Source organism: Kiloniella antarctica, from assembly GCF_042682825.1.
Lineage (GTDB): Bacteria > Pseudomonadota > Alphaproteobacteria > Kiloniellales > Kiloniellaceae > Kiloniella > Kiloniella antarctica.
Genome location: NZ_JBHUII010000008.1, coordinates 57,672 through 111,802, shown reverse-complemented (window position 1 = coordinate 111,802; position 54,131 = coordinate 57,672). Strand labels below are relative to the sequence as shown.

General features: G+C 45.1%; 50 protein-coding genes and 2 tRNA genes (1 of these 52 only partly in view). 19 read left to right on the top strand and 33 right to left on the bottom strand.

The window, feature by feature from the left end:
• A partial coding sequence (locus ACFSKO_RS15180; RefSeq protein ID WP_380253132.1) for a twin-arginine translocation signal domain-containing protein occupies nt 1–53 on the bottom strand: 53 nt, incomplete at its 3' end.
• A gap of 488 nt (nt 54–541) precedes the next feature.
• On the opposite strand from ACFSKO_RS15180, the gene ACFSKO_RS15175 reads away from it, so the two are divergent.
• Together ACFSKO_RS15175 and mctR are read left to right on the top strand one after the other, a co-directional pair.
• Nucleotides 542–1,930: a cache domain-containing protein gene (locus tag ACFSKO_RS15175; RefSeq protein ID WP_380253124.1), complete on the top strand. Its 1,389-nt coding sequence runs from the start codon at nt 542–544 to the stop codon at nt 1,928–1,930.
• 3 nt (nt 1,931–1,933) lie between these two features.
• On the top strand, nt 1,934–2,575 hold the full coding sequence (gene mctR, locus ACFSKO_RS15170) for a two-component system response regulator MctR (protein WP_380253122.1): 642 nt from the start codon (nt 1,934–1,936) through the stop codon (nt 2,573–2,575).
• 33 nt (nt 2,576–2,608) lie between these two features.
• On the opposite strand, the gene ACFSKO_RS15165 is transcribed toward mctR, so the two are convergent.
• From ACFSKO_RS15165 to ACFSKO_RS15140, 6 genes are all read right to left on the bottom strand, one after another.
• Complete coding sequence (locus ACFSKO_RS15165) at nt 2,609–4,054, bottom strand: TrkH family potassium uptake protein (RefSeq protein ID WP_380253120.1); 1,446 nt, start codon at nt 4,052–4,054, stop codon at nt 2,609–2,611.
• A 227-nt stretch (nt 4,055–4,281) separates the two neighbouring features.
• Nucleotides 4,282–4,890, bottom strand: coding sequence for a GTP cyclohydrolase I FolE (gene folE, locus ACFSKO_RS15160; RefSeq protein WP_380253118.1), 609 nt, complete (start codon nt 4,888–4,890; stop codon nt 4,282–4,284).
• Nucleotides 4,891–4,949: 59 nt separating this feature from the next.
• Entirely contained in the window at nt 4,950–5,342 is a 393-nt protein-coding gene (apaG, locus tag ACFSKO_RS15155) for a Co2+/Mg2+ efflux protein ApaG (protein ID WP_380253116.1), read from the bottom strand.
• A gap of 189 nt (nt 5,343–5,531) precedes the next feature.
• Nucleotides 5,532–6,239, bottom strand: coding sequence for an ATP-binding cassette domain-containing protein (locus tag ACFSKO_RS15150; RefSeq protein WP_380253114.1), 708 nt, complete (start codon nt 6,237–6,239; stop codon nt 5,532–5,534).
• 6 nt (nt 6,240–6,245) lie between these two features.
• Nucleotides 6,246–8,012 carry an ABC transporter permease gene (locus ACFSKO_RS15145; protein WP_380253112.1) on the bottom strand — a complete coding sequence of 589 codons (1,767 nt, stop codon included), beginning with the start codon at nt 8,010–8,012 and terminating at the stop codon, nt 6,246–6,248.
• 34 nt (nt 8,013–8,046) lie between these two features.
• Nucleotides 8,047–9,267, bottom strand: coding sequence for an ABC transporter substrate-binding protein (locus ACFSKO_RS15140; protein WP_380253110.1), 1,221 nt, complete (start codon nt 9,265–9,267; stop codon nt 8,047–8,049).
• 216 nt (nt 9,268–9,483) lie between these two features.
• Here ACFSKO_RS15140 and ACFSKO_RS15135 point away from each other — a divergent pair.
• The 3 genes from ACFSKO_RS15135 (at nt 9,484) to ACFSKO_RS15125 (ending at nt 11,156) form a co-directional block, all read left to right on the top strand.
• A tRNA-Gly gene (locus tag ACFSKO_RS15135) sits at nt 9,484–9,557 on the top strand.
• A gap of 97 nt (nt 9,558–9,654) precedes the next feature.
• Nucleotides 9,655–10,089 carry an NUDIX hydrolase gene (locus ACFSKO_RS15130; RefSeq protein WP_380253108.1) on the top strand — a complete coding sequence of 145 codons (435 nt, stop codon included), beginning with the start codon at nt 9,655–9,657 and terminating at the stop codon, nt 10,087–10,089.
• A 53-nt stretch (nt 10,090–10,142) separates the two neighbouring features.
• Complete coding sequence (locus ACFSKO_RS15125) at nt 10,143–11,156, top strand: glycerophosphodiester phosphodiesterase (protein WP_380253106.1); 1,014 nt, start codon at nt 10,143–10,145, stop codon at nt 11,154–11,156.
• A 4-nt stretch (nt 11,157–11,160) separates the two neighbouring features.
• On the opposite strand, the gene ACFSKO_RS15120 is transcribed toward ACFSKO_RS15125, so the two are convergent.
• The gene (locus ACFSKO_RS15120; protein ID WP_380253104.1) at nt 11,161–11,466 is read right to left on the bottom strand and encodes an NIPSNAP family protein; all 306 of its coding nucleotides are present in this window, start codon (nt 11,464–11,466) and stop codon (nt 11,161–11,163) included.
• A gap of 306 nt (nt 11,467–11,772) precedes the next feature.
• Here ACFSKO_RS15120 and ACFSKO_RS15115 point away from each other — a divergent pair, with 306 nt between their 5' ends.
• The 3 genes from ACFSKO_RS15115 to ACFSKO_RS15105 all read left to right on the top strand — a co-directional run bounded on the left by ACFSKO_RS15115 (nt 11,773) and on the right by ACFSKO_RS15105 (nt 15,346).
• On the top strand, nt 11,773–12,366 hold the full coding sequence (locus ACFSKO_RS15115) for a biotin transporter BioY (protein WP_380253102.1): 594 nt from the start codon (nt 11,773–11,775) through the stop codon (nt 12,364–12,366).
• A 388-nt stretch (nt 12,367–12,754) separates the two neighbouring features.
• Entirely contained in the window at nt 12,755–13,012 is a 258-nt protein-coding gene (locus tag ACFSKO_RS15110) for a hypothetical protein (RefSeq protein ID WP_380253100.1), read from the top strand.
• 189 nt (nt 13,013–13,201) lie between these two features.
• Nucleotides 13,202–15,346, top strand: coding sequence for a sensor domain-containing protein (locus ACFSKO_RS15105; RefSeq protein WP_380253098.1), 2,145 nt, complete (start codon nt 13,202–13,204; stop codon nt 15,344–15,346).
• A gap of 44 nt (nt 15,347–15,390) precedes the next feature.
• Here ACFSKO_RS15105 and ACFSKO_RS15100 read toward each other — a convergent pair whose 3' ends face one another.
• The 10 genes from ACFSKO_RS15100 to ACFSKO_RS15055 form a co-directional block, all read right to left on the bottom strand.
• Entirely contained in the window at nt 15,391–16,521 is a 1,131-nt protein-coding gene (locus ACFSKO_RS15100) for a CobW family GTP-binding protein (protein ID WP_380253096.1), read from the bottom strand.
• 11 nt (nt 16,522–16,532) lie between these two features.
• Entirely contained in the window at nt 16,533–17,588 is a 1,056-nt protein-coding gene (locus ACFSKO_RS15095) for a COX15/CtaA family protein (protein ID WP_380253094.1), read from the bottom strand.
• Between the two features lie 160 nt (nt 17,589–17,748).
• A complete protein-coding gene (locus tag ACFSKO_RS15090; RefSeq protein ID WP_380253092.1) occupies nt 17,749–18,429 on the bottom strand; it encodes a VOC family protein in 681 nt (226 codons plus the stop codon).
• A 61-nt stretch (nt 18,430–18,490) separates the two neighbouring features.
• The gene (locus ACFSKO_RS15085) at nt 18,491–18,895 is read right to left on the bottom strand and encodes a tellurite resistance TerB family protein (protein ID WP_380253090.1); all 405 of its coding nucleotides are present in this window, start codon (nt 18,893–18,895) and stop codon (nt 18,491–18,493) included.
• 205 nt (nt 18,896–19,100) lie between these two features.
• Nucleotides 19,101–19,937, bottom strand: coding sequence for an anti-sigma factor family protein (locus ACFSKO_RS15080; RefSeq protein WP_380253089.1), 837 nt, complete (start codon nt 19,935–19,937; stop codon nt 19,101–19,103).
• The gene (locus ACFSKO_RS15075; RefSeq protein WP_380253087.1) at nt 19,934–20,488 is read right to left on the bottom strand and encodes an RNA polymerase sigma factor; all 555 of its coding nucleotides are present in this window, start codon (nt 20,486–20,488) and stop codon (nt 19,934–19,936) included. The genes ACFSKO_RS15080 and ACFSKO_RS15075 overlap by 4 nt, the downstream gene beginning before the upstream one ends.
• Nucleotides 20,489–20,526: 38 nt before the next feature.
• Nucleotides 20,527–20,922 carry a COG4315 family predicted lipoprotein gene (locus ACFSKO_RS15070; protein WP_380253085.1) on the bottom strand — a complete coding sequence of 132 codons (396 nt, stop codon included), beginning with the start codon at nt 20,920–20,922 and terminating at the stop codon, nt 20,527–20,529.
• Between the two features lie 115 nt (nt 20,923–21,037).
• Nucleotides 21,038–21,661 (bottom strand): LysE family translocator, encoded by a 624-nt coding sequence (locus ACFSKO_RS15065; protein WP_380253083.1) that lies wholly within the window; start codon nt 21,659–21,661, stop codon nt 21,038–21,040.
• 201 nt (nt 21,662–21,862) lie between these two features.
• Nucleotides 21,863–21,939, bottom strand: a tRNA-Pro gene (locus tag ACFSKO_RS15060).
• A 117-nt stretch (nt 21,940–22,056) separates the two neighbouring features.
• Nucleotides 22,057–24,873 carry an ATP-dependent DNA helicase gene (locus ACFSKO_RS15055; RefSeq protein ID WP_380253081.1) on the bottom strand — a complete coding sequence of 939 codons (2,817 nt, stop codon included), beginning with the start codon at nt 24,871–24,873 and terminating at the stop codon, nt 22,057–22,059.
• 330 nt (nt 24,874–25,203) lie between these two features.
• Between ACFSKO_RS15055 and ACFSKO_RS15050 the strand changes: the two genes are divergently transcribed.
• Complete coding sequence (locus tag ACFSKO_RS15050) at nt 25,204–26,787, top strand: lysine--tRNA ligase (protein WP_380253080.1); 1,584 nt, start codon at nt 25,204–25,206, stop codon at nt 26,785–26,787.
• A 67-nt stretch (nt 26,788–26,854) separates the two neighbouring features.
• Here the strand turns inward: ACFSKO_RS15050 and ACFSKO_RS15045 are convergent, their stop codons facing one another.
• Both ACFSKO_RS15045 and ACFSKO_RS15040 read right to left on the bottom strand, forming a co-directional pair.
• Nucleotides 26,855–27,283, bottom strand: coding sequence for a hypothetical protein (locus ACFSKO_RS15045; RefSeq protein ID WP_380253078.1), 429 nt, complete (start codon nt 27,281–27,283; stop codon nt 26,855–26,857).
• 166 nt (nt 27,284–27,449) lie between these two features.
• A complete protein-coding gene (locus tag ACFSKO_RS15040) occupies nt 27,450–28,082 on the bottom strand; it encodes a S24 family peptidase (protein ID WP_380253076.1) in 633 nt (210 codons plus the stop codon).
• A gap of 195 nt (nt 28,083–28,277) precedes the next feature.
• On the opposite strand from ACFSKO_RS15040, the gene ACFSKO_RS15035 reads away from it, so the two are divergent.
• Nucleotides 28,278–28,943: a pseudouridine synthase gene (locus ACFSKO_RS15035; protein ID WP_380253074.1), complete on the top strand. Its 666-nt coding sequence runs from the start codon at nt 28,278–28,280 to the stop codon at nt 28,941–28,943.
• A 156-nt stretch (nt 28,944–29,099) separates the two neighbouring features.
• Here ACFSKO_RS15035 and ACFSKO_RS15030 read toward each other — a convergent pair whose 3' ends face one another.
• Entirely contained in the window at nt 29,100–29,309 is a 210-nt protein-coding gene (locus tag ACFSKO_RS15030; protein ID WP_380253072.1) for a hypothetical protein, read from the bottom strand.
• 394 nt (nt 29,310–29,703) lie between these two features.
• Between ACFSKO_RS15030 and ACFSKO_RS15025 the strand changes: the two genes are divergently transcribed.
• Together ACFSKO_RS15025 and ACFSKO_RS15020 are read left to right on the top strand one after the other, a co-directional pair.
• On the top strand, nt 29,704–30,060 hold the full coding sequence (locus tag ACFSKO_RS15025; protein ID WP_380253070.1) for a DUF952 domain-containing protein: 357 nt from the start codon (nt 29,704–29,706) through the stop codon (nt 30,058–30,060).
• A 151-nt stretch (nt 30,061–30,211) separates the two neighbouring features.
• Nucleotides 30,212–31,273, top strand: coding sequence for a quinone-dependent dihydroorotate dehydrogenase (locus ACFSKO_RS15020; RefSeq protein ID WP_380253069.1), 1,062 nt, complete (start codon nt 30,212–30,214; stop codon nt 31,271–31,273).
• 98 nt (nt 31,274–31,371) lie between these two features.
• Here the strand turns inward: ACFSKO_RS15020 and arsC are convergent, their stop codons facing one another.
• A complete protein-coding gene (gene arsC / locus ACFSKO_RS15015; RefSeq protein ID WP_380253067.1) occupies nt 31,372–31,719 on the bottom strand; it encodes an arsenate reductase (glutaredoxin) in 348 nt (115 codons plus the stop codon).
• Between the two features lie 159 nt (nt 31,720–31,878).
• On the opposite strand from arsC, the gene ACFSKO_RS15010 reads away from it, so the two are divergent.
• The 7 genes from ACFSKO_RS15010 to rpmB all read left to right on the top strand — a co-directional run bounded on the left by ACFSKO_RS15010 (nt 31,879) and on the right by rpmB (nt 42,724).
• Nucleotides 31,879–33,180: an EAL domain-containing protein gene (locus ACFSKO_RS15010; RefSeq protein WP_380253065.1), complete on the top strand. Its 1,302-nt coding sequence runs from the start codon at nt 31,879–31,881 to the stop codon at nt 33,178–33,180.
• A 156-nt stretch (nt 33,181–33,336) separates the two neighbouring features.
• Nucleotides 33,337–34,224 carry a TIGR01459 family HAD-type hydrolase gene (locus tag ACFSKO_RS15005; protein WP_380253063.1) on the top strand — a complete coding sequence of 296 codons (888 nt, stop codon included), beginning with the start codon at nt 33,337–33,339 and terminating at the stop codon, nt 34,222–34,224.
• Nucleotides 34,225–34,675: 451 nt separating this feature from the next.
• Nucleotides 34,676–36,814 (top strand): methylmalonyl-CoA mutase, encoded by a 2,139-nt coding sequence (gene scpA / locus ACFSKO_RS15000; protein WP_380253061.1) that lies wholly within the window; start codon nt 34,676–34,678, stop codon nt 36,812–36,814.
• Between the two features lie 125 nt (nt 36,815–36,939).
• Nucleotides 36,940–39,303, top strand: coding sequence for a hypothetical protein (locus ACFSKO_RS14995; RefSeq protein WP_380253059.1), 2,364 nt, complete (start codon nt 36,940–36,942; stop codon nt 39,301–39,303).
• A gap of 5 nt (nt 39,304–39,308) precedes the next feature.
• On the top strand, nt 39,309–41,177 hold the full coding sequence (locus ACFSKO_RS14990; protein WP_380253057.1) for an ABCB family ABC transporter ATP-binding protein/permease: 1,869 nt from the start codon (nt 39,309–39,311) through the stop codon (nt 41,175–41,177).
• Between the two features lie 71 nt (nt 41,178–41,248).
• The gene (gene meaB, locus ACFSKO_RS14985; RefSeq protein WP_380253130.1) at nt 41,249–42,238 is read left to right on the top strand and encodes a methylmalonyl Co-A mutase-associated GTPase MeaB; all 990 of its coding nucleotides are present in this window, start codon (nt 41,249–41,251) and stop codon (nt 42,236–42,238) included.
• A gap of 189 nt (nt 42,239–42,427) precedes the next feature.
• On the top strand, nt 42,428–42,724 hold the full coding sequence (gene rpmB, locus ACFSKO_RS14980; RefSeq protein ID WP_380253055.1) for a 50S ribosomal protein L28: 297 nt from the start codon (nt 42,428–42,430) through the stop codon (nt 42,722–42,724).
• Here rpmB and ACFSKO_RS14975 read toward each other — a convergent pair.
• The 11 genes from ACFSKO_RS14975 to cobT form a co-directional block, all read right to left on the bottom strand.
• Complete coding sequence (locus ACFSKO_RS14975) at nt 42,691–43,830, bottom strand: esterase-like activity of phytase family protein (RefSeq protein ID WP_380253052.1); 1,140 nt, start codon at nt 43,828–43,830, stop codon at nt 42,691–42,693. The genes rpmB and ACFSKO_RS14975 overlap by 34 nt on opposite strands.
• 156 nt (nt 43,831–43,986) lie before the next feature.
• Nucleotides 43,987–44,778, bottom strand: a complete 792-nt coding sequence (locus ACFSKO_RS14970; RefSeq protein WP_380253050.1) for a heme ABC transporter ATP-binding protein — start codon at nt 44,776–44,778, stop codon at nt 43,987–43,989.
• Entirely contained in the window at nt 44,775–45,860 is a 1,086-nt protein-coding gene (locus ACFSKO_RS14965) for a FecCD family ABC transporter permease (protein ID WP_380253048.1), read from the bottom strand. The genes ACFSKO_RS14970 and ACFSKO_RS14965 overlap by 4 nt, the downstream gene beginning before the upstream one ends.
• Before the next feature lie 32 nt (nt 45,861–45,892).
• Entirely contained in the window at nt 45,893–46,765 is an 873-nt protein-coding gene (locus tag ACFSKO_RS14960) for a heme/hemin ABC transporter substrate-binding protein (RefSeq protein ID WP_380253046.1), read from the bottom strand.
• Nucleotide 46,766: 1 nt separating this feature from the next.
• Nucleotides 46,767–47,195: a biopolymer transporter ExbD gene (locus tag ACFSKO_RS14955; protein ID WP_380253044.1), complete on the bottom strand. Its 429-nt coding sequence runs from the start codon at nt 47,193–47,195 to the stop codon at nt 46,767–46,769.
• Between the two features lie 8 nt (nt 47,196–47,203).
• Nucleotides 47,204–47,806 carry a MotA/TolQ/ExbB proton channel family protein gene (locus ACFSKO_RS14950; protein WP_380253042.1) on the bottom strand — a complete coding sequence of 201 codons (603 nt, stop codon included), beginning with the start codon at nt 47,804–47,806 and terminating at the stop codon, nt 47,204–47,206.
• On the bottom strand, nt 47,803–48,879 hold the full coding sequence (locus ACFSKO_RS14945; RefSeq protein ID WP_380253040.1) for a hemin-degrading factor: 1,077 nt from the start codon (nt 48,877–48,879) through the stop codon (nt 47,803–47,805). Before ACFSKO_RS14945 ends, ACFSKO_RS14950 begins: the two co-directional genes overlap by 4 nt.
• Before the next feature lie 37 nt (nt 48,880–48,916).
• Nucleotides 48,917–49,852, bottom strand: a complete 936-nt coding sequence (locus ACFSKO_RS14940; RefSeq protein WP_380253038.1) for an energy transducer TonB — start codon at nt 49,850–49,852, stop codon at nt 48,917–48,919.
• 9 nt (nt 49,853–49,861) lie between these two features.
• Nucleotides 49,862–51,910 (bottom strand): TonB-dependent hemoglobin/transferrin/lactoferrin family receptor, encoded by a 2,049-nt coding sequence (locus ACFSKO_RS14935; protein WP_380253036.1) that lies wholly within the window; start codon nt 51,908–51,910, stop codon nt 49,862–49,864.
• A gap of 138 nt (nt 51,911–52,048) precedes the next feature.
• On the bottom strand, nt 52,049–52,219 hold the full coding sequence (gene hemP, locus ACFSKO_RS14930; RefSeq protein WP_380253034.1) for a hemin uptake protein HemP: 171 nt from the start codon (nt 52,217–52,219) through the stop codon (nt 52,049–52,051).
• Nucleotides 52,220–52,393: 174 nt separating this feature from the next.
• Nucleotides 52,394–54,131 carry the 3' portion of a cobaltochelatase subunit CobT gene (gene cobT, locus ACFSKO_RS14925; protein WP_380253032.1) on the bottom strand. It continues 101 nt past the right edge of the window, so the window shows 1,738 of its 1,839 coding nt (coding positions 102–1,839); its start codon lies off the right edge, out of view; it ends in the stop codon at nt 52,394–52,396.

Below are 54,131 nucleotides of genomic sequence, written 5' to 3'. Positions count from 1 at the left end.
GCACCTGCCGCTACAGCCGTAGCTGTACCGGTTAGAAACTTTCTACGATTCATAAAAATTGTCTCCCTGTATCGATCTATCCTGTTTAGGATTTTTTAAATTGATTGACGAAGAAGTGCCTGTTGCTAAACAGCAAGCAAATAGAAAATAGTGAATGCTTTATTGTCGATATTCCCACAATTTTTTTCAAACAATAATACAAACTTTCACTGTTTCACTCTCCTCGGGTTGCCATAAGCATCTTGTACTCATTCCATTGAGGTAATGGTCATTGAGATAATGGATGCCTTATTCCAGATATTATTTCGCAAGGAACACCGCATTCACTGGCGGTTTTATTTTTTTTCCTTGAACTTGAAAGCCATTGTTTATCAACAATGACCATAGAATAATATTCGCAGCAGTTGGTAGTTGCTCATGTTTTGTTGGGATGGTCAATACCAACTAATACTGAGAGAAAACCAGTAAACAGCATGGTATAGTTACGGTCGAATTAAAAATATCTTTTTAAATTACACGAGAGAAACGGAATAATAAGGATATGAATTTAAAGCAAAAAGTACTGTTGCTTGCCACCGTTCCTCTGATTTTAGCTATCTCATTAATTTCTACATTAGTCACTTATCAGGCACAAAGTCTGGCAAAGGAAGAAATCGCGGCGTTTGAGCGTAATATGCTGAATGCAAAAAAGCTGGAGTTACTGAATTATCTCAGTCTTGCCCAAACGTCTATTGGACATATTTATGAGCCTGCCAGTGCTGAGAACCCAAAGGCAAAGGAACAGGTCAAAGAAATACTAAAGACTCTGACCTATGGCACCGATGGTTATTTCTTTGTCTATGATTTTGAGGGAACAAACCTTGTTCATCCCAAACAACCGGAATTGATTGGAAAAAATTGGTGGGGGTTGAAGGATACGACAGGTAATTTGGTTATTCAGCATTTAATTTCTCGTGCTCGCGAGGGGGGAGGTTTTCATCGTTATTTATGGAGCAAACCTTCTTCTGGCGAAATTGCTGATAAGATCAGCTATGCGGTTTCCCTTGATAAATGGAACTGGATGTTAGGTACCGGGCTTTATATTGATGATGTGATTTCACAGGTTGAGGCATTTGAAGAGGAAGTTCAGGATCGTATTTGGCAGACTTCCATTATCATTTTGATTATCACGTTTACTTCTTTGGGTGTTGTCTTTGTAACAGGGATTGTAATTAACCTTCATGAAAGGCGGTTGGCTGATGTGAAACTCAAAGAGTTAACACAGAGGATCATTGAAACACAGGAAGAGGAGCGAGGGCGGGTCGCGCGTGAGCTACATGATGGTATCAGCCAAATCTTGGTATCTATTAAGTACGCCCATGAAATGGCGCTAAATAAGGCCCAAAAAACAGAAAGTGATACTGAAGAGATCGCCGCTGCTATAGGGAAGGGGGCAAATGCTCTCAATATTGCGATTAATGAAGTCAGGCGTATTTCCCGTGATTTACGCCCCAGTATTTTGGATGATTTAGGACTGTCTCCTGCCTTAGAAAGTCTGGCGCATGAGTTTTCAGAGAGAACCGATATAAAGGTTCAAATCAGTACTGTTGCCTTTAAAGATTTATTGCCAAAAGATGCCAAGACAACCCTGTACCGTGTTGCACAGGAAACTCTAACAAATATTGAACGTCATTCTGGTGCTGATCATGTTAAGTTAGAACTCTCTGCACCTAGAGGGATCGTTACTTTGTCGATCCATGATAATGGGACAGGTTTTGATATCCATGGCCTCAGTGTTAAAAAAGATCCTCTTGCGGGAATTGGGCTTCGTAATATGCAAGAACGGCTTGAGCACCATGGAGGAGAGTTGCAAGTCACATCCTCTACAAAAGGGACAAGTATAGTGGCGATATTACCTAAAGGTATTTTACGAACAGGTGGCGAGAATTAAGTTATGCAAAGAATGGACACCTCAATTCGAATTCTCTTAGCGGATGACCACCCGCTTGTTCGTGACGGTTTGAGGTCGTGTTTGGAGATGTACGATAATATCCAGGTCATCGGAGAAGCAAAAAATGGAAGTGAGGCACTGGAAAAGGCGGTTGAACTAAAACCAGATGTTGTGCTTATGGATATTAATATGCCGGAATTAAATGGTCTTGATGCGACTGAAATTTTTGCAGAAAAATATCCGAAAATAAAATTACTTATTTTAAGTATGCATAACAACAGGGAGTATATATCGAGTGCGCTTCGATATGGTGCCCGAGGATACGTATTGAAGGATGTTCCCTCGCAAGAAGTTGTGGCTGCGATTGAAGCCGTTCATATGGGAGGGACCTACTTTAGTTCCGGTGTCTCCAAAATATTGATGGCTTATCAGGAACGTGACGTTGAGGGGCCTCTGACAACGAGAGAGCAGACTATTCTACTCTTGCTTGCTGAAGGAAAAAGTAACAAACACGTTGCGGCTGAGCTTGATATTTCTGTGCGTACAGTGGAAACACACCGTAAGAATATTAAAAGAAAACTCGATATCAGCTCGACGGCGGGTTTAACACGATATGCCATCGAAAATGGATTGTTATCCAACTAAATAATTAGGCGCCAAAGACAAGAAATGCCGAAGTTAACCTCGCCAAAATCGCGGTAAAATCATCACAAGAATGGTAAATAATTCTAACCGACCAAGGAGCATTCCTGCTGACATGAGCCATTTTGCTCCGTCTGGAATGGTTTGAAAGTTACCTGCAGGACCGATTATATCACCAAGCCCAGGACCTACATTAGCAATTGCTGTCGCTGCTCCAGAAATCGCTGTGATGAAATCCAAGCCAAACGCTCCTAAACCAACTGCGAGTAAAACAAAGCTTACTGCAAAGAGGAAAAAGAAACTCATTACGGAGTTTGATACGCTTTCTGGGATAGGTTCGTTATTATAGGTAGGAAAAAAGATGCCGTTTGGCTGTATTAAACGGTTGAGCTGGGCTTTTGTTGTCGCATAGAGAATTTGAACACGGAAAATTTTCATTCCGCAAGTCGTGGATCCAGCGCATCCACCAACAAACATCAGAATAAACATCAAAGATAAAGAGAACCCACCCCACTGCCCATAATCTTCAGAGGTAAATCCGGTGCCTGTCATAAGTGATATCACATTAAAGCTGGATAAACGCATTGCTGTCCAGAATGTCATATCGCCATTTTGCCAGAGCCAGCAAGCAATGGCTAAGGTGGACAGTCCGAGAATAATCAGAAAGGTTTTAACTTGGCTATCTGTGAGTAAAGAATTTAAGTCTCCGCGAATCACACGTAAATATAAGATAAAAGGGATCGACCCTAAAATCATAAAGCCGCTGATTGCCCAGTGAATAGAGGGGGCGTCAAAATGCCCGATCGACGCGTCGTAAGTTGAAAATCCACCTGTAGAAATTGATGTCATTGCATGGATGATTGCATCAAAACCTGACATGCCTAGCAGAGAGAGAACAATGGCGGCGCCTATTGTGATAAAGACATAGAAAATAGCAATGGCTGTGGCAATCTGTGCTGCTTTGGGTAAAACTTTATCTGCATCGAAGGCCTCAATCCTAAACATCTGCATACCACCGACCTGTAATATAGGCAGGATGGCAACAGCCATAACGATGATTCCTATACCACCGAGCCACTGTAGAATACCACGCCAGAGCAAAATACCTGGGGGGGAAGTATCCAGGCCGACAATCACGGTTGATCCAGTGGTGGTAATGCCAGACATAGATTCAAAAAAAGCATCGGTGACGCTAAGTTCTAATTCTGAAAAAGCCAGAGGAATGGCTCCGGCGACGGCAATTGTCAGCCATGCAAAGTTGGTGATGACAAAGGCTTCTCTTAAGTTCAAGTTTGTCCAAGTGGCGTTGGTTGCTAACATCATGCATATGCCAATTGAGAGGCTTAAGGCTGAAGACGTGGCAAAGACTCGCCAGTCAGGGTGCCCTGCTGCGGCATCGACAATAGCGGGAATGATCATCGCGATCGCCATGATCGATAACAAAATTCCGGTAACGAAGACGACGGGACGGAACTTGATCATCTTCTGGCCTTTTCAGTGTTGGGACATGTAACAAAATGCTGTGTGATATATAAGGAAAATCATCGACTTGCCGGATAAGCAAAGGGAATAATTCTCCCTCAAATCCAGTGTTGAAATTTCCACAAGATCCAAAGTGGTGCAGAGGTTATCAGAAAAACTTGAATTTTGGTATGCAAAAGCCCCCTATCCGGAATGCGGAATACAGGGGGCTTTGCTTATTAGCTTTTTTAGGACGCAGAAGATGACGGGTTTCCGATGAGGGAAAGGAATTCACGACGCGTTGAAGGGTTGGTCCGGAAAAGGCCCAACATACGGCTGGTGACCATTGTCACCCCAGATTTGTGAACCCCGCGGGTGGTCATGCACTGATGCGCAGCTTCAATAACAACGGCCACACCTTTGGGTTGGAGCACGTCATTAATAGCATTTGCAACTTGAGCAGTCATTTTTTCCTGAATCTGCAAACGTTTGGCGTATGCTTCGATGACACGCGCCAACTTGCTGATGCCAACGACCCGGTTGTTCGGTAAATAGGCGACATGAGCCTTACCTATAATGGGCGCCATATGGTGTTCGCAGTGGGATTCAAACCGGATATCACGCAATAGAACGATTTCGTCATAACCTTCGACTTCTTCAAAAGTACGTTCGAGAAGTTCGTTGGGATCTACGCCGTATCCAGCAAAAAACTCTGAATAACTACGTACTACGCGATCTGGCGTACCGAGAAGGCCTTCTCGGGTGGGATCATCGCCTGCCCACCGGAGCAATGTTTCAACGGCTGCGAGTGCTTCGTCACGGCTTGGGCGGATGATTTTGTTATTATTGTCGCTCACGGACTGTATCCTCAAAATTCTCCTGGGGCGATCTGTTTACCCTAAGGAGAAGGGGTGTTCTAGTTTGGACGTGCCACCTCATAGGGGCTATCCAGTGAAAAAGCTGGAACGAGAACTTCGTATAGCTCACCGCTCATACCTTCCATTTCATAACTTCCGCACATGATCCCGGAGGGGGTCGCTAGCGGGGTGCCACTTGTATATTCAAAGCTCTCACCAGGTTTCAGTAGAGGTTGTTCACCGACAACACCAGCGCCACGAACCTCTTGAATACGTCCAAGTGAGTCTGTGATGCGCCAATAGCGATTCTTCAACTGGGCATTTTCATCCCCAATATTCTCAATTTGAACCTGATAAGCCCAAACATAATGGTCGTCAGTCGGTGACGACTGATCTTCAAGAAAAGTCGGTGTTACTGTAACCGTTATAGACCTGGTGGTCTGACTATACATGGACACGGGCTCCTAAAACTGTCCTTAATCGAGACAGCTTTTATCCTGTTTTTGCCGCAAGGGCAAAATCAAGATGACATATTGCTCTTAAAAAATGTCAAATATCAATTTGGTAGACGACAGATACTATAAATATACCGCCAGTAAAGACCTTGGAGAAATATTTTTCAAATTTGTTTTTGTTTGTGGTTAATTATTTATGTCGACCATATTCAGAACTGTTCCTTCTGTCGAGCTTGCATCATCTGGATCATGGGTGACGAGCAGAGTCGGTAATTGGTGTGCTTTTGCATGGCGAAAGACGAAGGCGCGAAAGCGTTCTCGGAGCGCGACGTCGAGTCTTGAGAACGGTTCATCAAGTAACAAAGCTGTTGGTTGTGACAATAATGTTCGTAACACAGCAATCCTTGCGCGTTGTCCTCCAGAAAGAGTGGCAGGATCTCTGTTCGAAAAATCCGGAAGCCCAGCATCTTCGAGGGCTTGATTTATCAGTTGAGCACGCGCTTTTCTACCCTTAACGGAAGGGGGGATACCAAAACTTAAGTTCTCCCCAACAGACATATGAGGGAAAAGAAGATCTTCTTGAAACAGCATTCCGATATGCCGCTGCTCAGGAGGAAGAGGTGTCAGGTCAAAATCTCCGAGACAGATGTTCCCTGAAATCGAAAACTCGGAAGATAAAGTTCCGCTTATGGCGGCAAGCAAACTTGATTTGCCGCAACCACTTGGGCCCATTAACGTGGCAATTTCCCCTGGTTTGATTATGAGGTTCAAATTTGAAAAAAGGAATTTTTCTCGCAATTTGAGAGAGAATTCTTTCAATACCAAAGGAACGGGATGCCTTGGAGCATCTGCTCTGTGATAAGTGTTCAGTTTGTTTTTGTTATCACCGGGCATTGGTTCTTAGTTTTCCTTGAGAGATTGTCTGTTGCGAAAGCGTAATCCAGGTAACCAAAATGCTGCGCAGAAGATCAAAAGAGGTAACAGTGCCTGTAACAACGCATAGACCCCAATGACACGTCTGTTTCCGCTCGCTGCAAGGTTGACTGCTTCTGTGGTCAGAGTAGCGAAGCGCCCTCCTCCTGCAAAGAGTGTCGGCAGGTATTGTGCGACAGATACAGCAAAGCCGATTGCCAGAGCGAAAAATATTGGCTGCACTAGCATTGGTAACCGCACCTGCCAAAAAGCCTTTGCTGGACTGACGCCAAGGGAAAGGGCAACACTGATATAGCGATCATCCTGACAGCGGTATGGGTCTGAAAGGGAAAGAAAAACATAGGGCAGGACAAACAGTAAGTGACTCCAGATCATCGATAGCCAGCTGCCGTCTATACCAAGCTTGATGGCCACGACCTGAACACCAAAAAGGAAAGAGACTTGTGGAATCATCAAAGGAAAATATAAGAGCCACAATGCACCAGATCCTGTAGTTTTTCCACGACGTTTTTCATTTTCGAGACAAGCTATAACTAAAACAACTGCAATAAACGCGCTTGCGATACCGACGGTTAACGTTGTGCTGCTTGTCCAAAAGAGATTGTCAAAATTACTGCTCCAACTTTGAAAGGACCAAACCGAAGGCAGAGCATCCGGATAACGCCATCGTCGGGTAACGGACCAGATGACAATGCTGATGAGGCTGCCAAAAAAAACAATGATGACCAGTTTTATTCCTGTACTTGATAATCTGGTTATTGCCGTTTCATAAAATGCTCGCTTACCGCTTACCAGCCATTGCTTTGTTATTTTTCCAAGCAAGATTTCACTAAAACGCCACAAAGCGATAGAGCCGATCACGACGAAGAGTTGGAGAACAGCGCCTGCGGCTGCCAGTGTGCGATAGCTCAGATCTGGATCATAAAACCACCTCAAAACCAGTATAGAAAGCGTGGGTGGTGTGGTTGGTCCAAGAATAAGTGCGACATCCACCACAGAAAGCGAAAAGGCAAGTACGGCAAATATAGGTAGGCGGATTTGACGATAAATGATTGGTAAGACAGCTTTGACCCAAGCAGCGACAGGCTTGTAGCCAAGAGTCCGGGCCAGGCAAAGACGCTGCTTGGCTTCACTCTGATCCAAGGCTGCTATCATCATAAGTAAAAGGTAAGGCGTTTCCTTTATGATCAGCCCAAAGATTAATGTCAGTCCGATCGGGTCGTGGATAACGGCAACATCTGGGGGCGTTTCCCAACCCGTCGCCCAAGGAGAAAACAACCGGACAATCCATCCACTGGGCGCAATGAGAAAGGCCAAGCCAATCGCGAGTGCCGAGTGAGGGATGGCCAAAATAGGGGCGAGTATTCTCCGAACGCGTTGGAAGCTTCGTGTCCCATACCAGGCCGAGATAAAACAGATGGCGAGGATAAGTGAGAGGATGGTCGCTGCCAAACCACTGAACAAGGTGTTGAGCAAAGCCTTTGGTAAGGCAGGGTGGTTGAACAGTTCATTCCAAGGTTCGTAATTTAGTTCTGTGCTGCCGATAACTGGAAGGAAGCCAAATGCAGGTAGTAATGTGCTGACCAATCCGGCCAATACGGGACCTAGAAAAGCCAAAAGAGTAAGCACGGGCATAGATCGCAGGCTAAAGAGCCAGCCGAGAGCATTTGACCAAAATGCTTTCTTAATCTGCCCGTGATTTTGGCTGTTCCTTCGGTTGGATTGGCTTTTCATTACTTACTCTGAAAGATGGTAAAAAGCCTTGAGGTTATTGCCCATAGCGCTTGAGCCACTCTTTTTCGATCTGTTCCATCCATGAAGGATGAGGTTCTAACAAAGTTGGTCCGAGATCTTGAGGGGCCAGGGTTGCCACGCCCAGTTCAATAGATGAGAAAACTTTCTGATCATCAGCAGAAAGTTTGTTGATGGCAAGTACGGTATCGTCTCCCCAATATTCTGGATCCTGCTTTCTTGCCTGAGCGATTGGGCTCATGAGAAAGTCTGCCGTAACCATGGCCGCTTCTTTGTTGGAAGAGTTATAGGGGATGGCGATAAAGTGGGTGTTACCGATGGTGCCTTTTTCAAACACGAAAGTCCGTACACTGGGCGCGAGTTCACCAGACTTTATGAGAGAGGATGCTGCCCCAGGATTAAAGGAAAGTTGAATGCTAACTTCACCATCATCCAAAAGTTGCTGTTGCGCTGCACTACTAACCGGGAATTGGCTGCCACTACGCCAGAGATTGGGGTGGAGTTTATCAAGATAAGCCCAAAGCGGAGCGGTGGTGCTTTCAAATATCGTGCTATCTTGAACTTTAGAACGCAAAATAACAGGATCTGTTGCAAGCTCAAGTAGAGCTTGTTTTAAAAATGTGGAGCCCAGGTAATCGGGTGGTGATGGGTAAGTAAAGCTACCGGGATACTTTTCACTCCAATTTTGAAACTCTTTAATCGAATTGGGAGTGGTTTTGATTCTACTCGAATCATAAATAAAGTTGAACTTTGCCATGCCCCAAGGCGCTTCCAGACCTTCAACAGGGGTGGTGAAATCCATTGTGGTGGTGGCTTTGTTTTCTGTGTCTACCAATACATAGTTTGGTAACTTGTCTGTGAAAGGACCAAACAGCAGACCGTTCTTTTTCATAGAGGCAAAATTTTCACCATTGATCCAGACCAGATCAACGGTGCCATTGCTGTCCTTGTCCGCCGTTTTTTCGGCGAGGACGCGGCTGACGACATCTGCTGTATCAGTAACTTTCACGTGTTTGAGGGTAATGCCGTGTTTATCCCAAAGCTCTTTACCAACCCAGGAAATATAATTGTTGATCTGCTCACTGCCGCCCCAAGCATTCCAATAGATTGTCTGGCCTTCTGCTCGAGCTTTGATATCTATCCAATTTTCGGGAATCTGCGCCGCACTTGTTTGCGTTAACAGACTGCAAAACACACCTGCTGCCAAAGCCATTAGACCAATACGTTTTCTCGCCACAGTACTTCCCCACTTAGTGATATCACAATAAGATACATTATCTGAGGCAAGCCTATAGAGCTTGGGTCTCTCTGTCAGCCTTAAGTCTTTCTCATCACGAGGGTTTTATCGCGGTGTGAATTTATAGGTCTTAGTCGCATAAGCGAGGAAAGCCTTGCCTTGATATAAGGCCGAGGATAACTATTGTATCTAGCAGCTCTTCAAGACACATCTTTGGCGGGTGTAGTTCAATGGTAGAACGGCAGCTTCCCAAGCTGCATACGGGAGTTCGATTCTCCTCACCCGCTCCAAAATTATTAAGTATAATTAAGTGTTGTTCAAAACTGTTCTATTGATCGTTCTCTTTGACTATTTTTTGATTCGTTTTTACTTCCATGAAAGTCTCTTATGACTGCTCTTCATACGCCTAAAGCACCCGATATAATTAAATCAAATACCATAAAAATAGCAGCTGCTATGATCTGTAACGATCAGGGCAAGGTTCTGCTTGTCCGAAAGCGAGGCACTTCTTTTTTTATGCAGGCCGGGGGAAAGATTGAACAAGGTGAAGATCCTCTGGTTACTTTGGAGCGGGAGTTACAAGAAGAGCTGAGCTTTGTCATTGTTGAAGAGGATTGTCGCTACCTTGGGAAGTTCTCTGCTAAAGCAGCCAACGAAGAAAATGCGATGGTTGAAGCTGAAATTTATCACATTAAGAGTAACCTCAAGGTTACAGCACAGTCCGAAATTGAACAACTAATCTGGATTGATCCACGAAATCTGGGTTCTTTAAAGGTTGCGCCTCTGACCAGAAAACTTCTGGAAGCAGATGTTATGACTTAGGTAAGGTTCCTCAATACGGGTTATTTTTGGTTTCATAGTTGAAGAAGATTGCAATGCAGAATGTAAAAACAACCTTTTTGGGGCTGACGCTCTTCCTCGTTATGAGCGTAGAGGGCTTAGCGGAAACCGTTCCAGAAATTTCGACTGATCAACAAACGGCTCAGGTGTCACTTAATACGCAGTTGAGTGAAAATTTTGACCTGCAGGGGCATCGCGGCGCGCGAGGCCTTGCGCCAGAAAACTCTTTGGCGGGGTTTGCTTTGGCGCTGGAGCTTGGGGTAACGACCTTGGAATTGGACACGGGTGTAACCCGGGATGGTGCGGTTGTGATCCATCACGATGCCTATCTCAACCCTGACATTGCCCGCGATGACACGGGCACATGGGTCAAGGACAAGTCTCTGCTCATCAAAGAGATAAATTATGCTGATCTGGCCCGGTTTAATATTGGTAAACTCAACCCGGGGTCAAAATATGCAGAGCGGTTTCCTGATCAAAAATCTGAAAATTTTCAGGCTATACCGCAACTCGCTGATCTCTTTGAAATGGTAAAAAAAACGGACAATAAGACCATCCGTTTTAATATAGAGACGAAGATCAATCCGACTAAACCTACAGATACTGTTTCCCCTGAAGTCTTTGTAACTCAGTTGCTTGCTGAAATTGATGAACATGGCATGGCAGACCGTGTGTCTATCCAGTCTTTTGACTGGCGCACGTTGCAGCTTGTACAAAAGAGATCCCCGAACATCCCCACGGTTTATTTGACCGCCCAACAAAAATGGCTCGATAATATTGCCTTGGGACAAATGGGGACCTCGGGCTGGACGGCAGGTTTTGATGTAGATGATTTTCAAGGAAATATCCCGAGACTGATTAAAGCCGCGGGCGGGACGATTTGGTCGCCGTTTCATAGAGAAGTTACAGAGGAACTTCTCTTGGATGCTCACAAAGAAGGCCTAAAGGTCATTCCGTGGACTGTGAATGATCCTAAAGACATCTCTGCATTAATCGACATGGGCGTCGATGGAATTATTACTGATTATCCTCATTTGTTTAAAAAATGAAACCCTAACTAAGCACAGGCCGTAAAAACTGCCGATCATAACGGCGGATGCATTTGGTTTTCTTGGCATATTCATAAGCGGCGAGGCATTCGTCATCCTTCATGCTGTCGGCGCGGTATTGCTCGTACTCAGCAAGAGAGGGAAAAGAGAAAAGAGCAAGAGCAAGATCGTTGGCACTTTCCTGAGGAAGAAAGTATCCGTGATGAGTGCCGCCAAAACGCTCGACAAGGGGGATCCAAAGTTTGGCGTAGGTTTCAAATTCTACAAGCTTATCCGGATCTATTTCGTAATTGACGTAGCAGGTGATCATTTTTTCCATCCATAGGTTTTGTACTTTGTTTGAAAGAGCTATAGCTCTTGTTCTTAAATAATATAATAATGAGATGTTAAATTCGGTAATGAATAAATTTGATAGCTCAAACGTATGTTCTTGATGACAGCTCTCGTTATTTGATGGCTTACAAATACAACCAATTCCTTCCTGCATAAATACACCTTCCCACTCCCAAGCCAGCTTGTTAGACTTATCAAGAAATTATCGATTCTTAACTGGTGCCTTCTTTTTGTTGTTGAGGAAGGACGCTGGCGGTTTATTTATTAATTAGGAGGCACATAGATGCTCTCATTACAGACTGCTTATCCAACCTTAGGGCAGCAGATTATTGGTGGAAATTCTAAACTTTTAACCAAGATGTTGATGGTGGTTGTTGGATCGTTGGCGCTCTGGGCTTCTGCTAAGGTTCAGATCCCCTTCTATCCTGTTCCGATGACCATGCAGACCACAGTGGTGTTTGCCATTGGTATGGCTTTCGGTTGGCGGCTTGGTGGTTTGACCATCATGCTTTACCTCTTCGAAGGTGTTATGGGCTTGCCAGTATTTTCAGGCTCACCGGAAAAAGGCATTGGCCTTGCTTACATCATGGGGCCAACGGGTGGTTATCTCCTTGGTTTCTTTGTTTCAGCGGTTGTACTTGGCTGGCTCGCGGAAAAAGGTTGGGATCGTAACTACTTCTCGACGGCTGTCGCGATGGTGATTGGTAATGTTGTGATTTATGCTTTTGGTCTAGCTTGGCTTGGTTCCATCGTAGGCTGGGACAAACCGCTTTTGGCATGGGGTATGACACCCTTCCTCCTCGGTGATGTGATCAAGCTGGTTTTAGCTTCACTGCTCTTGCCACTGGTCTGGAAGCTTCTTGGGAAATCTAAATAGAATTTTTCAGATCATTAGGTTTGGCTTTTTTATTGGTTAAGCCTTGCAGAAGAGAAAATCGCCCTGCGGGGAATAATATGATTGAGAACGTTGTCTGCCTTGAGGTGGACAACGTTCTTTTTTATTCTGGTCCGTGATTTTATCACAAAATCAGCCAGATCGAAGTTACAATCCCGAGCATTTATGCTTTCCGTAACCGAAATACACATTGCCGTTGCACACTTCTTTGAGGATATCTCAACACAATCAAGACTAAAATTTAACTAGAATCTAATGTCGGTAATTATAGATTTTTCCTTGTCCTTGAAGGAATAGGATTCTAGAGAAATAGGTGTATTATTAGTTTGAAAGCATAGGGACCACCCGGGTGTGGTAAAAAAGGAACAAAATGGTCGGACGGGTCATCCAGATAGTTTTACTCTGCTTTGTTGTCGGGGTGATTCTCGCAGCCTTTAATACAGATGCTTTAGGGCTAATGAATTGGGTGGTTGAGAATTTTCAAAAAGTTATCGATTCTACCCGAGAGTTCATTGACTGGGGAGGACGTTATATCCTTCTTGGTGCAGGCTTGGTCTTGCCTATTGTTGCGATAAACTTTCTTATTAGTTTTATTAAGAAACGGCGCTCCTCCCAAGGGAATGAATAGTACCCTTGTTGGAAGAACAGAAAAAAAGCAGACATTTTTTCAAATATTTACATTCCGGTAACGGTCATTTTGGTAGCTTAGGTGAGAGACTACTGATGCATTTCTTTATAAAGGATATTTGCGTCGATAGTTTGGGGCCCAATGTTATTGTGAACGAGTGAGCATTCGTGTGATTGCCAGGAATTTAAATTGAAGACAGATATCAGGCATATCCTCGATGCACTTCCCGATCTGGCAATGCTGGTTCGTGAAAAAGAGGTCGTATATTGCAATAAAGTTGGCTGTGTCATTCTCGGTGGTACGGAAAAAGAAGACTTCTTCCCTTGTCCTTTGGTGTCATTGATTGATTCGGAATACCATGAAGTGTTTTCCGACATTTGGGATGACCTGCTCAGTGTGGGCAGAACCGATTTTCCACTCAAGATGCGTGGATTGGACGAGAGAACGCATGAAATCATGTTTTATGCGGAGGCCATTGAAGGCATAGATAGCGATACGATCGTTCTTTATGGCAAGGATTTCTCTCAGGCTAAAAGGACAGCTACTGCGCTTGTTGAAAGCGAATTTTCACAACGGATTCTCAAAGACGCAGCCCTTTCCTTTCTGTGTATTTGTGATGACAAAGGTATTAGTTACATGAATCCGGCGGGGTTACGGCTGCTGGAAGGGAAGAAAGAAGATGAAGTTTTAGGACGGAAATTTTCAGAACTGGTTCATCCTGATTATCGTTCAGTATTCAAAAAGGATTTGAATATTCTTGCAGCGGAAACGCAGGCTCTTCCCATGAAACTTATTGGTTTGAAAGGTAGCGAGCTACGAGTTGAAATTTTAGTTTCCAAGTTCAGGCATAGTGGCCGTAGTGGATTTTTGATCGAAGCAAAGGACATCAATGACCTTCTTCTTCGGCAAGAAGAACTTCTTCGTATTCAAGGTGTTCTCAAACGAAAAGTTGCAGAACGCACCCAAGAATTAACCGCGGAAATTAAAGCACGAATTCATGCGCAAGAAACCGTGGAACATATGATATTTCACGATGCGCTTACAGGACTTGGTAATAGAGTACAGTTTGTGCGTTACGTTGACGAAGAGGCTACGTCTCGTAATCCTGTAAATGAGAGTGATAAAAGGCACAAATGGGCAGTATTAGTTCTCGATCTTGATCACTTTAAAGACCTTAATGATATTTTTGGCCGGGAAACAGGGGATCAACTCCTACGTCAAATTGGAAAGCTCCTTGAAGAAGAAATGATCGAAGGGGCACATTTGGCTCGCCTAGGTGGAGATGAGTTTGCACTTATGCTGCCTTATGAAAATGATACTGATCCAGAAAACTGTGCTCAGAGGATACTCTTGCGAATGGGTAAGGCCTTCTTCCTCAGCGGTAAGGAGATCTATTCCGGGTGCAGTGTGGGTATCGCACTTGCTCCAGAGCATGGAAACACTGCAGCGGAGCTTTTGGGGCATGCTGAAATAGCTTTATATCACGCCAAAAACAAAGGCCGCTCTACTTATTCTCTTTTTAACTCACAACTTAAACAAAGTATTGCTGAGAGCAGCAGGCTCGAACATTTACTGCGTGCGGCGTTAGAAAAAAATGAATTCGAACTTTATTACCAGCCACAGATTGAACTGGAAACTGGTCGGCTTGTTGGTGCGGAAGCTTTAATTCGGTGGCATAGCAGTGATGGTATGATTAGTCCTGATCGATTTATTCCAATTGCTGAAAAAACAGGCTTGATTGATCCGATTACGGATTGGGTGATGACGACGGCTTGTACCCAAGCAAGAGAGTGGCAAAACATTTTACCAGGAATTCGTGTCGCCGTTAATCTATCGGCCATATCTTTTCGTCAGGTCGACTTTGTAAATAAGGTCCGTGAAGTTTTGGAGTTTACGCAGGTGAGTCCTGATTGCCTTGAGTTAGAAATTACTGAGACGGCGATTATGGCCGACTTCAAAGAAGCAGAACGTATTCTTAATAGCCTTGATGAGTTGGGCGTGCATTTGGCTATTGATGATTTTGGTACAGGCTACTCATCATTGTCCTATCTAAAGCGTTTTCCAGTGGATAAGTTGAAAATTGATAAGTCGTTCGTAATGAAACTGGATCAAAATCAGGACGATGCAGCTATCACGGCTGCAATCATTTCTATGGCGCATGCTATGGGGACTAAGGTATTGGCAGAAGGGGTCGAGGAAAAGACCCACATGCTGTTTCTAAAAGAGCGAGGCTGTGAAGAGGCACAAGGATACTTCTTTGCGCGCCCTATGCCGGCGGCTGATTTCTTAGTTTGGTGCGAGCAGGAAGGCTCTGCCTCTAATTTGAGGAATTGAGGCTAAGCCGTCTTTCTATTTGATAGTTTTAGAATTCTGGTGAGTTACCGTAAGTCGCCACCTTGTTCGATAAAAGCTTTAAAAGTGTCGTCAAACATTTCCCGCTTTAGATCCCTGACGATGAAAACAATTTTTGATCGATGATCTTCATCAGGCCAGGAATCAAGCATAACAGGGGGATGAAAAATGTGTTGCACGCCGTGGATAACAATAGGATTTTCGTCCCCCTCTATATTGAGAACGCCCTTTATCCTTAAAAGATTGCTTCCATAAAGAGTGATTAGCATTTGAATCCAGGAATTGAGTTGTTCCCAATCAATAGGATGATCGTGTGTCAGGCAAAAGGCGTGTACTTTATCGTCGTGTCTATTTGTATTATGTTTATGGTCATGCCCGTGTTCATGATGCCCGTGTTCATGATGCCCGTGTCCATGATGTCCGTGCTGGTGGTCGTCGTGCTCTTCATCGAACGCTTCCGCTTTTAACCACTTTTGTACGTCGAGGGTTTTCGTCTCAGGATTATAAAGACCAGCGTTGAAGAGCGACGTCGGCGCAATAATACCGTGTTCTATTTCTTCTACGATTGCTGTCGGATTTAAGTTGCGCAGGCGTTCAATTAAACCTTCAAGCTTGTTTTTTTGAGTGAGGTCTGTTTTCGTCAGTAACAATCTGTCAGCAACGGCAACCTGTTTTACTGACTCCTGTTGTTTGTCCAGGGTATCGTTGCCGTGGATTGCATCAACTGTTGTTATTACACTATCTAAGCGAAAGCGATCGCTTAGAAACGGATCAGACATAAGTGTTTGAAGGATCGGTGCAGGGTCAGCCAAACCCGTTGTTTCTATGACAATACGCTGAAATGCAGGGACTTCTTTCATCAAGCGTTTTTTATAAAGTTTTCTGATGGTTTCTACCAAATCCCCTCGCACTGTACAGCATAGGCAACCGCTGTTCATCAATACAATGTCTTCGCTTGAGCTTTCAACCAGCAGGTGGTCTAGTCCAATTTCCCCGAACTCGTTCACAATTACGGCAGTTTCATCCATGTCGGGATGTTGTAATAATTGCTTTAAGAGTGTTGTTTTTCCACTGCCCAGAAAACCAGTAAGTACCGACAGGGCCAAGGGTTCGTCAGGAATGTCCATATCGTGTACTTGAAATTTATGATTTGGCATTATGTGAGCCCTTAATAAAGAGAGAGGGACTTGTCTCTACGGACAAGGTACAGGGTGTAGAGGCTTGCTGTGAGGTACAGTAATCCACCAGCTTGATGCATGGCCCCCAAAGAAACAGGCACGACAAGCAATAAGGTTGATATACCAAGTGTAACTTGGAGAATACCTGCTGCCATAAGTAAATGAAGAGCTTTTGTAAGGGCCGCAGGACGGGTAAGGAAGAATGCCCAAACCCATACAATGATTGTAAGGGTAAATGTTGATATTGCGAGCACCCGGTGATTAAATTGAACGGCAGCAACATTCTCGAATATGTTTATATGCCATGGGGTAATATCATTGTATGAAGCGGGAAGAAGCTGGCCGTCCATCAAGGGGAATGTGTTGTATATCATTCCTGCGTTTAACCCAGCAACAAGCCCACCGGATGCGATTGTAATCGTAACGAGAAGGGGAATGAGCATCAAAGGTAGATGCAATTTAGCACTGGTAATGGCCGAGTTTCTGCTTGGCATAGGCAAAAGCAGTTTTAGGGCAATCCAGAAAAGATAGCCATAGATGGCAAAGGCCATTAGCAGGTGTGCGGTGAGACGATATTGGCTGACATCAGTTCTATCGGCAAATCCACTTACAACCATATACCAGCCAAGTCCACCTTGTAGGCCACCAAGAACAAACATGAAAACAAGGTGAGGTAACAACGGCTTTCGGACTTGGCCCTTTATTAAAAAACAAAGAAAAGGAATCAAAAATACTATACCGATGGCACGGCCCCAGAGACGATGGATAAATTCCCACCAAAAAATTTCTTTAAACTCTTCTAAACTCATTCCCACATTTTCTTGCTGATATTCAGGAATTTGTTTGTAGATATCAAAAAGACGTAGCCAATCTTCCTTGTTCATAGGAGGTAAGGCACCTTTGAAAGGTTCCCACACCATAATCGAAAGGCCAGATTCTGTGAGGCGGGTTATCGCGCCGATGACAGCCATGATCATTATCATGGCACAACATACTAAGAGCCAGATAGCGATGGGACGGTCTTGTTTCCTTGTATCCGGTATCATTGTGCTTTGCTTATACCCTTATGTTGCTTGGATCTGTAATTGTAACTCTATTGCTTTATATTAGGATTTTGGCGGGTTTCAAGGCGCAAGTTTTTGGAACAACCGTGCTTTTGCCCGCGTCATCAAATTTATAGGCGAGCTTTGAGATGTATTTTTGATTTTAAGCCGCAGCTATGAGCAGACATGAGGGTAATTCAAGGCAATGGGTAACATCATTTTCGGAAGTGGATAGGGTGAGCCTCATAGCGTGGGCTGGTGCATTTTGATCTAGAGAAATTAACCCGATACGAGATAGCTCTAGAAGATCTGGTGTCGTCTCAAAAGCACAAGGAATATCAAGTTCTATTCCAACAATTTCTTTAAATTTTTCAGAATTTTGTCGCGCAACAGGTTTTTCTTTTGACCATACATCTGGCCGTTTACCACCTGGCGATTTGAAGATAAAGGGTTGCTCGGGATCAAGGCTGGATTGAGCTACAGGGATCGACATCCCTTCAGGGAGATATGGAGGACAGTAATCCCATGTTTCAAACGGAAAGTTTGAACGTAAGGCTATACCAAAAGGAGAACTGTTATTTGTTTTCCATTGTGCGCGATCAGCAAGACGAGTGTTTGAAATCGGGGCGCGACGAAGTGCCTGTTCATCATTTACCCAAAGTAGCTCAAGGTAAGCATTGTCAAAGCAGTAACAAATATTTGTCGTTCCTTGACCGGGATGGTCACGCCGATAGCTTTCTATAAATCCGGCTTGCTGCATACGAAGCGCTTCAACAGGATCTTCGTTTGGTAAAGGATCAACGAAAATGAAAATATGATCGATATCGATAGGTGAAGAGGACATCTATTAATGTGTCTAGAATTTACAGGGGGGATATCGTACCCCCCCTGAGAAAATAAGAAAGTTAAGCAGTCATGTAGCGGGCGCGGGCTCCACGTTCGAGAGCTGCAGCAGCAAGGCGTTCAACATCAAGTGTATGTCGAAGAATTTCAAGAAGGCGGAGTTCTTCTTGGCTTGCAAAACCGTCGGCGGCAACGACTTCAAGAGCAACGGCATAAGCGGTTTCACGGAGTTTTTCTGGTAGAGCTGCAACGACTTGATCCAGTACTTTTTCGAACCCATCTTCTTGACCGAGAAGATCTGCACATTTGCGTGAATCCATGGGAAGGTCTTCTGGGTTGTAGCCGTTGAAGATCGGTAAAAATTTAACAATTTCGCCAATGGTCTGAAGTTCTGAATCTGTCATGTCGCTGTCAGCAGCTGACGCAAGAACCATAATGTAAACCAGAGCGGATCTGTAATCGGTCATGTAGACGCTTCCTTTTGTGTTCTTTTTACGAGAGCTATCTAAATAGCTGATTAAAATCGTGGTTGTTCAAATCTGAATGACGAGCAACATACGTATGGTATAGAGACCCCGTTTTCAATCCTGTATGATGCACTATAGCAGAAAATATTGTAATATCCCTAAAGAACTCTTTGAATTTTTGTTCCTTTTCTTGAATTGTTCTTTTTCATAACTGCTTGAAGATACTATTGGCAATTTTTGAAAGTTCTTCGGGCTCTATGTCGCCTATCACAACATAGCCAAGAGGACCATCATACCAGTAAAATGCTCTGGTTGAGCCACTTTCTTGGAATTGAAAAGCAATTTCATGGGTTTTTGAATTCTCCAAATTTGAATTCTCTGCCGCGGTATTGGAAGGAAATTTTGAAAGATACACAGTAACGCGTCGACCTTCGGTACTTTCGTACATGAATTGAGCGGCGGGACCTGTGCTGGAGGGAAGAAGACGTCCACCCATAAGTCGAAAGCTGTCGTTGGATAGGTCAGGAATGGTAAGTGGTTCTTCTAAACGATAGGACAGCCATTTAGCCAGATGAGTTTGCTCATCACTGGTTACTTCAACCGGGTGTGTTACTTCAGGGGTATAGACCCAATGAGCCTCCATAGCGGGGGTGGTCAAATTATCTGAATTTGCCTGCGTTATTGGGAAGTTGATGTTTGGGGAATTGAAATAACCATGCCCGAACCATCCACTTAAAGAGCCTGTGGTAAGCAAGAGTATGGCGGCGGCGATTCTAGGTAACAGATTGTAACTTTGTACGGTCGGCGTTATGGACGACTGAGGACGGATTCCAGGTATCAAATACTCTGGAACCACTTGTTCAACCTTATCAGAAAAGAGAAATTGCACGCCTTCTCTTTGTTTTTGCCATTCTTGTACCCGTTTAGCATCTTCGGGGTGAGTTTCTAGCCATTGTTCAACTCGCTCGGTGTCGGCCGTACTCAGTTCGCCATCAACATATGCGTGAAGAAGTTCTGAGCCTTCAAAGCGATCCTTACTCATTTTATCCTCCTGATATGTGGCGTTTTTCCTTGTGTTTTGGAAGGGGTATTTTGCGAGGAGGGGTCCATATTTCGTCGTACTGTTTCCCGTGCTCGAGACAAGCGTGACATAACTGTTCCTGCTGGAATTTTAATGATCTCTGCTACCTCTTTATAGCTCAAACCTTCCAAAGTGATGAGCAGGAGAACTTGCTTTTGCTCTTCTGGTAAAAGGGCAATGGTACGATCCAAATCTTTTAAATACAGATGATCGAGTTGATTGGAAGGATTTTCAAACTGAGAGGTCATGGATAGTTTTTCACTGACTTCTGATGAGTGCGCTAGAGGGTTGGTTTTATTGGCGCGATAATGATTTAGGTGTGTGTTACTTAGTATTTTGTAGAGCCAGAATTTTAAATCACCATGTCCTTTCCACTGGGACCGTTTACTTAGGCCTCGTTCGAGGCAGTCTTGGACAAGGTCGTCAGCAATGGATGAATCTCTTACCAGCGCGTAAGCATATCGTCTAAGAGCAGGGATTGACTGGGTTAACTGAGTAAGAAACTCATCCATGTAGCTCGCCTTGTTTTATAAATTAGGCAGCAAAGAGTTCAAGGTGTTACAACGTGCCATACACCTTTGAACTTATCGCCCGTAACATCGCCAGATTGCTTGTCGTTAACCCAACCATATAGAGGCATCCCCTTATATGCCCATTGTTTCTCACCATCATCCCGTGTGATTTTTGTGAATTCGTCAGTTTCTGCTGGCGAAGCTTCTGCAAGAAGAGGTGGCCATGCTTTCGCGCAGCCGCCATTACAGGCAGATTTCCCATTGGAATCTTTATCAAAAGTATAAAGTGTCATACCTTTATTATCGGTGAGAATATGCCCCAAGGAGCTGTCACCAATTTTTATGACGCCAGATAGGTCTCCTGCGAAAGTTACGGTTGCAGATACCATCGCTGCAGAAAGTACAACTAGACTGGTTTTTAGGAACTGTTTCATTTTCACTATCTCCATTGCTTAAAATTTGTATCAAAAGGGGTGATACAAATTAAGACACCGGAGAAAGAATTTTATTCCATCGCGGTAAAAATAATTGTTAAAGAGACCTGTTAATTTAACTCGATGTTGCGAGTAAACCGCCGGCTCCGATAAGTAGAGTACCACTCGCACGGTTCATGATTTTTTGTCCTCTTGCAGTTCTTGTTAAGAAAGAAAGTTGCTTGCCGGAGATGGCATAGAGGAACAGTGCTATAACTTCGAGGACGATAAAGGTAATACCCATAATCGCAAATTGTGAAAGCATGGGGCTTTCTGCGACAAGAAATTGTGGGAAGAAGGCGGTGAAAACCAAAATCGCCTTTGGGTTGCTGATTGCAACAAGAAATTCTTGGCGGACTATTTTATAGGTTGACGCCTTTTCAGAAACGGTAAAGGCAGAAGTGTCTATTTCTTCAGTCTTGGTCCGCCATAGACGATAGCCGAGATAGACGAGATAAACAGCGCCAACGATTTTCAGTATGTAAAATGCCGTAGCTGAGGCAGCTAGAATGGCTCCGAGACCCGTGGCGGTCAGTAAGATCAGAATTACAAAAGCAAACAGGCGTCCCAATCCACCTTTCATGGCGTAGAAAAGTCCATAACGAAGACCATTGGTCATGGCGAGCATGTTGTTGGGGCCGGGCAAAATGTTGATTGCAAAAGCTGCCGGGATGAACAAAAGCCATAAATCGAAAGACATGGGTAGCACCGCTCTGTACGAAGGAATTGTAATGAGCCTACAATTGCGTTGGCTGGTCGTATAGATAAAGAATTTAGAAGCGATGATTGTAAGGTAACAATCATCGTGTGAAAGGATAGGGGAAAAAAGATAACCCTATAAACGACAAAAGACCGCAAGGAGCGATCTTTGTGAGAAAATTTTTGGATTTCTTTTAGAAGATGGTCGGGGAGAGAGGATTCGAACCTCCGACCCTCTGGTCCCAAACCAGATGCGCTACCAGGCTGCGCTACTCCCCGAACGAGTGATGGTTTATGCTTCCTGATTTGCTTTTGCAAGTAAAAAATACAATGAGGGAAAAAATGTCTAAGAATCCCAATTTTTCAAAGATTTTGAGTACAGTACAATGATGTGGGTTAACGATCTCTTTTTGGTAGCTTCTGTGTTTTGGTGTCAAAAAAATTCTTAACCTCTTTAACAGCTTCTGCAAGGCCAACTTTTTGAATAGAGACGCCTTCTGGAAAGGCATTTTGGAGCCGACTTGGCATCATAGGGTCGAGTAGTACAAAAATTCCCCGATCATTCTCTCGTCTTACCAAGCGCCCAAAAGCCTGTTTTAGTTTTAAGCGGGTTTGGCTGTCATTGTAGCGATTACCACCAAAGTGATCTTTGCGCGCACGGTGTTGAATGGTGGGCCGAGGCCAAGGGACACGATCAAAAACGATCAATCGCAAAGATTCACCAGGAACATCGACTCCATCTCGAACGGCGTCGGTGCCGAGGAGTGAAGAATTTCGTTCTGCACGGAATATATCGATCAGGGTTGAAGTGTCGAGGTTGTCGACGTGTTGGCTATAGAGAGTTAAGCCCGCACGATCAAGTTCTGGGCCCATTTTCTGATGGACAGTTCGCAGTCGAGATATCGCCGTGAAAAGGCCAAGTGCTCCGCCTTGTGAGGCAAGGAACAACTCTCGATAAGCAGCTGAAACCTGATCCATATCATCTTTGCGGACATCGTTGATAATAAAGACGCGTGTTTGCTCGACATAGTCATAGGGAGATTTAAAGCGGGCCCGAATTGGCGTCCCTGGCACGAAAGCTGCTCCGGTACGTCTTTCCGCGCCAATCCAATCACTTTCTTCGCTGCCACTTCCCTCGGTTAGGGTCGCGGATGTAATAACCGTTCCTTGAGCTTGGGAGAGTAGGGTGTTCGCAAGCGGTTTTGTTGGGTCGATCCAGTGGCGATGGAGGCCAACATCTAAATCTTTACCGCCAGCACGTTCGACTGAAAACCAGTCGGTGAAGTCTTCCGGGGTCTCTTCTTCGAGGGCACTGAGCATTGATATCCAGGCTTGAATTTGATTGCTGCCGCGTTGTTCTAAACTCTTGCATGCTGCTTCGATACGCCTGCGTGTGTCGCTATCAAGCTCGTCTGCTTCATTGTCGAGACGTTGCTCTAGTCTGCGTCGCAAGTTTTTGATTGGCTCTAAAAGTTGCTCAAGTGCGGATCTAAGCTCAATTGCTGAATCTATCAAGCCGGGTATGGGCGGTTTGGTTTCTGCTTCCAGGCTATATGGTGAATTCTCGTGGTCCGTTCTGGCATAGACTTGATCGCGGAGATGGCTAAGAAAGGTTTCCATCGGACCGGATGGCTGTTTGTCTTCCATACGGTTTACCCAACCGTCTCCGGTTAGATGTCTGGCAGCGTGAACAGTTTCTGTGACTAGGTCACGGGTTCGATCATCTGTGGCCACGAGATCCTCGAGGCGTTTTTTTAAGCCACGAGCACGACTTGCTGAGCGGGTTGTTCCCGTTTCAACACCAGATATCCACCTTCTGAGTTCCTGACTTTCCTGAGCCGTCAGGTGTGCCGAAAAGGCAGAATCAGCGGCGTCAAAAAGATGGTGGCCCTCATCAAAAACATAGTGACTAGGGAGGGATCCTTCATCACGCCCACCGCCCATGGCCGCTTGGATCATGACGAGTGCGTGATTGGCAACGACAATATTGGCTCGTTTTGCTTTGCGAATATTGCGTTCAATATAACAGCGACTGTAATGGGGACAGCCAGAATATATACATTCGCCCCGTCGGTCCGTAAGTCCAAGGGTTCGGCCACGACCAACCAGGTCAGCCAGCCAGCCAGGGAAGTCACCACCAACCATATCGCCATTGCGGGTTCGCGACGCCCAACGCGCCATGAGCCCGATGGCAATCGCATCGTTGGGTCGGCTCATTAGAGCTTGAGAAGCTTCTTCTAAATTGAGGAGGCAGAGGTAGTTTTCGCGCCCTTTACGAATCACCACGCGTTTTGCTTTTTCATGACGTTCGGGAAAGAGGCGATTTAGTTCGCTATCTATTTGGGTTTGTAAGTTGCGGGTAAATGTTGAAATCCAAATTGGAGCACCGTTTTTTTCGGCCCAAATACTGGCAGGCGCGATGTAACCGAGCGTTTTGCCAACGCCAGTACCTGCTTCTGCTAGGACGATGTTTGGCTCTCCGGATACGTCTCTTGGAGCAAAGGCGCTGGAAACTGCGGAGGTGTAATCGACCTGCTGGGGGCGGGCTTCTGCTTCATCGCCCAAAAGATCTGCTAATCGTTTCCTCGCATCTTCTGGTTTTACAGACTGGTTTCGGGGCGGATCTTCGGGAGCGTGGTCGCTCCATTCTTCTAAACGTTCCCATATGCGTAAGCCCCGTCCGGGTTTTAGCGCTGGGGAGTGGATATCTTCCTCGTGCATCGCGGCCAAAACTGACGGACCCCATAACCAGCCAGCCATCATCATGGTTCTGGCAATATCGGCGGCATAGGGATCGAATTGGCGCCCCTTGGAAGCTTGTTCACGCAATAAAAGTTCTGACGTTTGGTGAAGTAGCATCGCGGCGGCTTCAATGGAAGTCGGTTCTGGAGCGCCAATAAAAGCAGCAAGTCCTCGCGGTGTCGGAGTGCAGGCGGCCGAGGGGCGGACAAAGGCAATTAGTTCGAGCACATCATAAGAGAGGAAAGGGTCAATACTCAACCGTTGAGCGGTTGATCGCGCATGGCAGACATATGGAGGTTCTAAAGTAACGCGCCGTGCTGCTTCAGAATTGGCAAGCCTTTCAATTTCACCATCAGGGCTAATCCACACAGAGAAACGTAATCCGGAAAGCAACAATGGTGCTTTGGGCATCATTACCGCATCAGGATACTTGTTGTTGGTATTTTTTGGTGTGTGCGGATCAGTGCTCATTGTCTAATGTAATCTGGTCTTTCTTATTCGGGCTCTGGTATTTATTGATTTTGGTTTAAAATTACTCAAGTTCACCTTTCTTATAAAAGCGGGGCCTTGCTATGGCTATGGAAAAAGAACAAGCGGCGAACATTCCTGAAGAAATATCCTAAAGCCGTTAAAGAAAGCATCAATATTTACCAAATTTACTTAATATTCCTTTCGGGGAGGACTGTGCTAGTTGACGTGAGGCTCTCCTCCGCCTAATTTCCCCACTCTGGCGACTATTTTTAATGTTCGTACCAGAGAGAATCTCATTAATTAACATTATAGCCCTTGAGGGATAAAAAGATGTCTGACCACCAGGAACTTGCTATGCAGGCAAAAGCATGGCCGTTTGAAGAAGCGCGCAAAGTATTGGCTCGTATTGGTGGGAAGATACCGGAGAAGGGCTATGTACTCTTTCAAACGGGCTATGGTCCCTCAGGCCTTCCGCATATTGGTACTTTTGGTGAAGTTGCGCGGACGACGATGGTTCGTAACGCTTTCGAACAACTTTGTGATATTCCCACTAAGCTCTTTTGCTTTTCCGATGATCTGGATGGCTTTCGCAAAGTACCGGACAATCTTCCAAACAAGGAAATGTTAGCTGCGAATATTGGGCAGCCGTTGTCTAAGGTGCCAGATCCTTTTGGTGAACACGAAAGTTTAGGGCATCATAACAATGCGCGGTTAAGGCAGTTTTTGGACAGCTTTGGTTTTCAGTATGAGTTTCTTTCAGCCACTGAGGTTTATAAATCAGGGCGATTTGATCAGGCTCTATTGGAAATTTTGGCGAAATACGACAAAGTTATGGATGTGATGTTACCAACATTGGGAAAAGAGCGGCAGGCGACCTATAGCCCGTTCATGCCGATTTGCCCCAAAACAGGTAACGTCCTCCAGGTTCCTGTCGAAGAAATTAAGGTTGAGACAGGTACGATTGTTTATCGGGATGTTGATGGTGATCTCGTTGAGGTGCCTGTGACAGGTGGCCATTGTAAACTACAATGGAAGCCTGATTGGGCAATGCGTCAATATGCGTTGGATGTCGATTACGAAATGTCGGGTAAGGACCTCATCGATTCAGTAAAGCTGGGTAAAAAAATTCAAAAGGTATTGGGGAGCAAAGGTCCAGAAACCTTTACTTATGAATTATTTCTGGACGAGCAGGGACAAAAAATTTCCAAATCAAAAGGTAACGGGCTTTCAATGGAAGAGTGGCTTACATATGCGCCACAAGAAAGCCTTTCCTTGTACATGTATAACAAGCCAAGAACGGCCAAGAAGCTTTATTTTGATGTCATCCCACGTACTGTTGATGATTATCTCACTTTCAAAGAGAAAGTTGGTGAGCAGGATGAAAGCAAACGTTTTGAAAACCCTGCGTGGCACATTCATACAGGCAATGTGCCTTCTGAAAAAACCTCTCTTTCATTTGGTATCTTATTAAATCTTGCGAGCGTTTGTAATGCAAATGATGCGGATCGATTATGGGCTTTCATTAAACGGTATGCACCAGAAGCGTCTCCGGAATCAACTCCGTTCCTCGATCAGCTTGTCGGTTTTGCCGTTCGGTATTATCAGGATTTCGTAAAACCAAATCTTAAACATCGAGCGCCGAATGAAAAAGAACGCGCGGCGCTGGAAGATTTACTGGTTGTTTTGAAAGCCTCATCAACGGATGCTTCTGCTGAAGATATTCAAACAGAAGTTTATAGTATTGGTAAAAAGCACGAGTTTGATAATTTACGAGATTGGTTTAAGTGCCTGTATGAAGTTTTGCTCGGGCAGTCTCAAGGTCCTCGTATGGGGACGTTCTTTGCACTCTATGGTGTCAACGAAAGTGTTTCTTTGGTTGAAAAAGCCTTGGCTGGTGAAGACTTGACTGTTTAAAGATACGGTAGTTTTCGTAATAAAAAAGGCCTGGATATCCGGGCCTTTTTTTGATCTATAAAGTGAGTTATCCGGCTTTTACTTTGAAGGAAGCGGTTAATTCTTCAGTACAACGACTACATATCCAATCGGATTTCTTTGGCGGGCGTGGGTGTTCTTTGTTGTTCAAAACTTTGAGGCCACCAAAGTCATGGAAATTTTTACACGTTTTGTGGAAACAAGCTTCGACCGAATTAGCATAGCTGTACTTGAAGGCGTTGATTTTGTTTTTACCTGTTAGTTTGTCCATAAAACCACCTTGCCCAATACGTTTCTTGAGGCAGGTTAAGAGGGCTTCTTGAACAGTGGTTTCAGAATAGCTAACATAAAGAACTTCAAAACTTCTATTCGCAGCAAGGTGACCTAGAGCAAAGGAGCCAGGCATCGGTTGGATGACTTCTTTCAGAATGACCTTCTCTTCCAACTTAAGTGGGCCGTCCATATCCAACTTTGCCATATTTTGCCCTCAACCATTGCTTATAAGTGTATATTAAATAACTGATTTTTATATCTCATATGAATCCAATATGACAGAAAAGCCTTTATGAAAGGTAAAAATATTAGTTAACAAATGCTTAGAGGGCATTTTCCTAGTTTTTAAGCCTAACATTGTGGTGTGAATGTTATTGGCTGGCCCATAATATACGCGCAATCCAAACAATATCCTGGGTCATAAGCAGGCTGTCCTCCTGCGCAAAAGTGAAGCCTTTTAACTCGGCTTTGAGCGGACTATTTCTGACAAGTTCTTTAAGATGTATTTGATGATCGAATGTCATGAGGGCAACTCTGTCGCCCCTTCTTAAATCTGCAGCTGGAGATATTAGGAGAATATCTCCTTCACTATAGACGGGCTTATACAGGTTTCCTGTTACTTCAAGGCCGAAGGCCGCGGGATCATCTATATGAGCAAACAGTGTTTCGTCCCAAGCATTCCCTTGTGGGTGCCCGTTATGATCAAAGTGTTCATTGGACCCTGCTCTAGCGAGGTCGAGTACGGGAATTCTTTGTGCAAACAGGCCAGCGCTTTCACCGCCAATAAGCTCTACAAATTCTGCAAGAGTTGAATTCGTTGCAAACAGGATTTTTGCAATCGATTCCGTACTTGGCCAGCGTTGTTTGTTCTGCTGGGTTATTCTTTTGGACTTATTGAACGTTGTTGGATCAAGCCCAGATTTCCGAGCCAATCCTGAAGGCGAAAGCGAATTTTGGGCCGCTAGACTATCAATTGCCCGCCAGACATCTGTATGTTTAAGCATTGTACAGCCACCCATAGATTGTAAATATGATACGTGACACCTGTACTTGTCGATAATTATACCTCATTTATCCTTAAAATAGGACCATAAACTTAAAAACTGTTAAATTCTCTAATGTTTATGGAGCAGGAAATTATTTTACATGGGGTAATAACCAGCGTGACGAAAAAAAACTGATGTAGTAAGTAAGTGACTATGGATAAAGGTTTTCAAAGAAAAAAACAGCGCCCGAAGGGGCTTCGTGATGGCGGGAATAACAATCGGAATATCAAAGCTTCCGATTTAAAAAAATCGCTTCCCTCTTCAGGGCCTTTGTATGTTGCCTTGTATAAGCCTTTTGGAGTCTTGAGCCAGTTTACTGGTGAAGAAGGACAGCGCACATTAAGGGAAATTGGTCTGCCTCAGGGGATTTATGCCGCGGGTCGGTTGGATCAAGACAGTGAGGGGTTGCTGTTGTTAAGTAATGATGGCCCGTTTATTGACAAACTCATTCACCCTCGTAACGGCCACAGCCGTAGTTATCTTGTTCAGGTCGAAAAAACACCTGATAACCAAGCTCTCCAACGTCTATGTAAGGGGGTTGTTATCAAGGGGTATCAAACCAAACCTTGTCGTGCAGAGCTTTTAGTCAAAGATCCGGAACTGCCGCTGAGAGATCCGCCGATTAGAGAGCGCAAAAATATTCCGACAGCTTGGCTTAGAGTCACCCTTACAGAAGGGAAAAATCGACAGGTTCGACGTATGACTGCGGCGGTAGGATTTCCTACGTTGCGGTTAGTACGCGAGAGAATAGGAAAACTTGAACTTGGTGACCTTAAACCGGGGGAATGGAGAGAAGTGTCAGCGAAAGATATTCTTTAAGCTTCCGTGATTAGGTCTTTTGGCTAGGAGCTGTTGGGCGTCAACAGAGGTTATTACACAGAAAAATGGCGGGAAGTTTCCTTCCCGCCATTTAGGCTACCTCTCACAGGCTAGAGATAGTCTGTATTGGCTTAGATGATTGAAAGCGTGAGGGGGTTACTGTTCTGCTTCAATCATAGCTACGAAGATTTGCCGAATTTTATCTTCGCCTAAGCCATTTCGGTGCGATTCAGTATTCAGAATCGCGGAATTAGGAGATGTCAGGGTCATTGTGTGACCCGTTTGACCCATGGTTGAAACGGCATCTAGAGCAGTTGCCAATGCCCTGCTGCCGATGGTGCTCGCTGTCATGTTTTGCTGTGTCATGGGTCTCTCCTATTATGTTAGGAATTCTAGCTCGCAATAGACTTCCTAATCATAAGTATTGCAGGGAGTGTGCCAGTTTTAATAAATAAAACTTTAAACTGAATAACTTATTGAAAACAAATAAAATAATTTTTAATTTTGAGATGTGGTAACAGTGTTAAAAAAAGAATTTTATTAAAATAATGAGAGTTCCTGCGGGGGAGGGGTTCTTTAGGTGGTGTTTCTTGTTTGGGGAACGACTAGAGATTGTTGTGAACGTGAGGTATTCTGCGGGTTTAGGTGGAAAATATATAAAGAATACGATAAGCTTGATGAAAATACGTTGCAATATGCAACAATAAAATTGAATTTTATACGTAAATTGCATTGCAATTTGCGATATCGGAGAATCAGATTGGAAAATAGATTTATATACCACGTTTGTAAGAGTGAGGAATTTGATCAAGCATTGAAAGTTGGTTCTTATGAAGGATCATCTCAAGACAAATCCGATGGGTTTATACACTTTTCTTCTAAACTCCAAGTACGGGCGTCTACGGCAAAACATCGTGCCGGGCAAGATTGTTTAACTTTGCTCGAAGTCGATACGAACCTTCTGGGAGATGAATTGATTTGGGAGCCTTCCCGGGGTGACCAACTATTTCCTCATTTGTATGGTGTGTTGCCAATATCTTCTATAACGCGAACGGCCTCTTTGAGATTACGACAAGACGGAAGTCACAATTTTCCTGACTGGTTACGAGCAGATTAGGTGAAGTTAGCAGATTAGGTGAAGTTAGCAGATTAAGTGAAGTTAAATGAATAATGACTTTTGCTGCCCTCTATAAACTGGTTCAAAAGAGAGAGCTGTGTTAATTCCCCTGAAACCTGAATTTCAAACAGCCATTTAATTGGAGAGTACCGTGAATAGTTTTCGACTTGTCGGCCCTTTAATACGACTTCTCGACGCTGAAAAGGCTCATACTGTTACTTTGTGGTGCTTGAAAAAAGGATTAGTTCCTTCAAGAAAAGCAGTAGTTGATCCTGTGCTTAAAACACAAGTGTGGGGGCGAGAGTTTTCAAATCCGCTCGGTCTTGCCGCAGGCTTTGACAAAAATGCAGAAGTTGTAAGGCCAATGATTTCTCAGGGGTTTGGTTTTACAGAGGTCGGATCAATTACGCCGCGTGCCCAAGCCGGAAACCCAAAGCCGAGAATTTTTAGGCTGTCGGAAGACAAGGCAGTCATCAATCGCATGGGATTCAATAATGCGGGCGTAGAGGCAGCTGCAGAGAATCTCGAGGCATTAAGACAGTATCCACTTTCTGGGCTACTGGGCGTTAACCTTGGGAAAAATAAAGATACGGCTATTGCTCTCGATGATTATGAAATAGGCGCGAAGCAGCTTTGTCATTACGCCGATTATATGGTGATTAATGTTTCTTCTCCGAATACGCCAGGCTTACGGAGTTTACAGGATCGTAAAGAGCTAGAAATTCTTATAGTAGGAGTTCAGCGGGTTCTGAGAGAAGAGATGGGGGAGAAAGCTCTTCCGTTAGTTTTGAAGATTGCTCCCGATTTAACTAAAGAAGATAAAGAAGATATTGCTGCCGTGGCATTGGAGCTGGCGTTGGATGGTTTGACAATCACCAACACAACGATTGAGCGGCCTGATACTCTTAAGAGTAAGTATTGTTCGGAAACGGGTGGATTAAGTGGTGCCCCCTTATTCGACGCGTCGACGAAAGTTTTGTTCGACATGTATCGGTTAACAGAGGGCAAAATACCTTTGATCGGTGTCGGTGGTATTTCTAGCGGGGAGCAGGCATATAAAAAGATCAGAGCTGGAGCGTCGCTTATCCAATTATATTCAGCGTTAGTTTATTATGGTCCACCTCTTGTGACTGAAATACTGGAAGATCTCACGAAATTGATTAAGCATGACGGATATCAATCTGTATCGGAAGCAGTTGGGGCTGATCACTGAAGGTTAAGTCGCTTAAATGAAATGGGATGCGAGAGTGACAGATAAAACCTGACCACCTGTCATTTTTTATTGTGTTTTGGCATTGTGTTTTGAATTTTTTAGATGATTTCCATAACGGATTCCGGGGGACGTCCAAGGCGAACACCTTTGTCCGAGATAACGATTGGGCGTTCAATGAGGATTGGGTTCTCCACCATATGGATGCGTAATTGTTTATCGTCGATATCTTTGTTTGACAGTCCCAATTCTTTGTAGATTTTTTCGTTCTTTCGTAAGATATCTCGTGGAGTGAGCTTGAGTTGATCAAGGATGTTCATGAGCTCTTTCTCCGTGATCGGTGTCTTGATATAGTCGATTACAACAGGCTCTAACCCTTGATCTTTTAGTATCTGAAGTGTTTGGCGTGATTTGCTGCAACGGGGGTTGTGTAAAATTTTCAAGGTCATGCCGAGGCTCCTTACAAAGTACTTAATAATTCGAGTGTTTTAAGGAAAAAATGAAATTCGTTTATTTTTTCTCGCTGTTTGAGGGATTTGTTAATAGTCTCTCAAGGTGCATGTGTCATTGATTATTCCAAATACTTTAGCCGAGTGAAAACAAAAAATATGCCGCTTCTTCAGCATCTGTTCTTTATTACAATATACTGTAGCCTCGCCTTAATAGCCGTGTTGGTCGGTCCCAGTTATATACCTGATCTATCAACAAGTGGCGCCATGTTACTTGGCTTGTGGATATTTTTGGCAGGGGTCGTCTTGCATGAAATTATTACCCGCCGAAACAATGAAGAAGACGGTTTGGCTAAAATGGAAGCTTTGCACCACAATCAGGTTGTGCTTCGAGATCGAATTTCTTGGACACGTCGGGAAATTATGGGGATTTCAGAAGCGTTTGAGGCGGCCGGAAACTCCAGTAAACTCAGTGATGAACAAAACATAATAAATGATGCGCTTTCAGAGGTTAATCTGCTCAAGACATTGATGCCCCGGCTGACAGATCCTTTTCTGGGTTTGTTTGATGATGAGACGAATATCATTCAGCAAGAGGTGCAAAAAAAAGGACAAGGTCCGCATACTGCAACCGCGCCTAAAAGTGATTTTCTTGACGATTTTAGGAATGAAAGTACGCGCAAGAAACGTGATGCAAAGACCGAAGAGCTTCAAAAAGTATCGGTTCTGAGTGGTTTGGGTGAAACTGAAGTTCTCTCTATTGTCAGGCAATCGCTGCGTGATGACCGAATTGATATGTTCCTTCAGCCGGTTGTTACACTGCCTCAACGGAAAAGAAAATTTTACGAATGCTTCTCACGGCTTAGAACCTCGAATGGGCAGGTTATTGAGCCAGGTCAATACGTCACAATTGCAACTCGGGCAGGTTTGATCACAGCGATTGACAATATGCTGTTGTTTAGATGCGTTCAGATCATTCGCAAAATCCTGCGTTCTGGGGAAGATATTTCTTTCTTTGTAAATTTGTCTTCGCATACGTTGAAGGATCAGGATTTTTTCGATGATTTTGTTGAATTTATCAGGGGGAATATTGAGCTCGCGCCACATTTGATCATCGAAGTGGGGCAGAAAGAGTTTCTTGACCTAAAGGCGAGTGAGTTACTGAGCTTGGAGCGCTTGATGGGGTTGGGCTGTCGGTTGTCACTGGATCGTATGACATCTTTGGATATGGATCTGGAAGCTCTTGCTTCAGGACGGGTACGCTTTTTAAAGCTGGAAGGCTGGCTTTTTGCACAAGACCGGAATGAAACTCAAAAACTACTCGCGCAAATCAGAGGTTTACCTATTGAGTTGGTAATCGAAAAAATTGAGAGCGAAGAAGCGTTGGTTCAGGTCCTTGATCAAGACGTTGCCTACGGTCAGGGTTATCTCTTTGGGGAACCCCGGCCCGCAAAACCTTAGAGCTCCACTTCGTGCGGCTTTGTCTTTATTTTTTGATTATCATCGGATGAAGTTTTTAAGTGGAGACCTTAAAGGATCATTTGATTTTAGCCAAAGCTTTGCAAGCTCGTGTGCTTGTGGCAAAAGGCTCATCATTGTTTTTCTTAGGAGTTTTTCATGTCAGCAGCCATCCCTAAAACTATCCCCCTGCTTTCAGGTGTTTCAGAGATTGTCGATAATTACGACGGTTTTGTTATTGATCTTTGGGGGGTAATGCATGATGGCCTGGAAGCTTTTCCCGAAGCGGTAATTGCTCTTAAAAATCTCCGAGCTGCAGGAAAGCGTATTGTTATTCTTTCCAATGCGCCGCGGCGTGCTGAATCTGTTGCTGCACGCAATGAAGAGTTGGGAATTGCCCGTGATCTGGCCGATGCCGTACTTTCTTCTGGGGAGGTTACTTGGCGAAACTTGAAAGAGCGGACCCTGCCTTTTTATCAAGAACTTGGTCCAAAAGCTTACTTGATCGGACCGTCGCGTGATTTGGGAATGAAAGAGGGGTTGGATTTTCAATTTGTCGAACAAGTGGATGAGGCAGACTTTATTCTTTTGACGGGAATTTGGGACCCCCAAGATACCGTCGAACAATATGATTCTGTTCTCAAGCCCGCTCTGAAAAGAAACCTTCCGATGGTATGTGCCAACCCAGACTTAGAAGTGATTAGAGGTGGCAAGCGCGAGCTTTGTGCCGGATCTGTCGGTCATTATTACGAAGATATGGGGGGGAAAGTACAGTATCACGGTAAACCTTATCAGGATATCTATCGCGAATGTATGCAGTTGGTTGGGATTGAAGATGGTTCTCGTGTTCTTGCCGTAGGAGATTCATTGCGTACAGACATTGCTGGGGCGAATACAGCTGGTATTCATGGCCTTTTTATCGCCGGGGGAATACATTCCGAGGACTTGCACGGATTAAACGCGCCGACAGATATGATCAAGCTGGTGGGTTTGTGCCAACGTTATGAGCAATACCCTGTCGCTGCTATGCCAATTTTTAAATGGTAAGCAGTCGCAACGGATAATCGAGAGGCCCTATAATTTTCGGAGGGGCTTTACAGGTCGTTCACTGGGGACTGGTTTGTTTTTCTTGATTTTAGGGCACGTCCTGTCGCAGGTAAAACACTCATCATCACCATAAAATGACGTCGTTCGCGCAACTTTTCGTTCTCAGGATTTTCTTTGCTTGGGGCATCGGGTATTCGTCTTTACTTTCCTTTTGAAGCTTCGGTGATCAATATAAAGTACGAAAAGTACTTTTCCCTCAGAGAAAATACGCCCCATCTGCAATAATGTGCTTTCGGTTTTGGTGCTAACGCCGTTCAGCAGGGCATAGACTCACTCTCAAAACCAGTTTATATTGCGCTGCAATAATGACTCTGTGCGGGCGATATTGATCTTGTGCAGCAACAAAAATAAAAATGCTGGGGTTAAGTCCCTAAAGCAAGGAGAGCCGAAGATGTCTGACTTCCCTAAAAAGAATCTTTCCGACTGGGAAGGACTTGTCGAAAAGGAACTTCGTGGTAAATCGAGCAATAGCCTTAACTGGGAAACCCCCGAAGGTATAATTGTTAAACCGGTTTATACTGAGAAAGACCTTGAAAATCTTGATACAGTCGGGACGCTTCCGGGCTTTGCGCCTTTTTTGAGGGGCCCACGTGGATCCATGTACGCTGCACGTCCTTGGACGGTACGCCAGTATGCTGGGTTTTCCACCGCTGAAGAATCAAATGCTTTTTATCGGCGGAATCTTGCCGCAGGACAAAAGGGCTTATCTGTGGCTTTTGATCTTGCAACGCACCGTGGATATGATTCCGATCATCCGCGCGTAGTCGGTGATGTTGGTAAAGCCGGAGTTGCCATTGATTCTGTCGAGGATATGAAAATTTTGTTCGATGGCATTCCTTTGGACGAAATGTCGGTTTCCATGACCATGAACGGTGCGGTTCTCCCAATTCTTGCTGGATACATCGTTGCCGCAGAAGAGCAGGGCGTTAGCCCGGATAAATTAACGGGAACAATTCAAAATGATGTTCTCAAGGAATTTATGGTCCGCAATACCTATATTTTCCCGCCAACACCTTCCATGCGGATTGTATCAGATATTATTGCTTATACAGCTAAGAACATGCCGCGCTTTAATTCTATTTCGATATCCGGTTACCACATGCAAGAAGCCGGCTCGACATGCGTGCAGGAGTTGGCTTTTACAATTGCTGACGGGCTTGAGTACGTACGAACAGCGATTGAAAAAGGACTGGACGTTGACGCCTTTGCACCAAGGCTGAGCTTTTTCTTTGCTATTGGAATGAATTTCTTTATGGAGGCGTCGAAGCTTAGAGCTGCACGTTTTCTCTGGTCTCATTACATGAAGGAAATGTTCGATCCCAAGGACACCAAGTCTTTGATGTTGAGAACGCATTGTCAGACATCAGGCGTGTCTTTAACCGAGCAAGATCCCTATAACAACGTTATTCGCACTACAGTAGAAGCGATGGCAGCGGCGTTGGGTGGGACGCAGTCTCTCCATACCAATGCTTTGGATGAAGCGGTTGCTTTGCCAACAGAGTTTTCAGCGCGTATAGCACGTAACACCCAATTGATTTTGCAAGAAGAAACAGGAATTACCAAAGTGGTCGATCCACTTGCAGGCAGCTATTACGTAGAGAGCCTGACCGCAAGTCTGATTGAAGAGGCCCGTAAAATCATCGATGAAGTCGAAGAAATGGGTGGCATGACCAAAGCGGTTGAAACTGGAATGCCAAAGCTTCGGATCGAAGAATCTGCTGCTCGAAAGCAGGCCCGTATCGATCGTAAGGAAGAAGTCGTTGTCGGGGTGAATAAATATCGTTTGGAACAAGAAGACGATATGGAAACTCTTGATATTGACAACACGGTCGTTCGCGATAAGCAGCTGGAACGTTTGGCTAAAATTCGAAGCACGCGTGATAACGATGCTTGCCGACAGGCGCTTGATGATTTGACAGCTGCAGCGGAAGACGGGTCGGGAAATCTTTTGGAATTGGCTGTAAAGGCAACAAGGTTACGTGCCTCAGTTGGTGAAGTTTCTGATGCCTTGGAAAAGGTCTATGGACGTCACAGAGCTGTAAATAGGAGTATTTCGGGCGTGTATGGATCTGCTTACGAAGGGGATGACAACTTTGCCCAAATCCAAAGTGAAGTTGAATACTTTGCTAAAAAGGAAGGGCGTCGTCCGAGGATGCTTGTGGTTAAACTTGGTCAAGACGGTCACGATCGTGGCGCCAAAGTTATTGCGACAGCCTTTGCTGATATTGGTTTTGATGTCGATGTAGGGCCTTTGTTCCAAACGCCTGAAGAAGCGGCTCAGCAAGGCATTGAAAATGATGTTCATGTTATTGGTGTTTCTACCCAGGCTGCGGGGCATAAAACGTTGGTGCCTCAATTGATTGCTGAACTGAAGCGCGAGAAGGCGGATGATATTTTAGTCATCTGTGGGGGAGTTATTCCAGTGCAAGACTATGAAATGCTTAAAAAGGCGGGCGTTTCTGCGATTTATGGCCCAGGAAGTAATATTCCAGAAGCTGCACGTGAGATCATTGGTCTGTTGAATACATAACGCTGGTAAAAAAAATATCCGTTAAGAGCACTGATCTTGTTGGTCTTTCTTGGACTATAGGGTAATCGTGCCTTATCATCCCTGCCAGGCGATAAAAGATCGCGATTGAAATCAGGGAGTGAGGGATGTCAGGGCATACCTGGATCACGAGAATTTCTACACTGTTGGGAATTGCAGCGACAGCGGGATGGCTATGGGCTTGTTATCTTTATCTCAAGAACCAAGTCGGCCTTGAAACGCTGGTAAATATGCTGCCCCAAGAGCAGGGACAGATACTTTCGGGAATTGTTTTGCCGCTGTTTCTTGTTTGGGTGGTGCTGCTTTTTATTGTTCGAGGGGCAGGGTTGTCTCGTCAAACCAAACAGTTGCTCCTGAAAATGGAACGCCTTACCTATCCTGATGACGAAGAAAATACGCGGGTAAAGGATATTACACGTCAGTTGAAAGAGCAGGCTGAAAGCCTCAACAGTGCTTCAAGTGATGTGGAGCAACGTCTTAATGGTGTGATCAATGGGTTTAAAGAACAAACGAAACAGCTGACGGGAGCTGCAATCCGGGCGTCCTCTCAGGCAGAACAGATTCAAGAAACACTCGCGTCTCAGCAAAATTCTCTGGAAGAAATCCACACGTCTATTCATGGCAGTCTTGATACTGCGCGTGAAGCGGTGAAAGAACAGGTAACCGCGCTTGAAAATTCTGGCGTTCGAAGTGAAGTCATGGCCGAAGCTATCGGGAAAACACTTCGAGAATCCGTTGATGTGCTGGATGAAGCTGTTGAGCGGACGATTGGCCGAACCGAAGACGCATGTGAAATGCTCAAGCAACAAGCTGAAGATATGGCGGCGGCGGGTACAACAGCTGAAGTATGCAGCGAAACGATGAGAGAAAGCTTGAAAGAGGATCTTGAAACCTTAAAGCAGGTGCAAGATACCATTGAGGCCGAAGGTGAACGTTTCAAAGGCCTTATCAAGGATCGCATCGGTGATGTCGAAGAACTTCTTGCAGGTGCTAGTGGTAAAGTCTCTGAACTTGGCGTGCGGTTGTCTGGTGAAAATCAAGCCATGGAGCAGTTGGTAGCTGAGATCGGGTATAAAGCTGTTTCCTTGTCTGATGCTATGAGGAAAGATGCCGAAGAAGTTCGTGAACTTTTTGCGGATGTGGCCCTGCGCGCTGGAGAAATGACTGACCGGTTTAAAATTGAAGCTGGAGAGTTGGGTAAAAGTGGACAAACGGTTGCCGAAAACTTAACCCAGGTTACGAAGGATTTGGGGGAAGCTGTTTCTCTCGCTGGACGCGAAGAAGCTTCTCGGTTGACTGCGGCAACGGGACAGGCGCAAGAAACACTCATTGCGGCTGCGGAAAAAATTCGTCCTGGCATAGAAAGTCTTGAAGAATCGTCCGAGCGATTGAACGATCTTGCCGATGTGGTGATGGGTGGATTGAGTGAACACACCCGTGAAATAGGCCAAGTGAGTCAGGCAGCGCAAAAAAGCGTAGAAGAAACAACAAAAAGCCTCAAGGATCAAACTCGCTTGATGGAGTTAGCAGCCGATAAAGCTGTACGTCACACTACCGAAGTGGCCAAAGTCTTTCAGTTACAGACGCTGGCGCTCGCAGATGGGGCTAGTGCGGCAAATCAGGCGGTTCAAGATCTACGGCACGGGGTTCATGAAGAGCTTGATGCCTTTAAGGAGTTGTCAGGTGATTTTGAAAAGCTTCATGATGAAATTCGTAGCTCTTTAAATGCACGTACCGATGCGTTGACAAAAGTATCGGAAGAATCGCGACAAACTGCGGAATCCTTGAGCAAGGAAGTTGAGGGACAAAGAGAAAAATTGATGAAGTTGGCCGATGAAGCCCTTGCGCAAGTGGAGAAGATAAGCGGACGCGCTGAAACGGCAGCATCTGGTTTGGAAGGCGTAGCGAGTACAGCGCTTGAACGTGCTGAGGCGCTGACAGAGACCTTACGTAAAGATATCGACAATGTGTCTTTAATGAATGAGAAAGTATCAACACTGGCGGAAACTTTTGGGCAGCAAACCAGAGATTTGATCCATGCTTCTGAAGAGGCAACTCGTCAGGCTTTGGTTCTTCGGGAAGATAAATCTTCGAATAAACGAGATGCCTTCTTACGGGGAGCAACAATCTTAATTGATGACCTTAATTCTTCTGCGATTGATCTTAATAAAATTTTGGACGCAGACTTACCTGAAGAATATTGGAAACGATACCACAAGGGGGATCGTTCAATTTTTGCCCGATCTATTCTTAAGAAAAAAGATCTTTATGATACGCGCGAGGTAAAACGCTATTTCGAGACCAATCAAGCTTTCCGTAATCAAGTGAATCGTTATTTGGATCAATTTGATAATCTTATGTCTCAAGCCCGGGAATGCGACAGCGAAGACGTTCTTGCTGCAACATTTATGACGGCCGATGTTGGTAAACTATATATCTTGTTTTCAAGATCTCTTGGCCGAATGGAGTAATCTAGATGCGTCGAATGCGTGAAGCCACCACAAAATCAGAGAGCGAGTCGAGCCAGCTTGATACGCTGAAAACACTTCTTCCTTATTTTTGGCCAGCGGATAGGTTTGATCTCAAGGTTCGAATTATTGTTTGTTTTGGGCTCCTTGTCCTTGCCAAGATGACGAATGTGTCTGTGCCCTATATCCTAAGAGGTGCTGTAGATGCTTTGAGTATTGATGAGCCCGGATTGTTGGTGGTTCCTTTGGGGATGCTGGTCGCTTATGGCCTAGCCAGGATAGGGGCTATCGCCTTCGATAATATTCGCGAGGGGATTTTTGCTAAAGTAGTACAAAATGCTATTCGTCGTGTGGCGTTGGTGACATTTCGTCACTTACACTCTTTGTCTCTCCGGTTTCATATTGAACGAAGAACTGGTGGCGTAACCCGGGCAATTGATCGTGGTACCAAGGGTATTGAGTTTATGCTCACGTTTTTGATGTTCAACGTGATCCCAACTCTCCTTGAAATTACTGTGGTTTGTATTTTGTTATGGGTATTGTTTGACTGGCGTTTTGCTGTTGTTCCGCTGTTGACGATTCTTGCTTACATATATTTAACGCTCCGCATCACCGAGTGGCGGATAACGTTGCGTCGGGATATGAATGCTGCAGATAATGATGCCAATACCAAAGCCGTAGATAGCTTGTTGAACTTTGAAACCGTAAAGTATTTCGGTAATGAAGAGCATGAAGCTCAACGTTATGATAAAGGTTTGTCTGCTTATGAAGATGCAGCTATTCGCAGCCGGACCAGCCTTTCCAGTTTAAATATTATCCAGTCTACCGTGATTTCCCTTGGGGCAAGCCTCATGATGGTTATGTCTGCTTATGGCGTTGTCTCCGGGGCGATGACTGTGGGTGATTTCGTGATGGTTAATGCGTATTTATTACAGCTTGCCATGCCGCTTAATTTTCTTGGGTTTGTTTATCGTGAAATTCGCCAAGCCTTGATTGATATGCATACGATGTTTGAACTTTTGCATAAAGATCTTGAGATCAAGGATGTTTCGAATGCTTCTGAGCTACAAGTCAACGGCGGAGAAATTCGTTTTGAGGACTGTACCTTTGGCTACGATGAGCGCCGTCCTATTCTTAAGGGGGTGAGCTTTACAGTACCTGCGGGTAAAAAACTCGCCATTGTTGGCTCTAGCGGTGCTGGAAAATCAACGATTAGTAGATTGTTGTTTCGTTTCTATGATTTGGACTCTGGAAAAATAACGATCGACGATCATGACATATCGCAGGTACAGCAGGCTTCATTACGTCAAGCGATCGGTATTGTGCCACAAGATACTGTGCTTTTTAACGATACTATCTTTTACAACATTGCCTATGGTCGTCCTTCAGCGTCGCGTGAAGAGGTGGAAGCCGCGGCTAAGTTGGCGAAGATTCATGATTTTGTGATGTCACTGCCTGATGGATACGATTCTACGGTAGGTGAACGCGGATTAAAGTTATCCGGGGGGGAGAAGCAACGTGTCGCGATTGCCCGTACCGTGCTTAAAAATCCCGCTATAATGCTGTTCGATGAGGCTACATCGGCCTTGGACAGTAAGACGGAGCAGGATATTCAAGCCAGTCTTAACGATGTTTCTAAAGATAGAACCACTCTTGTGATTGCGCACAGACTGTCCACTGTCGTTGATGCGGACGAGATTATCGTTTTAGAGCAAGGACAGATCGCCGAACGCGGTACTCACAACGGACTGCTAAAGAAAAGTGGTCTCTATGCTGAAATGTGGCGTCGTCAGTTGGAAGTGGCTCAGAAGGTGGCTGAGGTTGAAAAGGCAGCTGAAGGCGAAGAGATTGTTGCTCAGAAAGAGCCGGGTCAATAAATTCTCCCTGAGTTTAAATTCTGGGCGCGATCAAGATGGGTATAACAAAATCAGGCATGTCAAAGACAGATATGATAAAAGGTAATTCTAAAATCGTAAGCTTGGCTGAGGGAATAGCAAAGAGTGACAGACGTTCTTTGGCGCGAGCGATTACTCTTATAGAATCTACACGGCTGGACCATAGAGAAGACGCCGATACGCTTTTGGAGAAAATACTGCCCCAAAGCGGTAATTCCATTAGAATTGGCATTTCAGGTGTTCCTGGTGTTGGCAAATCGACTTTTATTGAGTCCTTTGGCATGTATTTGATTTCGCAAGGGCATCGGGTTGCTGTTTTGGCAATTGATCCATCTTCTCAGCGGACAGGGGGATCAATCCTTGGCGATAAAACCCGCATGGAGCTTTTGTCCCGCCAAGAGGCTGCCTTCATTCGCCCTTCTCCTGCAAGCGGAACCCTTGGTGGTGTTGCGCGTCGTACCCGTGAAGCGATGTTGTTATGCGAAGCTGCAGGGTTTGACGTGATCCTGGTTGAGACAGTTGGTGTTGGTCAATCTGAAACGGCTGTCTCTGAAATGGTTGATATGTTCTTGTTACTCTTGTTGCCAAGTGGGGGCGATGAACTTCAGGGGATTAAAAAGGGCATCATGGAATTGGCGGACATGATCGTCGTCAATAAGGCCGATGGGGATCTTAAGCCTGCAGCTAACAGAGCGGCGGGAGAATACCATGCTGCTCTTGGTTTGATGCGTCCATCTAGTCCCAATTGGAAGCCGACAGTCAGAAAATGTTCGGCATTACATGACGAGGGCATACAAGAAATATGGGATGTAATTAAGGAATTCCGAACCAAGTTATGGGCTAGCCATGAAATACAAGATAAACGTGTCAGGCAGTCCGTTTCATGGATGTGGGGCGAGATAAGAGAATCTCTTCTGGTTGCTTTTTGTGATAAACCAGAAATTCAATCAGCCTTGAATGAAATGGAATCCGAAGTAACGCAGGGCCGTTTAGCTCCGGCGACAGCTGCAAGGAAGTTATTGAAGCTTTTTTCTAACGCTTAATCATAAGATAACAGCACTGATATAATGAGATTCGTCCTGAATTTATTTGAATTTATGCGAATCTTGATGAATCTTTCTGAGAATCGTCCTTTTGCCTTGACCACTAGGCCCCTGTGCCCTAAAACTCGCGCCGAGCCGGAATACTGGCATAAGATTTTTATTATTCATTGAGATTACAGGATTAGAACCATGGCACGCCGTTGTGACTTTACTGGTAAAGAAGTACAGACTGGCAACAATGTGAGCCACGCCAAGAATAGAACTCGGCGTCGGTTCCTGCCAAATCTTCAAAAGGCTTCAATGTTGAGCGATGTTCTTGGTCAAGTTGTTCAGTTTCGACTGACTACGGCAGCCATTCGCACCATTGAAAAGCGTGGTGGTCTTGACGCATTCTTGATGTCAACTCCAGCAACTTCATTGGGCAAAAAAGCTCGTGAAATGAAAAAGCGCGTTCAAAATGCTTTGGTTGCTAAAGCAGCTGAATAAGCCGATCTATTCTTAGAACAGCCCGTTGTGCGTAAGCCGACGGGCTTTCTTTGTTTTAGATAAGTAACTGAAAACTCTTTATCGATCTCGAACATCAGTAATAGAGTATCCTGCGTAAAGCTCAAATTGTCATCAGATAAGAGGTAAATAAATGTCTCTCCATTCGGTCCTAAGCGACTGCTGATGCCCTCCATGTTATCTACGGCGTATTGATCTTCAAAAGTTGCTAAGACGTATCCCTCCATGGTTTTGTCTGGTTGGATTTGTTCTGCTGGAAAAAATCTTAGACTTGCTTTAAACCCTTCCAGTAATGAAAAACTTCTCTCAAGTAAAAGAATATCGCCTTTGGGGGTTACGCTTAATCCTGTCGGGAGAAAGTCGCCGTTTGACTTTAGATATATCGAACTCCAGCTAAATTGATCCCAGATGAAAGCTTGTATCAATTTATCCTGTGCTTCAGGACGTGGATTTTTGGATTGATCTTGAAGGGAGGTAACGTGTTCGGGGATCGCGAGCAAACATCCTCCGGGGAGCCATGTTAAGGCTTCGATACCTTTGTTTTTAGATGTATTTAGGAAGGCATCAGGAAAGGGGATGGGTTCAGCATCTGAAGATAAGGAGTTCGCGTATTTTAAAATCCTGTGGCGACGTTCAAAGCTGACATAAATGGCACCATCATCGGCGATGGCAATTGATTCGCTGTCTCTATCTTTCTTACGGGTAAGTGCTGTTCCGCCTGTACCTTTCAGGGAGGATAGTTGTCCATGAGATAGAGAAAGCAGATCTCCGTCTTGATCATAACCAAGGCGTCCTTTGAACCAGAGCCCTTTATCCGTTATGGCTAAAACATCTTTTCCATCCGGAGATATTTCCAATCCAGATAAACCGCCGAACCGTTGATGGGGGGAGGAAATTTTTAAGCCGCCGCGCCAGATAAGGTTTCCATGTTTCGTTTTTGACTCATTAGTTTTTGAAAACGAAACCGCTTCGATAGTTAAAGGAATTTGGACCGTCTGTAGTACGGAAAAATTACGATCTTGATAGGCGATAAAAATTGTGATCAAGCCAGCTATGAATGCTGTTATGTAGAGGGCTCTAAAAATCATATTTATCCCTGTTAACGTGCTTTAAGTCTTACACTCAAACGTTAAGCATTCTTTATGATCTTCAGATGAATTACCTGTGACTATTATAAGGCAGTCGATGTGTTGGGGAATTGTTTCAGTTCAACAGTGCTCTCGTATAATATTTTTTAAAATTGTCTATAACGATGTTGTGAAAATAGCCAAGGTGCTGTGTGGTTCGTGAATTTTAGTAACTTTGCAGTTAAAAGTCTTGGAAAGAATCTCGGTATCCATAACTACTTTTGTTGGTCCAACGTTGACGAGGGAACCATTTGAAATAATGGCGATATCATCACAATAGAGTGCAGCTTGATTGAGGTCGTGAAGAATTGCCAGTGTTGCAGTGTTGTGTTTGTTACACTGTTGCCGTGCGGCTTTTAATACGGCGTGCTGATGCGCGATATCCAGCCCTGCGGTTGGTTCGTCTAATAAGAGGTACTTGGCTTCTTGGTCCTCAGCCCGCCCCATTGTTTGAGCCAGAGCACGGGCTAATTGAACCCGTTGTTTTTCTCCACCAGAAAGAACGGAGTAGGATCTTTCTGCCAAATGTCGAACATCGGAAAGTGCCATTGCTTTCTCTATGGCCTTTTGGTTTGCAAAAGGGGTACATAGGCTTTCGTATGGCCACCGTCCCATTGCCACTACGGCTCTTGCTGAGAATGGAAATGCCAATTGCGAAGCTTGAGGCATGACGGCACGGCGTTTTGCTAAAGCATCTTCTTTGAATCTTTTGAGTGGAATTTGATCAAGTTCCACTGATCCATGGGTTGGAGACATTTCTCCAGACAGGATCTTTAGAAGGGTTGATTTTCCGGCACCATTTGGTCCCAGAATACCTAGAAACCTACCGGGTTTAAGTTCCAAATTTATATCTTGGAGTAAGAGGCTTTGCCCGATACGAACGCTTATAGAATTGGCTTTTAGGGTCACAGGTGTCGCCTTTTGAATTCACGAAAAAGAAGGACAAAGAAAAAGGGTCCGCCGATAAAGCTGGTAACCAGGCCAATGGGCAGCTCTGCAGGCAAAACTATAATGCGTGCGATGGTGTCGGCGATCAGGATGAGTAAGGCCCCAATTAAGGCGGAGGCGGGAAGAACAAAACGGTTGTCGGCTCCTCCGATTAAGCGGGCCAGATGTGGCGCGATCAGTCCAATAAAGCCGATCATCCCTGCAGCTGCAACGGCGGCGCCAGTGGCACAGGCTGCGGCCAAGGCGGCTTGTCGTTTTATGCTTTCTGTACGAATGCCGAGATGCTTGGCTTCGGTTTCTCCTAGAAGAAAAAGATTCAAAGGGCTAGCAAGGCGTAGTAAAAATATGACTGAGAATATCATGATCGCGATTGAAGGCCAGGCTGCCTTTCCGGCCCCGGATAGGCTTCCCATGCTCCAGAATGTCAAAGATCTTAGTTCTGTGTCGTCGGCAAGATAGGTCAGCAGACCAATAATTGATCCTACAATTGCAGTTACGGCAATGCCCATGAGTAGCATCATTGACACATCGGTTGATCCCCTTCTGCTCGCCAGTTGGTAGATCAAAATTGTGATCGAAAGGCTGCCGATGAAAGCGGCAATTGGTAGGGCAAAGTTTTTTGTAAGATCAAGGAAAGGTGCAAAAAAAGTATCTCCGAGTACAATAATACTGACGACGGCGAGCGCTGCACCGGAAGACACGCCAATAAGTCCCGGATCAGCCAAGGGGTTTCTGAACAGGCTTTGGAGCACACCACCTGAAAGAGCCAGTGACATACCAATGACAAGACCAAGAGCGGTGCGCGGCAGCCTTACCGCTTCAAGGATGAGGATCTCTTGTGGCTCTAAGGTCGATTGATTAAGGCCAAGATAAGAAAAAAAGTGCTCGATACTTGAGGCGATCGAAATTGAGACACCCCCCACCCCAAGGGAAAGAAAAACGGCCCCCAAGAGCGCGACGGCTAAGAGCGGTAATATCCATATCGCAGCACGACCCTCGCGCTTTTTCCGAAATAATCGGGGTATTGAAATAGAGTATGACATGGGGGGTGATTTCTCTTGAGGAGGAATATAGGTTAAAGCGCTGGCTTGAGAAGCTCTGCGGTTAGTTCTTGTATTGCTTTTGGGGTTCGAGGACCAAGTCCGAGGAGAAGTGTACCGTCAATAGTCAAAATTCGGCTCTCCTTCACGGCATTGAGCTGTCCAAGAACAGGATCGGATTGTAGCTGGGATATACCCCCCGCCTGATCCAATGTTCGTTGAGAAAGTAAGACGTAATCGGGAGAGTGAGAAATCATGTACTCGGTTGAAAGGGGTTTGAAGCCCTTTAAATCTGCTGCGGAATTTATTGCACCGGTGTAACGGATGATGGTGTCTATTGCGGTGTCTTTGCCCGCTGTCATCAAGTTACCATGTCCGGTGTTTAACAAAAAGAGTACCGAGGGACGCACGGTTCTCGTTTCTGCCGATTTGAGTTGTTCTTCCAATTGTTCTTTAACTTCAGTACCGAGTTTGGAGTTGGAGCTTGAAGGATTAAAGAGGATCGAAATAAGGTTGATGCCTTGTTCAATTCGCTCTGGGTTTACGAGCTCAGGAATGAGTGTCACCTGTACGCCAGTATTTTTGATGGCTTCTAAAACATGTGTCGGTCCAGATCCTTCTAGGGCGATAATATGATCAGGTCCAAGGCTGAGCAAGCCTTCGACAGAGAGCTGACGCATGTACCCAACCTTGGGGAGGGTAAAGGTTTGTTGCGGAAATTTACTGGTTGTATCCGTCGCTATGACTTTAGCGCCTTCACCCAAAGCAAAGACAATTTCGGTCACGGGGCCGCCGATGGTGATGATTTTTTTGGGAGAAATATCGTCGCCAAAGGATGGAGAACTTATTGAGAAGAGGAGAGTGCAGGCAAAGAACCGCACAATGATTTTGTAAAATAGATTTAGCATCTCAGGGTTCCAGGAGTATTTCTGCGGCTGTACGTCCTTGGGTCTCGAGGAAAGACAGGACTTGAACCAAGTTTTCAATAGAGGCGGATTTATCACCAGCAATAACGACAGATTGATCTGGGGCTTGCTGAAGAGTTGATTGTAAAGCCGGGCGCATGTCTTGCCACTTTAAGAAAGCACGGCCATCCAACTCCCAAACGGACGCGCCATCGTATTCTGGATCTCGGAGTGTGATGGTGATTGCATCGCTGGAGGCTTGCTCCAAAACCGTTTCCTGCGGTTGGGGCAGGTCGACTTCGATGGAGAAGTTTGCACTGTTGGCTGTGAGGATTAAAAACACCAACAAGATAAAAAGCACATCCAGCATTGGCGTTAGGTCTGGCATAATGCTGTCGCCCTCAGAGGTTTGGTCTGTTGATAGCTCTATCATGCTTGTGATTACGCTTTTGGAGTTTTTGTGTTGGATATGGCCAGGGATAAACGGCTCAGAGCTACGCTTAGGCTCTCAATGTGCCGATCTGCTAAAATTCGAAAGCCATGTGCACCCAATAAGGTTGGCAGGGCAATTGAAAGGCCAACAGCAGTGGTGAGCATCGCCTGGGAAATACCTTCAGCCAGCATGGCGGGGTGGATGGGACCGTCTTGGACTGCAATTACCTGAAAGGCATTGATCATACCAAGGACGGTGCCCAAAAGCCCAAGAAGAGGGCTAATCACGGCAATCAACATCATAAAACGTAAGCCGTACTTGAGTTTAGTGGCGTAGGTACGAAGCCAGATTTTTAAAGTTTCATCACGTTGGGCTGCAGGCGCTTCATAGGTGTCCAGTGCCAGTGTGACTGGACGGCTGAGATTACCTTTTCTCTTTGCGATCTTCTCCAGATATCCTTTATCGACACTATGAAATTCTTCTGTTGTTCCGGTGCGGATACGGGCAAAGAACAATGTTCTCTCGATCAAGAGAATAACGGCGATAAAGGAGAAGATAAGCAAGGGCCAGCCCACTGGCCCAAGCTTATGAAACAAGTCGGGAAAAGTCATTCCGCCGCCTCAGAGGTGGATTGATGGCGGTTTAGGTTCTCGAGAAGGTTTGCCCAATCGGGGTTTTCCGGATTTCTTATCTCGCGCTCGCCACAAAGCAGAGCAAAAGAGGTGTTCTCCTTATCGAAGAGCTCCAATGTTGTGATCACACCATCTTTGGTTGGTTTGCGGACCAACCAAGCTTCGGCAATATGATCTTCGCGCAGGTGCAGGTTAAACTTAGGGTCCAAAATGTTAATCCAGGGTCCCATGTCTTTGAGGCTTTCAATAACCCCGGTATGGATTTGGATACAGCCCTTGTTCCCTACAAACACCATGATGGAGATTTTCTCTCTTGCTGAATGCTCAAGCACTTCGCGTAAAGCCGACAGCGACAGCTTCTCAGCGTAATCCGGACCAATAAGTCGAAAAGCCTGATGGCGATCACAGTCATGCTTTTTTAAAAGAGCGTGAAACTGATGAACATCTTTCATCTTTGCCCAGTTATCACGCAGGGAGGCGATATTAATTTCATCGTCCGGTGTTGGCGTGATGGGGGCCTGTTTTTCGACAACAGTGATATCTGGTGTGATGTCATCGGATTTGTACTTGGCGACCAACTCATCATAGGCGGTGGCGTCAGAATTTTCAGTCAGGAAAATTTTGTGGATGGCTGTGCCTTCATCGTCAAAAAATTGAAGACTCTGGCGGATACCCTTTGTGGTTTCAGTTTTCACAGCGAAGCCATAAACCCATCTGTTTAAAAACAGGCGTAGATCAATATCTCTGTTTAGAACAAGCCCCATGGGGCCTCTTACGCTGATATTACCGAATATTCCGACCTTTTCGTGCACAACATGATCATTTCTTGTGAGGATCTTCACTTCACCCAATTGATCCAGTTCAGCAATTATGGACCCCCAACTGTTTTTAAGATGGGTCACATTTTCTCCACACCCAGCACCGACAAGTTCGGCTTCGCTCGTTCCAAGGTTGATTGCTAAATCACGAGCGTATTGCCGTTCTTTCCCGGAACTCAGGGCCTGCCAGGCATCTTTTAAATTACTGTAATTTGAGTTTTGTTGATTCTGCATTTGAAGTTTCCTGAAACAAAAGTCGATGATATGGCTGCTAACGGATGGCAAAATTTATTGGAAATTCTACCCAAGAAGCGGTTTTTATTCCGGCTTGTTTAGCGGGAGTGAATTGCCACGCCCACATGGCTTTCTCGGCTGCTTTGTCGAGTAATTTATGACCCGAGGATTGCCAGATAACGATGTCCTCAACCAAGCCTTGTTCATCCACGCGTGCTCTTAAAATGACTTGTCCTTGAAGCCGTTTATTCTTCGCTCTTTTTGGATATCTCGGTGGTGCTGGTGGTTTTGAAAAAGCAGGTTCGGTGATGAGAGGAAGATCTTTAAACGTTGGCGATTCCAAAGCAGAATGATCAGAGGTGGTTTTTGTGATGTTATTGGTACTGGATGTCGGTTGTGATTTTGCACTGTCTGATATGGGTGACAGTGATTTTTCAACGGACATGTTTGTTAGAGCAGGAGGGTTTGATATCTCTCTTACCTGAGGGGCTGCGACTTTGACGGTGGGTAATGAATGCTTGGGGTCAGTTTTTTTTTGCTTTGCTGGCTGCAGCGGCTCTTTTTTCCGCAAGGAAGCTTTTGCGTTCTGTTTGAAAACGGAAGCGCGAGGCTTTCTTTTGGGCCTTACTTTAATGAGTTCCTTTTTAGGCACTAAGGCCTCTACTGGACTCTGCACCACATTTTCTGTGATAGGTTTTGTAGGTCTTGGCTGCGGCGACATAGTAGCTTGAATTGGAGTAGGTTGTTTCGTTTCAATCTGTTCCGGCGCAGAAGCAACTGGCTGAGGACGGTTTACTTCTGACACAGGATGAGTTTTTATTCTCGTAGCTAAGGCAACAGTAAGTCTTTGAGGAGAAGGGGTGTTCGCAAAAACAGGGGGCAGGATCTGGTCAGCCCAAAACCAGCATACTGTGTGCAATGTTATTGCTATCAGTAAGCTACTTGACCACCTAATCGCTGTTGTCCCCTGCATGTCTTCGCCCTAAAATTTCAAACTGGCGGTAACTTTGAAGTTACGTCCGGGTTCATCCAGAACTGCAGCACCGCGACGGTAATTGGTATCTAATATATTATCGATCCCGGCATTGAGTTTGAGACCTGGTACATAATCATTGGCATCCCATGATCCAAAAACATCAAAGGTCGCATAGCCATCGATTTCATCTTCGCCATCTGGAACTCGGTTCTGACCGCGAACAAATATACTTCTGCCGCCAACATCCAATCCTATATCAGTGAAATGGTAACCAAGAGAAAGCGATGCTTTATCACCTGCGATGCCGGAAAGTGGCTCGTTGGTATCTGTATTTTTCCCGCGGATACGTGCTGCTGTTACAGATCCAAAAATGGTCTTGGTATCGTAGTGAACTTCTGCTTCAAAACCTTGAATACGGGCTTTTGTGACATTGCTGCTTGTTGTTGTTCCTGCATTAACATCAACATCAAGACCAATGAAGTCGTCGACGTTGTTGCGGAAGTATGAGACTTTAGCGCGCAGAGCGTCATCTTCAGAAAAAAGTCCATCGTGTTTGAAATTGGTGCCGAATTCCCAGGTTTTAGCTGTTTCGGGTTTCAGGTTTGGATTGGCGATAAAAAAGTTGTTTGGGATTGGGCCGCCTCCAGGAAAATGAAGGCCTGTTGCGTAACTTTCAGATAGAGATGGAGCTCTGAATGCCTCTGCGTAGCTAACATAAGGCTGTAAAAATGGTAGAACGCGATAACTTGCTGCAAAACGTGGCGATGTAGAGGTTTCCTCTAAATCATTTTGTCCATCGGCTTCCAAAGAATATGAATCATAACGAAGGCCAGCAGTAAGCTCGAGGTCATTAAATAAGGTGAGAGTATTGTCGATATAAATACCATAAATGTTTCTTTCCGCATCGGGGTAACCACCAATGGTAACTCCATCGCGTTCGCCTTCTTGAGTGTCCCGGAAAATTTCTCCCCCCAAGGTCAAGGCTAATTTAGCATTGTCGTGAAACTCAAAACGAGAAGTGTTAAATGCTTCAAGTCCAAGAGTTTCAAGGGTGCGTTCGTCGTGACGCCCATCTGAAATTCTAACTTCGTCTATGTCCGTGAGGTCGTAATAGGTTTTTATGGACGAATCAAACCATGTGTTTTCTGGGTTCTCATATGTGTAATCGAGAACGATGCTGTTTTCTTTGCTTTCACGCTCGACAATAGAACTCGTACTCAGGCCATCGGGCGTGGCAGGAAGATTATGATCGTCATTATAAACGCGATACGATAAATTCAATCTGTGAAAATCAGCGATATCAATACCGCCTTTGATCAAACCTGATACAAGATTGTCATCTGTATAAGCTCTTTTCTTTCCATCGCCGGCGTCATAATCATCAGTTTTGCGCCGGGTAATGCTGGCCATAAGATCGATGTTCTCAAGAGGGCGCGCATAACCTGTCAGGTTACCGTGAACGCCATTATCAACGGAACTAAAACCGGTTGAAATTTGAGCGCCGTATTTTTCACCTTCCTGAAGAAAGTCATCAGCACTTTTGGTTTCAAAAGCAACGACACCGCCGAGAGCACCAGTTCCATGAATAGTAGAAGAGGGACCCCTGAGAACTTCAACTTGTTTGAGGATTGCAGGATCAATGAAAAGACCACCTTTATGCCCAACATTAAAATTGTGACGTGCGCCATCAATACGCGTGACAACACGCTGACCGCCCAAACCCCGAATTGAAGGGGTCATAACTGTGTTACGAGTGCCGCCTTCTAGTTCTACACCCGGTAGATCCTTGAGGAGATCATGTACGGTTTTGGCTTGGCGCCGCTCAATCTCTTCTTCGGTTACGATTGAGATTGAAGCAGGGGCATCAATTGCAAGTTTTTCATCATGGGATGCTGTGACTGAAATGGTATCGAAGCGAAAGACAGGCGCCTTGGGATCTGTATTTTCCGCACTAATATTAGCTGGAGGCGTGGCTTCTTGCGCCTGTAGAGGGGTCGTGGTTAGGAAGGCTGCGACCCCCGTTGCGAGGAAGCTTTTGAATGTACTGTATTGCATGGATCATGCACCTTGTCTTTGAACCGAACCTGTGAATGTTGATGTAACATTGCTGGCTGGCTGGCTGAGTGCCTTAAGGCAAGGTGGCGAGCTGGCTGGCTTCCTGCCCCCCAACTAAAGAAAGGGAGGGAAGGAGACTTACTTTGTTAAAATAAGCTTTTCGTTTGATGTAATGCGTAACCGGTAATCATTACCCTGATATTCAATCACAATTTCTCGAGCGCTCTGCATAAGGGCTTGTGCAGAAATACGTGGAATCTGAGATTGCGTGTCCTGACTTGTGGAGTCAGGATGAATATTGGAGGACATAATTATTTGCCGATACTGAAAATCATTCGCAACGAATAATCTGATAATTGATTAATGTCAATAGTTATGCGAACGATTCTCAACAATAAATAAGTGCAAAAAGCTTAGATCCCGGGATTTAAGGCTAAATTCAACATGGAAGAGACATATTTGTGTGAGGATAGAGCCGCGTAATTAACGGCCCATTATATCCTTCTTACGTGGCGTTTCAGCAAAAAGCTCTGCGAGTTTTTCCATCATAATTCCACCAAGTTGTTCGGCATCACTGATAGTGACCGCGCGTTTATAGTAGCGGGTAACATCGTGACCAATACCAATGGCAAGTAGTTCAACTGGGGACCGTTTTTCTATGTGTTCAATTGCGTCGCGAAGGTGGTCTTCTAGATAACTACCACTATTTACAGATAGTGTTGAATCATCGACAGGGGCCCCATCTGAAATCACCATCAATATCCGGCGGTGCTCAGTTCTGGCCATCAAGCGATTGTGAGCCCATAACAAGGCTTCTCCGTCGATATTTTCTTTCAAGATTCCTTCGCGCAGCATCAAACCTAGATTTTTTCTGGCCCGACGCATGGGAGCGTCGGCCTTTTTGTAGATAATGTGGCGTAAGTCATTCAGGCGACCAGGATTGGCTGGCTTATTTTGTTCGATCCATTTCTCACGGGATTGGCCGCCTTTCCACATTTTTGTCGTAAAGCCAAGTATTTCAACCTTAACCCCACAACGCTCTAACGTTCTTGCAAGGATGTCCGCACTCATAGCGGCAATGGTGATAGGGCGACCGCGCATGGAACCCGAATTATCAATAAGTAAAGACACTACAGTGTCCTTAAAGTCGGTATCGCTTTCTTGCTTAAAGCTCAGAGAATGCAGAGGGTTGGTGACTACACGGGTAAGGCGCGCGGTATCAAGCAGGCCTTCTTCCAGGTTGAACTCCCAGTTTCTGGTCTGTTGGGCCATCAGGCGGCGCTGTAGTCGGTTGGCAAGTTTTGAAATGACACCTTGCATGTGAGAAAGTTGTTTATCGAGAAGTTCTCGCAGGCGTGATAACTCTTCATCCTCACAAAGGTCTTGGGCTTCTATGGTTTCATCGAAGTGGTTCGTAAATGTTTTGTAGCCGTGGATTGCATTGAAATTATGATTTGGATCAAATTCGGGAGATTGGTCGGGAGATCCTGCTGAATCCTGTCCTTGGCCCTCCATCTGTTGACCTTCACTGTCTCCACCGTCATCGGGAGCACCTTCTGCTTCTCCTTGGTCACTGCTTTCAGCTTCCATAGGGGCAGACTTTTCCGACGTTTGCTGTTGATCCTGATCATCAGCATTATCGTCTTGCTGATCCTGATCGTCTTGCTCTTCTGTTTCCGCCTCTTCACTATCTTCAAGTTCAAAATCGAGTTGACCAAGAAGATCCTGTAAGGTTTTCGCAAATTCAGTTTGATCGGCAATATGATCACCGAGAGAATTCAGTGTATCAAAAATTTCAGAGCTAAGATTTGGACGCCATATTTGTGCAATTTGAGAAGCCGTTTTCTCTGCGGCCCGGCCGGTCAAGGCTTCTCTTGCAAGAACAGCCATGGCCTCGCTTAAGGGGATGTCTTCTGACGTAACTGCGTTGTTGTAGCCAAGTTGCGAAAGATTTTCCTCGTGCAGAGCTTCAAGATTTTGGGCAACGCCTTCCATTCTGCGCATGCCCAGAGCTTCGCAACGGGCTTGTTCAACAGAATCAAAAATGGCCGCTGCTTGGATGTCTAACGGTTTTAATTTTTGATGTGACTTGGCATCATGATAACGCAGGCGTAAGGCCGTAGAATCAGCTTGCCCACGGATGCGTTGAACATCCTGGGCGGGGAGATCCTTTGCTGGCGTGGGCAGTCGTAGCTCTTCTCCGTGTAAACCTCGGCCATTG

Excerpts from the sequence above, each read along its gene's own strand:
- meaB (WP_380253130.1), top strand. The coding sequence starts at position 41,249 with ATGATAAAAGGTAATTCTAAAATCGTAAGCTTGGCTGAGGGAATAGCA.
- ACFSKO_RS15145 (WP_380253112.1), bottom strand. The coding sequence starts at position 8,012 with ATGAAAAGCCAATCCAACCGAAGGAACAGCCAAAATCACGGGCAGATT.
- ACFSKO_RS15120 (WP_380253104.1), bottom strand. The coding sequence starts at position 11,466 with ATGATCACCTGCTACGTCAATTACGAAATAGATCCGGATAAGCTTGTA.
- ACFSKO_RS15005 (WP_380253063.1), top strand. The coding sequence starts at position 33,337 with ATGTCAGCAGCCATCCCTAAAACTATCCCCCTGCTTTCAGGTGTTTCA.
- ACFSKO_RS15050 (WP_380253080.1), top strand. The coding sequence starts at position 25,204 with ATGTCTGACCACCAGGAACTTGCTATGCAGGCAAAAGCATGGCCGTTT.
- ACFSKO_RS15100 (WP_380253096.1), bottom strand. The coding sequence starts at position 16,521 with ATGCCAAATCATAAATTTCAAGTACACGATATGGACATTCCTGACGAA.
- ACFSKO_RS15085 (WP_380253090.1), bottom strand. The coding sequence starts at position 18,895 with ATGACCGATTACAGATCCGCTCTGGTTTACATTATGGTTCTTGCGTCA.
- ACFSKO_RS15125 (WP_380253106.1), top strand. The coding sequence starts at position 10,143 with ATGCAGAATGTAAAAACAACCTTTTTGGGGCTGACGCTCTTCCTCGTT.
- ACFSKO_RS14935 (WP_380253036.1), bottom strand. The coding sequence starts at position 51,910 with ATGCAATACAGTACATTCAAAAGCTTCCTCGCAACGGGGGTCGCAGCC.
- ACFSKO_RS14940 (WP_380253038.1), bottom strand. The coding sequence starts at position 49,852 with ATGCAGGGGACAACAGCGATTAGGTGGTCAAGTAGCTTACTGATAGCA.
- ACFSKO_RS15065 (WP_380253083.1), bottom strand. The coding sequence starts at position 21,661 with ATGTCTTTCGATTTATGGCTTTTGTTCATCCCGGCAGCTTTTGCAATC.
- arsC (WP_380253067.1), bottom strand. The coding sequence starts at position 31,719 with ATGACCTTGAAAATTTTACACAACCCCCGTTGCAGCAAATCACGCCAA.
- ACFSKO_RS15010 (WP_380253065.1), top strand. The coding sequence starts at position 31,879 with ATGCCGCTTCTTCAGCATCTGTTCTTTATTACAATATACTGTAGCCTC.
- ACFSKO_RS15035 (WP_380253074.1), top strand. The coding sequence starts at position 28,278 with ATGGATAAAGGTTTTCAAAGAAAAAAACAGCGCCCGAAGGGGCTTCGT.
- ACFSKO_RS15110 (WP_380253100.1), top strand. The coding sequence starts at position 12,755 with ATGGTCGGACGGGTCATCCAGATAGTTTTACTCTGCTTTGTTGTCGGG.
- ACFSKO_RS15095 (WP_380253094.1), bottom strand. The coding sequence starts at position 17,588 with ATGATACCGGATACAAGGAAACAAGACCGTCCCATCGCTATCTGGCTC.
- ACFSKO_RS15115 (WP_380253102.1), top strand. The coding sequence starts at position 11,773 with ATGCTCTCATTACAGACTGCTTATCCAACCTTAGGGCAGCAGATTATT.
- ACFSKO_RS15150 (WP_380253114.1), bottom strand. The coding sequence starts at position 6,239 with ATGCCCGGTGATAACAAAAACAAACTGAACACTTATCACAGAGCAGAT.
- ACFSKO_RS15130 (WP_380253108.1), top strand. The coding sequence starts at position 9,655 with ATGACTGCTCTTCATACGCCTAAAGCACCCGATATAATTAAATCAAAT.
- ACFSKO_RS15090 (WP_380253092.1), bottom strand. The coding sequence starts at position 18,429 with ATGTCCTCTTCACCTATCGATATCGATCATATTTTCATTTTCGTTGAT.
- ACFSKO_RS14990 (WP_380253057.1), top strand. The coding sequence starts at position 39,309 with ATGCGTCGAATGCGTGAAGCCACCACAAAATCAGAGAGCGAGTCGAGC.
- ACFSKO_RS15045 (WP_380253078.1), bottom strand. The coding sequence starts at position 27,283 with ATGGCAAAGTTGGATATGGACGGCCCACTTAAGTTGGAAGAGAAGGTC.
- ACFSKO_RS14975 (WP_380253052.1), bottom strand. The coding sequence starts at position 43,830 with ATGATTTTTAGAGCCCTCTACATAACAGCATTCATAGCTGGCTTGATC.
- mctR (WP_380253122.1), top strand. The coding sequence starts at position 1,934 with ATGCAAAGAATGGACACCTCAATTCGAATTCTCTTAGCGGATGACCAC.
- ACFSKO_RS15030 (WP_380253072.1), bottom strand. The coding sequence starts at position 29,309 with ATGACACAGCAAAACATGACAGCGAGCACCATCGGCAGCAGGGCATTG.
- hemP (WP_380253034.1), bottom strand. The coding sequence starts at position 52,219 with ATGTCCTCCAATATTCATCCTGACTCCACAAGTCAGGACACGCAATCT.
- ACFSKO_RS15080 (WP_380253089.1), bottom strand. The coding sequence starts at position 19,937 with ATGAGTAAGGATCGCTTTGAAGGCTCAGAACTTCTTCACGCATATGTT.
- ACFSKO_RS14945 (WP_380253040.1), bottom strand. The coding sequence starts at position 48,879 with ATGCAGAATCAACAAAACTCAAATTACAGTAATTTAAAAGATGCCTGG.
- ACFSKO_RS14955 (WP_380253044.1), bottom strand. The coding sequence starts at position 47,195 with ATGATAGAGCTATCAACAGACCAAACCTCTGAGGGCGACAGCATTATG.
- rpmB (WP_380253055.1), top strand. The coding sequence starts at position 42,428 with ATGGCACGCCGTTGTGACTTTACTGGTAAAGAAGTACAGACTGGCAAC.
- ACFSKO_RS14960 (WP_380253046.1), bottom strand. The coding sequence starts at position 46,765 with ATGCTAAATCTATTTTACAAAATCATTGTGCGGTTCTTTGCCTGCACT.
- ACFSKO_RS15055 (WP_380253081.1), bottom strand. The coding sequence starts at position 24,873 with ATGAGCACTGATCCGCACACACCAAAAAATACCAACAACAAGTATCCT.
- ACFSKO_RS15040 (WP_380253076.1), bottom strand. The coding sequence starts at position 28,082 with ATGCTTAAACATACAGATGTCTGGCGGGCAATTGATAGTCTAGCGGCC.
- ACFSKO_RS14950 (WP_380253042.1), bottom strand. The coding sequence starts at position 47,806 with ATGACTTTTCCCGACTTGTTTCATAAGCTTGGGCCAGTGGGCTGGCCC.
- ACFSKO_RS15175 (WP_380253124.1), top strand. The coding sequence starts at position 542 with ATGAATTTAAAGCAAAAAGTACTGTTGCTTGCCACCGTTCCTCTGATT.
- ACFSKO_RS15075 (WP_380253087.1), bottom strand. The coding sequence starts at position 20,488 with ATGGATGAGTTTCTTACTCAGTTAACCCAGTCAATCCCTGCTCTTAGA.
- ACFSKO_RS15165 (WP_380253120.1), bottom strand. The coding sequence starts at position 4,054 with ATGATCAAGTTCCGTCCCGTCGTCTTCGTTACCGGAATTTTGTTATCG.
- ACFSKO_RS14995 (WP_380253059.1), top strand. The coding sequence starts at position 36,940 with ATGTCAGGGCATACCTGGATCACGAGAATTTCTACACTGTTGGGAATT.
- ACFSKO_RS14965 (WP_380253048.1), bottom strand. The coding sequence starts at position 45,860 with ATGTCATACTCTATTTCAATACCCCGATTATTTCGGAAAAAGCGCGAG.
- scpA (WP_380253061.1), top strand. The coding sequence starts at position 34,676 with ATGTCTGACTTCCCTAAAAAGAATCTTTCCGACTGGGAAGGACTTGTC.
- ACFSKO_RS15070 (WP_380253085.1), bottom strand. The coding sequence starts at position 20,922 with ATGAAACAGTTCCTAAAAACCAGTCTAGTTGTACTTTCTGCAGCGATG.
- apaG (WP_380253116.1), bottom strand. The coding sequence starts at position 5,342 with ATGTATAGTCAGACCACCAGGTCTATAACGGTTACAGTAACACCGACT.